This is a genomic window from Photorhabdus caribbeanensis, from assembly GCF_018448885.1.
Lineage (GTDB): Bacteria > Pseudomonadota > Gammaproteobacteria > Enterobacterales > Enterobacteriaceae > Photorhabdus > Photorhabdus caribbeanensis.
On record NZ_RCWB01000029.1, the window covers coordinates 1 to 57,671 of the forward strand.

46 protein-coding genes, 4 tRNA genes, 3 pseudogenes and 1 other annotated feature are annotated in these 57,671 nt (G+C 42.1%); of the genes and pseudogenes, 19 read left to right on the forward strand and 34 right to left on the reverse strand.

Going from position 1 to position 57,671, the window contains the following annotated elements:
- Positions 1-360 precede the first annotated feature (360 nt).
- From clpB to rluD, 3 genes are all read right to left on the reverse strand, one after another.
- Positions 361-2,934, reverse strand: a complete 2,574-nt coding sequence (clpB, locus tag EAE90_RS17190; RefSeq protein WP_214054501.1) for an ATP-dependent chaperone ClpB — start codon at positions 2,932-2,934, stop codon at positions 361-363.
- Positions 2,935-3,067: 133 nt separating this feature from the next.
- Positions 3,068-3,799, reverse strand: a complete 732-nt coding sequence (yfiH, locus tag EAE90_RS17195; protein ID WP_214054502.1) for a purine nucleoside phosphorylase YfiH — start codon at positions 3,797-3,799, stop codon at positions 3,068-3,070.
- Complete coding sequence (gene rluD / locus EAE90_RS17200) at positions 3,800-4,777, reverse strand: 23S rRNA pseudouridine(1911/1915/1917) synthase RluD (protein WP_214054503.1); 978 nt, start codon at positions 4,775-4,777, stop codon at positions 3,800-3,802. It abuts the gene before it with no gap.
- Between the two features lie 137 nt (positions 4,778-4,914).
- Here rluD and bamD point away from each other — a divergent pair, with 137 nt between their 5' ends.
- The 4 genes from bamD to EAE90_RS17220 all read left to right on the forward strand — a co-directional run bounded on the left by bamD (position 4,915) and on the right by EAE90_RS17220 (position 8,667).
- The gene (gene bamD / locus EAE90_RS17205) at positions 4,915-5,646 is read left to right on the forward strand and encodes an outer membrane protein assembly factor BamD (protein ID WP_214054549.1); all 732 of its coding nucleotides are present in this window, start codon (positions 4,915-4,917) and stop codon (positions 5,644-5,646) included.
- A gap of 285 nt (positions 5,647-5,931) precedes the next feature.
- A complete protein-coding gene (gene raiA / locus EAE90_RS17210) occupies positions 5,932-6,294 on the forward strand; it encodes a ribosome-associated translation inhibitor RaiA (protein ID WP_036782348.1) in 363 nt (120 codons plus the stop codon).
- A gap of 200 nt (positions 6,295-6,494) precedes the next feature.
- Positions 6,495-6,614, forward strand: a sequence feature (Phe leader region).
- A gap of 56 nt (positions 6,615-6,670) precedes the next feature.
- On the forward strand, positions 6,671-7,828 hold the full coding sequence (gene pheA, locus EAE90_RS17215) for a bifunctional chorismate mutase/prephenate dehydratase (RefSeq protein ID WP_214054504.1): 1,158 nt from the start codon (positions 6,671-6,673) through the stop codon (positions 7,826-7,828).
- Positions 7,829-8,220: 392 nt separating this feature from the next.
- Positions 8,221-8,667 (forward strand): H-NS histone family protein, encoded by a 447-nt coding sequence (locus tag EAE90_RS17220; RefSeq protein ID WP_046395558.1) that lies wholly within the window; start codon positions 8,221-8,223, stop codon positions 8,665-8,667.
- A 1,243-nt stretch (positions 8,668-9,910) separates the two neighbouring features.
- Here EAE90_RS17220 and tyrA read toward each other — a convergent pair.
- The 8 genes from tyrA to ffh form a co-directional block, all read right to left on the reverse strand.
- Positions 9,911-11,032 carry a bifunctional chorismate mutase/prephenate dehydrogenase gene (gene tyrA / locus EAE90_RS17225; protein ID WP_214054505.1) on the reverse strand — a complete coding sequence of 374 codons (1,122 nt, stop codon included), beginning with the start codon at positions 11,030-11,032 and terminating at the stop codon, positions 9,911-9,913.
- A gap of 5 nt (positions 11,033-11,037) precedes the next feature.
- A complete protein-coding gene (locus EAE90_RS17230; protein WP_281422360.1) occupies positions 11,038-12,132 on the reverse strand; it encodes a 3-deoxy-7-phosphoheptulonate synthase in 1,095 nt (364 codons plus the stop codon).
- 523 nt (positions 12,133-12,655) lie between these two features.
- Entirely contained in the window at positions 12,656-13,462 is an 807-nt protein-coding gene (locus EAE90_RS17235) for an alpha/beta fold hydrolase (RefSeq protein ID WP_246550872.1), read from the reverse strand.
- Positions 13,463-13,823: 361 nt separating this feature from the next.
- Positions 13,824-14,177, reverse strand: coding sequence for a 50S ribosomal protein L19 (rplS, locus tag EAE90_RS17240; protein ID WP_036782329.1), 354 nt, complete (start codon positions 14,175-14,177; stop codon positions 13,824-13,826).
- 64 nt (positions 14,178-14,241) lie between these two features.
- Positions 14,242-14,994 (reverse strand): tRNA (guanosine(37)-N1)-methyltransferase TrmD, encoded by a 753-nt coding sequence (gene trmD, locus EAE90_RS17245; RefSeq protein WP_011145583.1) that lies wholly within the window; start codon positions 14,992-14,994, stop codon positions 14,242-14,244.
- Positions 14,995-15,033: 39 nt separating this feature from the next.
- On the reverse strand, positions 15,034-15,582 hold the full coding sequence (rimM, locus tag EAE90_RS17250; protein WP_214054506.1) for a ribosome maturation factor RimM: 549 nt from the start codon (positions 15,580-15,582) through the stop codon (positions 15,034-15,036).
- An 18-nt stretch (positions 15,583-15,600) separates the two neighbouring features.
- Positions 15,601-15,849 carry a 30S ribosomal protein S16 gene (rpsP, locus tag EAE90_RS17255; RefSeq protein ID WP_036814097.1) on the reverse strand — a complete coding sequence of 83 codons (249 nt, stop codon included), beginning with the start codon at positions 15,847-15,849 and terminating at the stop codon, positions 15,601-15,603.
- A gap of 136 nt (positions 15,850-15,985) precedes the next feature.
- The gene (ffh, locus tag EAE90_RS17260; protein WP_049583027.1) at positions 15,986-17,347 is read right to left on the reverse strand and encodes a signal recognition particle protein; all 1,362 of its coding nucleotides are present in this window, start codon (positions 17,345-17,347) and stop codon (positions 15,986-15,988) included.
- A 184-nt stretch (positions 17,348-17,531) separates the two neighbouring features.
- Between ffh and EAE90_RS17265 the strand changes: the two genes are divergently transcribed.
- Both EAE90_RS17265 and EAE90_RS17270 read left to right on the forward strand, forming a co-directional pair.
- Complete coding sequence (locus EAE90_RS17265) at positions 17,532-18,323, forward strand: cytochrome C assembly family protein (protein ID WP_214054507.1); 792 nt, start codon at positions 17,532-17,534, stop codon at positions 18,321-18,323.
- A gap of 39 nt (positions 18,324-18,362) precedes the next feature.
- Complete coding sequence (locus EAE90_RS17270) at positions 18,363-19,655, forward strand: HlyC/CorC family transporter (protein ID WP_214054508.1); 1,293 nt, start codon at positions 18,363-18,365, stop codon at positions 19,653-19,655.
- Between the two features lie 100 nt (positions 19,656-19,755).
- Here EAE90_RS17270 and luxS read toward each other — a convergent pair whose 3' ends face one another.
- The 17 genes and pseudogenes from luxS to gpt form a co-directional block, all read right to left on the reverse strand.
- Entirely contained in the window at positions 19,756-20,271 is a 516-nt protein-coding gene (gene luxS, locus EAE90_RS17275; protein ID WP_214054509.1) for an S-ribosylhomocysteine lyase, read from the reverse strand.
- A 152-nt stretch (positions 20,272-20,423) separates the two neighbouring features.
- Positions 20,424-21,983 (reverse strand): glutamate--cysteine ligase, encoded by a 1,560-nt coding sequence (gene gshA, locus EAE90_RS17280; protein ID WP_214054510.1) that lies wholly within the window; start codon positions 21,981-21,983, stop codon positions 20,424-20,426.
- Between the two features lie 175 nt (positions 21,984-22,158).
- A tRNA-Arg gene (locus EAE90_RS17285) sits at positions 22,159-22,235 on the reverse strand.
- An 87-nt stretch (positions 22,236-22,322) separates the two neighbouring features.
- Positions 22,323-22,399, reverse strand: a tRNA-Arg gene (locus EAE90_RS17290).
- Between the two features lie 88 nt (positions 22,400-22,487).
- Positions 22,488-22,564 (reverse strand) — tRNA-Arg (locus EAE90_RS17295).
- A 10-nt stretch (positions 22,565-22,574) separates the two neighbouring features.
- A tRNA-Ser gene (locus EAE90_RS17300) sits at positions 22,575-22,667 on the reverse strand.
- 386 nt (positions 22,668-23,053) lie between these two features.
- Complete coding sequence (gene csrA, locus EAE90_RS17305; RefSeq protein WP_002209449.1) at positions 23,054-23,239, reverse strand: carbon storage regulator CsrA; 186 nt, start codon at positions 23,237-23,239, stop codon at positions 23,054-23,056.
- Between the two features lie 246 nt (positions 23,240-23,485).
- A complete protein-coding gene (alaS, locus tag EAE90_RS17310) occupies positions 23,486-26,116 on the reverse strand; it encodes an alanine--tRNA ligase (RefSeq protein WP_214054511.1) in 2,631 nt (876 codons plus the stop codon).
- A gap of 320 nt (positions 26,117-26,436) precedes the next feature.
- Positions 26,437-27,504, reverse strand: a complete 1,068-nt coding sequence (gene recA / locus EAE90_RS17315) for a recombinase RecA (RefSeq protein WP_214054512.1) — start codon at positions 27,502-27,504, stop codon at positions 26,437-26,439.
- 165 nt (positions 27,505-27,669) lie between these two features.
- Positions 27,670-28,227, reverse strand: a complete 558-nt coding sequence (gene pncC, locus EAE90_RS17320) for a nicotinamide-nucleotide amidase (protein ID WP_214054513.1) — start codon at positions 28,225-28,227, stop codon at positions 27,670-27,672.
- 25 nt (positions 28,228-28,252) lie between these two features.
- Positions 28,253-29,407: a lysophospholipid transporter LplT gene (lplT, locus tag EAE90_RS17325; RefSeq protein ID WP_246550877.1), complete on the reverse strand. Its 1,155-nt coding sequence runs from the start codon at positions 29,405-29,407 to the stop codon at positions 28,253-28,255.
- A 68-nt stretch (positions 29,408-29,475) separates the two neighbouring features.
- A pseudogene (aas, locus tag EAE90_RS17330) lies at positions 29,476-31,353 on the reverse strand (bifunctional acyl-ACP--phospholipid O-acyltransferase/long-chain-fatty-acid--ACP ligase); the annotation flags it as partial.
- Between the two features lie 100 nt (positions 31,354-31,453).
- The gene (gene aroL / locus EAE90_RS17335) at positions 31,454-31,978 is read right to left on the reverse strand and encodes a shikimate kinase AroL (RefSeq protein ID WP_214054516.1); all 525 of its coding nucleotides are present in this window, start codon (positions 31,976-31,978) and stop codon (positions 31,454-31,456) included.
- Between the two features lie 300 nt (positions 31,979-32,278).
- Positions 32,279-33,532 (reverse strand): glutamate-5-semialdehyde dehydrogenase, encoded by a 1,254-nt coding sequence (gene proA / locus EAE90_RS17340; protein ID WP_214054517.1) that lies wholly within the window; start codon positions 33,530-33,532, stop codon positions 32,279-32,281.
- Positions 33,533-33,541: 9 nt separating this feature from the next.
- Positions 33,542-34,645 (reverse strand): glutamate 5-kinase, encoded by a 1,104-nt coding sequence (proB, locus tag EAE90_RS17345; RefSeq protein WP_036776928.1) that lies wholly within the window; start codon positions 34,643-34,645, stop codon positions 33,542-33,544.
- Between the two features lie 196 nt (positions 34,646-34,841).
- The gene (gene frsA / locus EAE90_RS17350; protein WP_214054518.1) at positions 34,842-36,089 is read right to left on the reverse strand and encodes an esterase FrsA; all 1,248 of its coding nucleotides are present in this window, start codon (positions 36,087-36,089) and stop codon (positions 34,842-34,844) included.
- Between the two features lie 14 nt (positions 36,090-36,103).
- Complete coding sequence (gene gpt, locus EAE90_RS17355; protein ID WP_214054519.1) at positions 36,104-36,565, reverse strand: xanthine phosphoribosyltransferase; 462 nt, start codon at positions 36,563-36,565, stop codon at positions 36,104-36,106.
- Positions 36,566-36,811: 246 nt separating this feature from the next.
- On the opposite strand from gpt, the gene pepD reads away from it, so the two are divergent.
- Positions 36,812-38,290, forward strand: a complete 1,479-nt coding sequence (gene pepD, locus EAE90_RS17360) for a beta-Ala-His dipeptidase (RefSeq protein ID WP_214054520.1) — start codon at positions 36,812-36,814, stop codon at positions 38,288-38,290.
- Between the two features lie 36 nt (positions 38,291-38,326).
- Here the strand turns inward: pepD and dinB are convergent, their stop codons facing one another.
- On the reverse strand, positions 38,327-39,382 hold the full coding sequence (dinB, locus tag EAE90_RS17365) for a DNA polymerase IV (protein ID WP_214054521.1): 1,056 nt from the start codon (positions 39,380-39,382) through the stop codon (positions 38,327-38,329).
- 244 nt (positions 39,383-39,626) lie between these two features.
- Between dinB and EAE90_RS17370 the strand changes: the two genes are divergently transcribed.
- From EAE90_RS17370 to EAE90_RS23920, 5 genes and pseudogenes are all read left to right on the forward strand, one after another.
- Positions 39,627-41,954: a TonB-dependent hemoglobin/transferrin/lactoferrin family receptor gene (locus EAE90_RS17370; protein WP_214054522.1), complete on the forward strand. Its 2,328-nt coding sequence runs from the start codon at positions 39,627-39,629 to the stop codon at positions 41,952-41,954.
- A gap of 447 nt (positions 41,955-42,401) precedes the next feature.
- The gene (locus EAE90_RS24300) at positions 42,402-42,524 is read left to right on the forward strand and encodes a hypothetical protein (RefSeq protein WP_281422363.1); all 123 of its coding nucleotides are present in this window, start codon (positions 42,402-42,404) and stop codon (positions 42,522-42,524) included.
- 1 nt (position 42,525) lies between these two features.
- Positions 42,526-43,164: a LysE family translocator gene (locus EAE90_RS17375; RefSeq protein WP_214054523.1), complete on the forward strand. Its 639-nt coding sequence runs from the start codon at positions 42,526-42,528 to the stop codon at positions 43,162-43,164.
- A 557-nt stretch (positions 43,165-43,721) separates the two neighbouring features.
- A complete protein-coding gene (locus EAE90_RS17380; RefSeq protein ID WP_214054524.1) occupies positions 43,722-44,222 on the forward strand; it encodes a sigma-70 family RNA polymerase sigma factor in 501 nt (166 codons plus the stop codon).
- A gap of 7 nt (positions 44,223-44,229) precedes the next feature.
- Positions 44,230-44,358, forward strand: a pseudogene (locus tag EAE90_RS23920) (IS200/IS605 family transposase); the annotation flags it as partial.
- Positions 44,359-44,472: 114 nt separating this feature from the next.
- Here EAE90_RS23920 and EAE90_RS17385 read toward each other — a convergent pair.
- Positions 44,473-46,398, reverse strand: a complete 1,926-nt coding sequence (locus EAE90_RS17385) for a sigma 54-interacting transcriptional regulator (protein WP_214054525.1) — start codon at positions 46,396-46,398, stop codon at positions 44,473-44,475.
- A gap of 298 nt (positions 46,399-46,696) precedes the next feature.
- On the opposite strand from EAE90_RS17385, the gene EAE90_RS17390 reads away from it, so the two are divergent.
- Genes EAE90_RS17390 through EAE90_RS17420 form a run of 7 tightly spaced genes read left to right on the forward strand, consistent with a single transcriptional unit; the run spans position 46,697 to position 52,589 of the window.
- Positions 46,697-47,179, forward strand: coding sequence for an MSMEG_0572/Sll0783 family nitrogen starvation response protein (locus EAE90_RS17390; RefSeq protein WP_214054526.1), 483 nt, complete (start codon positions 46,697-46,699; stop codon positions 47,177-47,179).
- A 25-nt stretch (positions 47,180-47,204) separates the two neighbouring features.
- Positions 47,205-48,212 (forward strand): Nit6803 family nitrilase, encoded by a 1,008-nt coding sequence (locus EAE90_RS17395; protein WP_214054527.1) that lies wholly within the window; start codon positions 47,205-47,207, stop codon positions 48,210-48,212.
- Positions 48,213-48,235: 23 nt separating this feature from the next.
- On the forward strand, positions 48,236-49,333 hold the full coding sequence (locus tag EAE90_RS17400; RefSeq protein WP_214054528.1) for an MSMEG_0568 family radical SAM protein: 1,098 nt from the start codon (positions 48,236-48,238) through the stop codon (positions 49,331-49,333).
- Between the two features lie 12 nt (positions 49,334-49,345).
- Positions 49,346-49,909: an MSMEG_0567/Sll0786 family nitrogen starvation N-acetyltransferase gene (locus EAE90_RS17405; protein ID WP_214054529.1), complete on the forward strand. Its 564-nt coding sequence runs from the start codon at positions 49,346-49,348 to the stop codon at positions 49,907-49,909.
- Positions 49,906-50,961 carry a sll0787 family AIR synthase-like protein gene (locus EAE90_RS17410; RefSeq protein WP_214054530.1) on the forward strand — a complete coding sequence of 352 codons (1,056 nt, stop codon included), beginning with the start codon at positions 49,906-49,908 and terminating at the stop codon, positions 50,959-50,961. The genes EAE90_RS17405 and EAE90_RS17410 overlap by 4 nt, the downstream gene beginning before the upstream one ends.
- On the forward strand, positions 50,949-51,239 hold the full coding sequence (locus tag EAE90_RS17415; protein ID WP_214054531.1) for an MSMEG_0570 family nitrogen starvation response protein: 291 nt from the start codon (positions 50,949-50,951) through the stop codon (positions 51,237-51,239). The genes EAE90_RS17410 and EAE90_RS17415 overlap by 13 nt, the downstream gene beginning before the upstream one ends.
- A 12-nt stretch (positions 51,240-51,251) precedes the next feature.
- Complete coding sequence (locus EAE90_RS17420) at positions 51,252-52,589, forward strand: MSMEG_0569 family flavin-dependent oxidoreductase (protein WP_214054532.1); 1,338 nt, start codon at positions 51,252-51,254, stop codon at positions 52,587-52,589.
- A gap of 292 nt (positions 52,590-52,881) precedes the next feature.
- On the opposite strand, the gene EAE90_RS23925 is transcribed toward EAE90_RS17420, so the two are convergent.
- From EAE90_RS23925 to EAE90_RS17435, 4 genes and pseudogenes are all read right to left on the reverse strand, one after another.
- The gene (locus tag EAE90_RS23925) at positions 52,882-54,849 is read right to left on the reverse strand and encodes a S8 family peptidase (protein WP_339921722.1); all 1,968 of its coding nucleotides are present in this window, start codon (positions 54,847-54,849) and stop codon (positions 52,882-52,884) included.
- A complete protein-coding gene (locus EAE90_RS23930; RefSeq protein ID WP_246550874.1) occupies positions 54,777-55,403 on the reverse strand; it encodes a hypothetical protein in 627 nt (208 codons plus the stop codon). Before EAE90_RS23930 ends, EAE90_RS23925 begins: the two co-directional genes overlap by 73 nt.
- Complete coding sequence (locus tag EAE90_RS23935; RefSeq protein ID WP_214054533.1) at positions 55,381-56,424, reverse strand: AAA family ATPase; 1,044 nt, start codon at positions 56,422-56,424, stop codon at positions 55,381-55,383. Before EAE90_RS23935 ends, EAE90_RS23930 begins: the two co-directional genes overlap by 23 nt.
- Before the next feature lie 237 nt (positions 56,425-56,661).
- Positions 56,662-56,832: pseudogene (locus EAE90_RS17435) on the reverse strand (zinc ribbon domain-containing protein); the annotation flags it as partial.
- Positions 56,833-57,671: the final 839 nt, after the last annotated feature.

The following is a 57,671-nucleotide window of genomic DNA, read 5'->3' on the forward strand; positions in this document are numbered from 1 at the left end:
GGTCTTGTGAGTGCCCACACAGATTGTCTGATTAATTGTTAAAGAGCAGGCTGAATTAAAATTTCATATTCTCGTTCAGCCGGGCTGCGTATACTACGCTTTTCGCCCGCAGAGTCAAGCGCTTATTGCCGCTTTCTCTGCCCGACCACACAATGTTTATCAGCGTTGTGTCGGTCAGTGGTGGCGCATTATAGGGAATTCTTTGACGCTGGCAAGCGTTTAATTACAAAAAGAATTCATCCGAACACCAATTAAGCAAAAACGGTGCTAAATTGCGATTTAATGCGCAAAATGATAAAAAAAGAGGCAGTTTCCTGCCCCTCATTTCTCATTAACTTTACTCTTTCGTTAAATATATCGTTATTGCTTTGCTACAATATGGCTATTTTCCACATCCAAAGTAACTGGTTTTCCTGGCAATAGTTGGCCGGAAAGTATCTTTTGAGCCAATGGATTTTCGATTTCCTGCTGGATAGCTCGCTTCAATGGCCGTGCACCGTAAACAGGATCGAACCCGGCTTCTGCCAACATGTCCAACGCTTGCTGAGTCATCGTCACCTGATAACCGCGTTCTTCCAGACGTTTGTACAAACGTTGCAATTGGATATCTGCAATCGCTGATAAATGCCGACGCCCTAATGGGTGGAACACAACAGCTTCATCAATACGGTTAATAAATTCAGGTCTGAAATGATGGCTAACAATTCCCATCACCATATCTTTCATTTCACCATAATTCAGACTACCAAAACGCTCCTGGATCATGTCCGACCCGAGATTAGACGTCATGATGACAACTGTGTTACGGAAATCAACAGTACGTCCTTGCCCATCAGTCAACCGACCATCATCCAGTACCTGCAATAAGATATTGAATACATCCGAGTGCGCTTTTTCCACTTCATCAAGCAGAATAACGGAGTAAGGTCGACGACGAACGGCTTCTGTTAGATAACCACCTTCTTCATAACCAACATACCCTGGCGGTGCTCCTACCAACCGTGATACGGTATGTTTTTCCATAAATTCAGACATATCGATACGCACCATTGCATCATCGCTGTCAAACAGGAAATTCGCTAACGCCTTGCACAACTCAGTTTTACCAACACCGGTTGGACCAAGAAACAAGAATGAGCCAATCGGACGATTTGGATCAGCTAATCCAGCACGACTACGGCGGATCGCATTAGATACTGCATTGACTGCCTCATCCTGACCAATGACACGTTTATGCAGCTCTTGCTCCATGCGCAATAGTTTATCTTTTTCACTCTCAAGCATTCTGGCAACAGGAATACCTGTCCAACGAGCAAGAATTTCTGCAATTTCCGCATCGGTAACTTTGTTACGAAGCAGTTTCATATGCTTACCTTCTGCTTGTGTGGCCGCGGCAAGCTGTTTTTCCAATCCCGGTATTTTGCCATATTGAATTTCAGACATCTTCGCTAAATCACCACTGCGACGCGCCTGTTCCAAGCTGATACGGGCATTTTCCAATTCTGCTTTTATGTGCTGAGTACCGGTCAGTGCTGCTTTCTCCGCTTTCCATTCTTCTTCAAGTTCAGAATATTCGCGTTCTTTTACGAGCAGCTCTTCATTAAGCATTTCAAGCCGTTTTTTACTGGCATCATCAGATTCTTTTTTCAGCGCCTGCTGTTCCAACTTCAATTGGATAACCCGACGTTCCAGGCGGTCTAGCGCTTCCGGTTTCGAATCCATTTGCATACGTAAACTGGCGCCCGCTTCATCGATCAAGTCGATCGCTTTATCCGGCAACATACGGTCTGAGATATAACGGTGAGATAATGTTGCTGCCGCGACAATTGCAGGGTCGGTAATTTGTACATGATGATGTAATTCATAACGTTCTTTCAGACCACGCAAAATAGCGATAGTGTCCTCTACGGAAGGTTCTGCAACATAGACTTTTTGGAAACGGCGTTCCAGCGCTGCATCTTTTTCAATATATTGACGATATTCATCCAGTGTTGTTGCACCAACACAGTGAAGTTCACCACGGGCCAAGGCTGGTTTTAACATGTTGCCAGCATCCATTGCCCCATCAGCCTTACCCGCGCCAACCATAGTATGCAATTCGTCAATAAACAGAATGACATTGCCTTCCTGTTTAGAAAGGTCATTCAGCACACCTTTCAAACGTTCTTCGAATTCCCCACGATATTTAGCCCCTGCTAACAGCGCTCCCATATCCAGAGAAAGGACACGTTTATTTTTAAGCCCTTCGGGAACTTCACCATTAATGATCCGCTGAGCAAGCCCTTCAACAATAGCCGTTTTACCAACTCCGGGTTCACCAATTAAGACTGGGTTATTTTTGGTACGGCGTTGTAATACCTGAATAGTACGGCGAACTTCTTCATCACGGCCAATCACCGGATCAAGTTTGCCTTGTTCAGCACGCTCAGTTAGATCAATAGTATATTTTTTCAGGGCTTGGCGTTGATCTTCCGCTCCCTGATTATCAACTTTTTCACCACCACGCATTTGTTCTATTGCCTTAGTGATTTTTTCTTTTGTTGCGCCAACAGTTCTCAATATGTCACTTAATGTGCCACGTTCTTCCAATGCTGCCAGAACAAATAATTCAGAGGAGATAAAGTTATCCCCGGCTTTTTGTGCTAGTTTGTCGCACAGATTTAAATGACGAACTAAGTCATTGGATGGTTGTACATCACCCCCAATACCCTGTACCCGCGGCAAACGTTCTAAAGCCAGCTCAAGCTGATTGCTGAAACGGCCCGCATCGATTCCAATTGACGTTAATAATGGGCGAATAGAGCCGCCCTCTTGCTTTAACAGTGAACTCATTAAGTGAATTGGTTCGATGAACTGATTATCATGCCCAAGTGCAAGGGACTGGGCGTCAGCGAGAGCAAGCTGGAATTTATTAGTAAGACGATCCAGACGCATAACACCTCCAATACTGTTCAGAATGTTGCTACTGGAGATTAAATGAGGCCATTCCTCAAATATTCAAGGTTATTCTGAAAAGCAAATTGTGAGATATTCCCTTATGCGCCAACGGATCGCCCTACGGGATAGGTTATATCAGCCAGATTAAAGTTGCCATACGTCCGGTGATCCCGTCACGACGATAAGAGAAAAATTTCTCTTTATTAGTGACAGTACATTCATCCCCGCCAAAAATCGCTTTCACACCAGCAGATTGCAATTTTAACTTTGCCAACAAATAGATATCTGCTAAATACTTCTCGCCAAAAGGTATAAAAGCTTGACTCAAATCAGCATGTTGGATAGTGAACGCTTGCAAAACTTCATTGCCAACTTCAAATTTTTTCTCGCCAATTGCCGGCCCTAACCAAGCTTGGATCTGATTAGGTTTAGCTTTAAATTGAGCAATAGTGTTTTCCAATACGCCAGCGCACAAACCTCGCCACCCCGCATGGGCAGCCGCAACCTCATCACCAGCCGAACTGCAAAACAGTACGGGCAGGCAATCTGCTGTCATCACAGCACAAACCTGCCCAGGAATATTGGTATAAGCAGCATCAGCTCTATTATCTTCCAGTGGCTGACCATTGAGTCTCACAACACGTGTACCATGAACCTGCTCTAACCAAATTGGTTGCTGAGGCAATTCTGCCATTTTCGCTAAAATATGCCTGTTTTGTTCAACAACATCAGGTTTATCGCCAACATGCTTCCCCAGATTCAGGCTATCGTAAGGTGATAAGCTCATTCCCCCCAAGCGGGTAGAACTACAAGCTTTTACTGTCGTCGGTTGTGGCCAGTTTGGAAAAATAAGCGCAGTCATTTACCAATCCATTTCGTCTTTAAACGCTTCTGCATCTGCTTTTAATGCCTTAATCAGCATCACCATATCTTCAGGTAATTCAGCGTGCCATTCCATTTCAATGCCGGTTATCGGATGATAAAGACGCAGCATCGTGGCATGCAATGCCTGACGATCAAAGTTACGCATTACCTCGCGGAACTCATCAGAAGCCCCTTTCAAAGGACGAGGGCGACCGCCATACAAAGGATCGCCTACTAGCGGGTGACTGATATGGGCCATGTGAACACGTATCTGGTGTGTTCTGCCTGTTTCCAGTCTCAGGCGCAGACGAGTATGCGCCCTAAAATGTTCCATTACCCGATAATGGGTAACAGCCGGTTTTCCCATTGGGTGCACTGCCATATGTGTTCGTTTTGTTGGATGACGAGAAATTGGCTCTTCAACGATTCCGCCAGCCGTCATACGACCTATCGCTACCGCTTCATATTCGCGGGTAATTTCGCGTAGTTGGAGTGATTCGACTAAACGAGTTTGAGCGGGAACCGTTTTAGCAATAACCATCAGCCCTGTCGTATCTTTATCAAGACGATGAACAATGCCCGCCCGAGGGACGTCGGCGATTTCAGGATAACGATATAACAGCGCATTCAATATTGTACCATCTGGATTCCCTGCTCCCGGATGGACAACCAAATCACGCGATTTGTTTATGACTAGAATGTCATCATCTTCATAGACAATATTTAATGCAATATCTTGGGGTTCCCAACGCGCATCTTCTTCAATGATGGCATCAATTGCAATTTCTTCACCTCCCAGCACTTTTTCTTTTGGCTTATTGATTAATTTGCCATTAACCTGAACTCTGTCATCCAAGATCCAATCTTTTATACGAGATCTTGAATAATCAGGGAACAATTCAGCCAAAGCCTGATCTAAACGTTGACCGAGCTGAGATTCGGCGACTGTTGTATTAAGTCGTATTTGTTGTGCCATATATTGTTTCTACACTTACGTTGAGTTTTGACGGCAGAGCCGTTTAATTTAATATAGTGTGCTATTGTAACTCGATCTTTTGCCGGGAGCTTCATGGATAGTCTCCCAGAAAACACTCAGAGGATAATCAACACGTGATGATACGCATGAAATATCTGGTGGCTGCCGCCACATTGAGCCTGGTACTTTCCGGGTGCTCTGGTAATAAAAATGCTGTCCCCGACAGCCCACCTGCGGAAATTTACTCTAAGGGTCAGGAAAAGCTGCAAAAGGGTAGCTATGGAGATGCGATCAAGCAATTGGAAACCCTCGATAATCGCTATCCATTTGGCCCCTATTCACAGCAAGTACAACTCGATCTGATTTATGCTTATTATAAATCCTCTGACTTACCAATGGCTCTCGCTTCCATTGACCGCTTCATACGCTTGAATCCAACTCACCCCAACATCGATTATGTTCTGTACATGCGAGGGTTAGCTTCACAAGCTTTAGATTATACTCTATTGCAAAGTTTCTTCGGCATTGACCGCTCAGACCGTGATCCTGAACACGCCAGAGTAGCATTCAAGGATTTTAGCCAATTAGTACGCTATCATCCTAACAGCCTGTATACTGCCGATGCTATTAAGCGTTTAATGTTTATCAAAGAGCGTCTGGCAAAGTATGAACTTTCTGTTGTGGAATATTATAACAAACGTGGCGCTTATGTCGCGGTGGTAAATCGAGTTGAACAAATGTTACAGGATTACCCTGATACGCAGTCAACTCTCAAGGCACTGCCTTACATGGAAAAAGCTTATACACATTTGGGTTTAATAGCTCAGGCAGATAAAGTAGCAAAACTCATTGCTGCTAATCCTGTATAAAAAAGCAGATGATAAAACAGCGGTTGGCGCCGCTGTTTTATTTTTACTTGTCAAATCCAAAAAGACCGCTTATCAATTAGGAGAATAAAAGACTCAACTTGTCAATAGTGTCTCATTAGCTTCAATCCTGCAATAGATATTCTTCGTATTTTTACCACTAATCACAATTACTTCAACTAGTTGCCTCATGCCTGATTAAATAGTGATTTAGATCACCTTTTTCATGAAAAAGAAATGTATGCTGAAATTATTGAAGGTGGATAATCAATAATGAGAGGTAACTATATGATAGTGAATATTACCAGCAAACAAATGGAGATTACCCCGGCAATTCGCAACCACGTAGAAAAACGTCTAAGCAAATTAAATAAATGGCAAGTAAACCTGATAAATCCTCATATTATTCTATCAAAAGGTCCTCAAATTTTTAGGGCTGATGCAACTATAAGTATACCAAATGGTATGTTAGTTGCCGGTGCAAAACATGAAGATATGTATATTGCTATCAATGAATTATTAACAAAACTGGAGCGCCAATTGAATAAAGTACAGCATAAGGGAGAAGCACGCCGTACTGACAACAGTGTTAAAGAATTAAACCTTAACCTAGAAGCACAACTAGAAACAGAACCAGAAATATCACAATAAAATAACAATGACTTGCCCCTAACGCGTCCAATTTGGGCGCGTTTTTTGTTGACAGAAACAACAACATAAGGTTAATTAACGAAAACCACTTAAACCCTTGTCCAGTGTGGACGGCTGCTGATGAAATGGGAAGCAAGCAAATGGAAAGTTTCGCCCGATTGAGCAAAGAGCAGTCATACAAACTATGAATATGAGAATATGATGAATATAAGCCTGTTTTTTCTTTCTTTCTTTTTTACCTTCCCCTAAGGGAGGCTTTCGTCGTTGAAAAAAGAACGAGAAGACGAACAGCAAGCCTCCCCATCGGGAGGCTTTTTTCTGTCCACTGCAAACCTAATTATTATCAGAATGTGAATAACCCATTAGGAACCCATTTATGGATCAAAATAATTTGCTGAAAATACGGGAAAAAGTCAGCGAACTTGATTTAAAGTTACTGATTTTACTAGCAGAGCGTCGCCAATTAGCTTTTGATATTGCACAAACTAAGTTACAGGATAATCGCCCTATCAGAGACAAGGATCGCGAACGAGAACTATTAGATGTCCTCGTTAAAACAGGAAAAAACTACGGGCTTGATGGCTTTTATATCACTCGTCTCTTTCAGATGATCATCGAAGATTCTGTACTTACTCAACAAGCATTATTGCAGCAACACCTAAATCAGACCCCCCAAGATTCAGCGCGTATTGCATTCCTCGGTCCTAGAGGTTCCTACTCTCATATCGCAGCCCGCCAATATGCGGCACGCCATTTCAATCAATTAATTGAATGTAGCTGCCATAAGTTCCAAGATATCTTCTCCCTGGTTGAAACAGGCCAGGCGGATTACGGAATGTTACCCATTGAAAATACCAGCTCTGGTTCCATCAATGATGTTTATGACTTGTTGCAACATACCAATTTGTCAATTGTGGGAGAAATAACTATTCCTATTGACCATTGCCTACTCGTTGCAACAGACACAACGCTATCGGAGATCAAAACGGTTTACAGTCACCCTCAACCATTCCAACAATGTAGCCAATATATTAATCAATTCCCACATTGGAAAATTACATATTGCGAAAGTACTGCCGCAGCGATGCAAAAAGTCGCCGAACAGAATTCACCAGAAATTGCAGCCTTAGGGAGTGAAGCGGGCGGTGCGCTTTATCAGTTACAGGTTCTGGCACAGAATCTAGCCAATCAATCACATAATATTACTCGTTTCATTATTGTTGCCCGTCAACCTATTGAAGTTGCAGAACAAGTACCGGCCAAAACGACATTTATTATGGCAACCGGACAGCAGGCAGGAGCACTGGTAGATGCGCTAATGGTGCTGAAAAAACATAATATTATTATGAGTAAACTGGAATCTCGCCCGATTAACGGAAATCCGTGGGAAGAGATGTTTTATATTGATGTCCAAGCTAATATTCGTTCAATTAATATGCAACACGTCCTGAAAGCATTGGCGAAAATCACTCATTCATTAAAGGTATTGGGATGTTATCCAACAGAAAGTGTGGTGCCGGTTAATCCTTCCTGATTAAAAAGAACCGGGTATTAAAATATCCGGTTCAGATTATTGGCTTTCAACATTTTTATTATCAATGAGAAAATTTTTACTGCCTTTAACCTCTCGGTTTAAGGCTTTTTATTTATTTCGTAAATCCAGACTTTATCAGCTTAAATACGTTTTATCTGAATGTGACAAAACCGGCGTTAATAAAAATCACGTTTTATCTGTCGCCACGGTTTTAAAGTCTGGAAAAAACCGCAAGCATATCGTGAAAAAGAAGGCAAAAACTTTAATCATTAAAGGTAAAACAGAAATGATTAAAGCTTTTTTAAAGCAAGTAAAAAATCCGGTGTTATACTGACACCGGAAGAGAAAACATCAGAAAAGACAGGTTTTAAACTTATTAACAAGGTGACAAAATGACAACATTAACCATAGAACAAGAATATGAGATTGTATCAAACCATTTATCAAGAATATCCACATTAAGAAGATTTGCGCAAACAAAAGATGTTGAATGGTTAGATGATGTTTACAAAGCATTAGAGGTAGTCGTTCAAGAAAACAAAGAAATCTTCAGATTAATGAGCTTAGAAGCGGAACAAAAAGAACAAAAACGTTTAGAAATATTAAGGCTGATTGAAGAAACCGGCCTTGATCTTAAGACCATTAATATACCTGTTACCGTCTCTAGTTTTAAAGCTAAAAAATCAAATGCAGGAAAAGGAAAGACGAGAAAACCTAAGTATCAGTTTAATGAAAATGGAGAAGTTAAATACTGGTCAGGAAACGGGAAAAAACCATCAGGTTTACAAAAACTACTCAATGAAGGTCATTCATTAAATGAATTTTTAATTCAAAAATAAAACTCCTCAGAATGAGAATAGCCTCACAGGTTTATCATCTGTTTAATACTATTTACTTTCCTTTTTTGCTTGCATTCGCTTTTTGGGGCGATCGCAAGCGCCTTTTTATGGGCGATTAACTCGGTTATTAATTAAAAAAGTGTAAAAAAACGGGCACTCATTAATGCCAAATTTTTAAAAGGTAAAGATCATCTAAAAACAGCTTACTCCCCGCTTATTCATCAGCGATGCTATATCCCAATTATTTTACGAAACAGGTTATAAAAATAACGCAATAAAAAAGGGGTAAAACGGTTAATCTGTCAGGATTTAAGCCCTGAAAATAGAGTTGATTATCTAAAAGAATATCTTTACATCGTTAGGCCATTTACTGGCTGATTTAAGAAAAAAATAAAGGGTAATGACTGATAAAAACCTCTCAAGATTGTCAATAAAAACGGAGTCAGTAAAGATAAAGCAAGGATGATTAACATTCGTTAAATATAAAACACGATATCCCATTGTGATTAAACCTAATAAAAAACAGGTGTAAAAAAGGGGTAAAACATGGTCAAAACTCTATACCGATTAAACCCAGAAGTTAACACCATGATTTTTAATAACAGCTTGAAAACTGCCCATCATAAAACTATCAGTAAAAAATAAGAAATAAAAACTAGCTTTATCAATGCTTACATACCTCGAAAAAAAAGATAAATAAAAATATGAATAGGTTTATCCATTTACCAGAAAATACACCTCCAAAAAGAAACTATTTTTTAATAACGTTTTCAATCGGTGAATAACCTTTTCCTAAACCAGTTAAATAATTCGATGATAAAAAAACGCGTAACAAAATCCGTAAATAAATAATTTAACCAAATAATAACTCAGTTACTTTCGTGGTTATTATATTGCATATTTACTATGTAAAGCTAAATATCTTAAATACGCCAGTTTAAACTTACTTTACACGACCTTAATCCGTCCAATAGCATTGCTTTTCTACGGTTTAATTTAAACTATTCCTCTATTTTATGTCTTTAATATGATCTTAATCTGCAAAGCTTTTCATCCTCATTGATACCATTAAACTTGTCAGCAAATTGAACCGGATATTGTCATATCCGATTCTTTTTATACCCATTATCTTTCAAGTTGCCTCTTTGTTGGCTGCTCTGCTCACCCCGGTAACATAGTTCGCTATGCGCCCGGGATTCGCTCCCTTACTTTCGCGATGCATATTGAAATCCATAAGATATCGCTATTGGCGACTATCATTCGCTTGTTGAAGCAATACCCTGCTCTCTCTCATAAAATGAGGCGCATAATCACCAAACCATTCACTAACATCTTCAAAACTGCTGACAAAAGCCCGTTTATCCCGGCTTTCCAATATCTCTAACGCTTGTCCAAAACTTTGGTGATAACGGCGTATAAGATCAATATTCTCTGGTGATGACATAATAATATCCGCGTAAAGCTGAGGATCTTGCGCGAACAACCGCCCAACCATGATCAATTCCAAACGGTAAATAGGGGAAGATATTGATAACAGTTGTTGTAAATCAGCGCCTTCCTGTGCGAGATGTTGCCCATAAGCAAATGTCGTGAAATGGCGCAACGCCTGAATAAAGCTCATGTTTTTATCATGCTGTTCAGGACTCATTTGATGCAAGCAAGCCCCCCAAATCAACAACTGTTCTAAAAACCATTGATAAGCTTCCTCTTGACGTCCGTCACAGTAAACAACAACTTGTTTTACCAAACTACCGACATCCGGCCCAAACATAGGATGTAATCCCAATACTGGGCCTTTATGCACTTCAAGCATAGCTTGTAATGGCTGCTGTTTAACGGACGCCAAATCCACCAAAATGCAATGGTCAGGTAATGGCGGTAAACGGCGAATAACCTCTTCTGTCAAATGAATAGGCACGCTGATAATCACCATACCCACTCCCGCCAGAATCTGCTCCGCGTCAGGCCAATCTTGTGGCTCCAGATTTTTGACTTCATAACCAGACAATGTTAACAAGCGGCCAAACAGTTTCCCCATTTTGCCCAAACCACCAACAATGACTATCGGCCCCAATTGAGGGCAAAGCGTTTTAAACCCTTTGTTATTCTCACTGGTGTAGGACTCACGCATAATACGGCGCAGAATATCTTCAATTAAATCCGGCGGAACACCAAACTCTTCAGCTTCCTGCCGACGTGAAGCAAGCATCGCCATTTCTCTGTCAGGCGCATAAATTGATAACCCATTCTGACTTTTTACCTCACCAATCTCTGCAACCAATTCCAGGCGCTTTGCTAACAAACCTAACAAAGCTTTATCCACTTCATCAATCCTATCCCGCAATTGAGATAATTCAGCCGCCATATTTATTATCCCGCTTTTTTCAGTACTGTCATTCTTTGCGATAATTGCATGCTAATTTTCTGATGTAATTTTCTTAGCATTGCCTCTGTCGTCTGCCAACTAATACACGCATCAGTCACTGATACACCATATTTCATTTCACTACGCGGTTGTTCAGAAGATTGATTACCCTCATTAATGTTGCTTTCCAACATAATGCCAGTAATAGATCGATTCCCTGAAATGATCTGATCCGCAACAGAATCTACAACTAAACTTTGGCGACGAAAATCCTTATTAGAGTTACCATGACTACAATCAATCATCAAGGATGGTAATAATCCAGACTTCATCATTTGCTGTTCACATTCCATTACATGTTGGGCGCTGTAATTAGGCGTTTTACCACCACGCAAGATAATATGCCCATTCGGGTTCCCTTGCGTTTGTAATAAACACACTTGCCCCGATTGATTTATTCCCATAAAACGGTGTGGCATAGCAGCGGCACACATCGCATTAATTGCCGTGTTCAAGCTACCATCAGTCCCATTTTTGAAACCGACAGGCATAGATAAACCCGAAGCCATTTCCCGGTGTGTCTGGGATTCTGTGGTTCTCGCACCAATTGCAGACCAACTGAATAAATCCCCCAAATATTGTGGGCTATTCGGATCTAAAGCCTCTGTTGCAAGAGGTAATCCCATTTTAACCAAACTAAGTAGTAAGCGACGAGCAATATGCAAGCCAGCTTCCACATCAAAGGAACCATCCATAAATGGATCATTGATAAGACCTTTCCAACCCACTGTTGTACGAGGCTTTTCAAAATAGACACGCATGACGATGTACAAACTATCATTTAATTCAGCAGAAAGGGCAGCCAAACGGTGAGCATAATCCAACGCCGCATCTACGTCATGAATAGAACAAGGACCACACACTACTAACAAACGGGGATCACGGAGCTGAACAATGTCAGCAATCGTTTTACGCGCGTTTGCAATAGTGTGCAGATCATTATCACTCAGTGGGTATTGTTGCTTTAATTCTTTTGGAGTGATAAGAATTTGCTCACCACTGATGTGAACGTTATTAAGTGCATCTCTTTGCATGAACATGTCAATTTTCTCCTCAAATTATCATTCTGTTCTCATTTGTTTTTATGCATTTGACTAATAACATATCACGCATCGTAAAGAATACAATCCAAAAGTGTAAACAAACCTAAAACACTGTAAATAATTGTTTACAAAAAATGAAGGGAGAGTCAATTCAGTGATAAGTCTATTCTAGAACTAATTTAATAAGACTAAAATTATTTCATATAGAAAAATATTAGAAATAATTATTTTAAAATAAAATTAATCTCAAAACACAAGAATGCAATATTTGAGCCAATACTTTATGATTGTTAATAATTTATTTTTCTATTTATAATCATTAGGTGAAAAATATATTTTTTAATTTTAATTACTAAAAACAGATAATATCAACAATCTTATTCTACATTTCACATAAAGCTACCGATCGACACCCATAAAATATTATTCAGGTTATATTGTGATGAAAAAAATTTACATCGCTCTTTTAAATTAAAATACACTAAGGCCGGAAAAACCGGCCTCTTTATTAAAATATTTTTTACAAAGCTTGCTGTAAGAAAGCAATTAATTCCTGATTAACTTTATAGGGTTGCTCCAATGTGGAAATATGCCCTGCATCCTGGATAATAATATGATCACAATGTAGTATTTCAGCCATCAAATAACCCTCCAGTGGCGGGCGAGGCGTATCTTGTTCGCCAGTAATAACAAGCGAAGGAATATCCAGTTTTTCCAACAAATGAATTCTATCTTCACGCCCAAATATTATTCTACCTAACGGAACAATACTATTACGCAATATTTCCGCAGGAATAGCTACCAGACGCTGAGTTAATTCATCAACCAAATGCTGAGCCGGTTGACGGCTAAAGAAGGCGGGAACTATTTGCTGTTGCAAAATAGATTGAGGAATTGCGCCAACCTGCTCTATCGCATCCAACATGGCAAAGTATTTTGTATGAGTCACCTCCGGTTCTAATCCGACAAAGGTATCCATCAAAACCAGTGCCTTAACTCTGTCCGGCGCCATAGCCACCAATTCAATTCCCCACATGCCGCCAGCAGATAAGCCAATGATAGCGAATTCTTTAATGCCAAGTTGGTCCATCAACGCCAGGTAATCCCGAGCTAAATCAGCCAAAGTGCTATGTTGTTCAGGTAACTCTCCCGAGTTTCCATGCCCCCAGAGATCAGGAGCAATCACCCGGTATTTTTTACTTAAAGCCTCGATCTGAGGCGCCCACATAGTAGAATCAAACAAATAGCTATGCCCAAGTAATAACGGGAAACCTTCACCTTCATCTCGGTAAGCCATCGTTTTGTTATGTATTTGAAAAGTTTTCAAAGCAAATCCTTATAATCAGTTAATCACGTCTGAAACTCTCGAAATAATTGTCTTTAAGATTATTACGATCTGATAATAATGTATTTCCGAATAATTTACCGATGAGTAAATATCCTCCTTCATAAAAAGCAGCATTGATCTCCCCCAGAGGGGAGTAACAACAGATCCTCTAAAACCCGCCCGTATTCAGCCTGACTTTTCATTACAATATGACTTTTCATTACAATAATTAAAAATACAGCAGAGCCAAAACCAAATTGATGACCACGCCCGCAAAACGCAGTTTTAAATTGAGCGTAAAAAAAGAGGCCAGCAATTGCTGACCTCTTTAATGATAACTTTCGGATGTAACGAAAGCGTATTATTTACTGTTCAGACGCTCTTTAATACGAGCGGCTTTACCAGAACGCTGACGCAGATAGTACAATTTAGCTCTACGAACAGCACCACGACGTTTAACGTTAATGCTGTCTACGACTGGGGAGTGAGTCTGGAATACACGCTCAACACCTTCGCCGTTAGAAACCTTGCGAACAGTGAATGCAGAGTGCAGACCGCGGTTACGAATAGCGATAACCACGCCCTCGAATGCCTGCAGACGTTTCTTAGCACCTTCTACGACCCATACCTTAACTTCCACGGTGTCACCCGGACGGAATGAAGGTACGTCTTGCTTCATCTGCTCTTGTTCAAGTTGTTTAATAATGTTGCTCATAATAATTCTCTTACCCTAGGTAAACTGATATATCAGAGACATTCCCTTCGGGGATATGTCTGGATTAATTAGTTGCTTCAGTTAGATGTTCCCGTTGGAACTCTGTTAGCAATATCCTTTGCTCGTCAGTCAGAGCTAGGTTTTCCAGAAGTTCAGGTCTTCTAAGCCAGGTCCGGCCAAGCGATTGTTTCATCCGCCAGCGATTAATTTCAGCATGATTTCCAGACAGCAAAACTGGTGGAACCTCCATACCATCTAATACCTCCGGGCGAGTATAGTGCGGACAATCCAGCAATCCATCAGCAAAAGAGTCCTCCTCCGCCGATGCTTGATGCCCCAGAACACCCGGAATGAACCGAGAAACTGAGTCGATCATCGTCATTGCAGGGATTTCACCACCGCTGAGCACGTAATCACCGATAGACCATTCTTCGTCAATCTCGGTTTGGATCACCCGCTCATCTATCCCTTCATAGCGGCCACAAATCAAAATCAGTTTTTCATTCGTTGCCAGCTCACAAACCCCTTGTTGATTGAGTTTGCGCCCCTGAGGTGAAAGATAAATCACTTTTGCGCCTTCGCCTGCCGCAGTTTTTGCTGCATGAATGGCTTCCCGTAAAGGCTGAACCATCATCAACATGCCTGGACCACCGCCATAAGGTCGATCGTCAACGGTACGATGCCGGTCATAGGTAAAATCCCGTGGATTCCAGCATTCAATACTTAACAGGCCATTTTTCACTGCCCGGCCAGTTACCCCATAATCGGTTATTGCGCGGAACATTTCAGGAAACAGGCTAATAACCCCAATCCACATTATCGCGTCCCACTCATTTCAACCGCTTATAACCGGAGTTTAAAAACCAGGATCCCAATCTACTTCAATAGTTTTAGTAGCGAGATCGACTTTCTTGATAACCTGCCCATCAAGAAACGGAATTAGCCGTTCCTTGATACCGAATGCATCTTTCAGGTTTGCTTTAATTACCATTACGTCGTTAGAACCGGTTTCCATCATGTCATTGACAGTCCCCAAGTTATAACCTGCTGTGCTGATTACCTGGCAGCCTATTAAGTCTTTCCAGTAGTAATCACCCGCATCCAGCTCTGGCAGTTGTTTTGAATCTACAATAATTTCGCAATTAGTCAGTAAATTCGCAGCATCCAGATCATCAATACCTTTAATTTTGATGATCATATCCTGATTGTGGTGTTTCCAAGCTTCCAGTTCGATGTGTTGCCACCGGCCTGCCCGTTGAATAAACCACGGTTGATACTCAAAAATGTCTTCGGCATGTTCGGTGGAAGAAAAAACTCTGAGCCAACCACGAATACCATAAGTTGAACCTAGTTTTCCCAATACAATCGGGTTTACAGGCGGTTCAATACAGGTTTGCTTGCTCATAGTTACCACCGCGACAGATTAAGCTGCTTTTTTGGCGTCTTTGATCAGTGTAGAAACACGATCAGACACAGTTGCACCCAGACCAATCCAATGTTCAATACGGTCCAGATCTAAACGCAGTGCTTCTGCTTTCCCTGTTGCAATAGGGTTGAAGAAGCCAACGCGCTCGATAAAGCGACCATCACGCGGGCTGCGGCTATCGGTCACGACTACTTGGTAAAACGGACGCTTTTTGGCGCCGCCACGAGCTAAACGAATTGTTACCATAACATCCTCATTAGTTAACAAAACAACCAGACTTCATCGAGGAACGAAGTCCGGTTGTCAGATAAAAAGCCCGAAAAGTTTACTCACTTTGGCGCAAAAAGCAATCCAAAGTGGATATTCTTCGAGACTTTATCGATTAGCGGCCCATAAATCCGGGTGGCATCATGCCTTTCATACCACGCATCATTTTTGCCAGGCCGCCTTTCTTCATCTTTTTCATCATGCGCTGCATTTCGTCAAATTGTTTAAGCAAGCGGTTAACGTCTTGAACCTGAGTGCCAGAACCATTGGCAATACGACGTTTACGAGAGCCTTTAATTATTTCCGGTTTTTGCCGCTCTTTACGTGTCATGGAATTGATAATCGCTTCCATTTTCACCAGAATTTTATCGTCCATCTGGGATTTCACTGCATCTGGCACTTGAGACATCCCCGGCATTTTGCTTAACATGCTGGCCATTCCCCCCATGTTACGCATCTGCTTTAACTGATCTAGGAAATCATTTAAATCGAAGCCGTCACCTTTCTTGAGTTTAGAAGCCAGCTTTTCAGCTTGGGTGCGATCGACTTTACTTTCAATCTCTTCAATCAGGGAGAGAACATCGCCCATTCCAAGGATGCGTGAGGCAATACGATCTGGATGGAATGGTTCCAACGCATCCGTTTTTTCACCAACACCCAGGAATTTAATCGGCTTACCGGTAATATGACGAATAGATAGCGCTGCACCGCCACGAGCATCACCATCGACTTTGGTTAACACCACACCGGTCAGCGGCAATGCTTCATTGAAAGCTTTCGCAGTATTAGCCGCATCCTGCCCCGTCATTGCATCAACAACAAATAGGGTTTCCACTGGATTAATGGCTTTATGAACCTGCTTGATTTCATCCATCATCGCTTCGTCAACATGCAGACGACCCGCCGTATCCACCAAAAGCACATCATAGAATTTCAATTTGGCGTGCTGTACCGCTTGAGTCACGATATCAACGGGTTTTTCCTGAGCATCAGAAGGATAGAAATCAATCCCAACTGCCTGCGCCAAGGTTTCAAGCTGTTTGATAGCGGCAGGACGATAGACGTCAGCAGATACTACCAAAACTTTTTTCTTCTGTTTTCCTTTCAGAAAGCTACCTAGCTTGGCAACGCTGGTTGTTTTACCTGCGCCTTGCAGGCCCGCCATTAATACGACGGCAGGAGGCTGAGTAGAAAGATTCAGCTCACTGTTAACTTCCCCCATCGCTTTGACGAGTTCATTCTGGACAATTTTGACAAACTCTTGGCCGGGAGTCAGGCTTTTATTAACTTCATGGCCTACCGCGCTCTCTTTAACGCACGAAATAAAATCACGCACTACAGGCAATGCAACGTCAGCTTCAAGTAAAGCCATGCGAACTTCACGCAGTGTCTCTTTAATATTGTCTTCGGTCAGTCGCCCACGGCCACTGATATTGCGCAATGTGCGCGATAGTCTGTCGGTTAGATTATCAAACATTGTCTCTGCTCAATTTTTTTAAATGGGCTACCTGTAAGGCGTATTTCGCAAATTATAACACGATGGTAAGGGATCTCTGCACAGAGATTCGCAACGATGATTAACAACGGTTGGAGGCTATCCTTGCTGGCGGTATACTTAAGCTTTAATTCAACCAAAAACTATCGCTAAAACGGCTAATGCTATGCCAGTATTTTCTATAATTTCTTTATTCGCTTATTTACTCAGCCTGGTACTGATTATTCCCAACTTACTGCGGAAATCGAAAGGATACCGCAGGCTGGCATTACTTTCTGCGATTGTCGCTTTAACTTGTCATGCCATTGCACTTAAGTATCAGATATTCCACGTTAGCAGCGGGCAAAACCTCACCCTCCTAAACCTAGGTTCTATTGTCAGTTTACTGACTTGTATCATCATGACAATTGTTGCTTCTCATGGCCGAGCCTGGTTCCTGCTACCCATTGTCTACAGTTTTGCCATGATAAATCTGGTGTTAGCGAGTCTGATGCCAGGTGAATTCATTACCCATCTAGAGGCCAGCTTTGAATTATCTATTCATATTGGATTAGCGCTGCTTGGTTACGCAACGTTACTTATCGCTGCATTATATGCATTACAACTTGGATGGTTGGATCATCAGCTTAAAAACAAAAAACTCTCTTTTGCGCCGAATATGCCCCCACTAATGTTCATTGAACGCAAAATGTTTCATATCACTCAGGTCGGCGTAATATTGCTAACACTGACGCTCTGTACCGGCATCCTCTATATAGATAATATTTTCAGTAGCGAAAATATCCACAAAGCTATTTTGTCTATCATCGCGTGGTTTGTTTACATCGTTTTATTATGGGGCCACTACCATGATGGATGGCGCGGTAAACGCGTTATCTGGTTTAACCTGATCGGCGCATTTACTCTGACACTCGCCTATTTCGGCAATCGATTATTACAGGAAATCATGGTTTACTAGCAGTATGATATTCAATCAATACTTGGAAGGAATTTTGCTTTGGAGCATGTCTCAACCAGCACGTTACTGATTATTTTAATCATCATGATCATTGTCTCAGCTTATTTCTCCGCCTCCGAGACAGGCATGATGACAATGAATCGTTATCGCTTACGTCATCTGGCAAAGCAAGGGAACCGACCTGCCCGCAGAGTTGAAGCATTACTTCGTCACCCAGAGCAACTCATCAGTCTGATTCTTATCGGCAATAATCTGGTTAATATTCTTGCTTCAGCACTTGCTACTATCATTGGTATGCGTCTTTACGGTGATGCCGGAGTCGCTATTGCAACCGGTATTTTGACGTTTATCGTACTGATATTTTCTGAAGTCATGCCAAAAACGATAGCTGCCCTCTATCCTGAAAGAGTCGCTTTTCCGAGCAGTTTTTTGCTCCGCCCGTTACAGAAAATCATGCGGCCGTTAGTCTGGGCGCTAAATAAAATTACTTTATTGCTAATGCGTTGCCTTGGTATCAAACATCCTACTGGCTCTAGTCACGCAATGAGTAAAGATGAACTTCGCACTATTGTAAATGAATCAAACGCCAAGCTATCACAGCAACATCAAGATATGCTGATTTCAATTTTAGACCTGGAAAAAATCACAATCGGCGATATTATGGTCCCCCGTAATGAAATTGTTGGCATTGATATTAATGATGATTGGAAATCCATCATACGGCAATTAACTCATTCACCTCATGGCCGGATCGTGCTTTATCGTGATTCACTTGATGATGCCATTGGCATGCTTCGTGTACGCGAAGCTTACCGACTGATGACAGAAAAAAAAGAGTTCACCAAAAGAAACCTAATTAAAGCAGCAGATAAAATCTATTATGTCCCCGTCAGCACACCACTTAATATCCAGTTAGTGAATTTCCAACGTAATAAGGAAAAAGCTGGGCTCATCGTTGATGAATATGGTGATATTCAAGGACTGGTCACTGTTGAAGATATCCTCGAAGAGATTGTCGGTGATTTTACAACATCAATGTCCCCTTCTCTGGCTGAAGAAGTTTCACCACAAAGCGATGGGACTATTTTGGTTGACGGGACAGCCAATATCCGCGAATTAAATAAAGCCTTTAACTGGGCATTGCCTATTGATGGACCACGAACGGTTAATGGTATGGTGCTTGAAGAGTTAGGTGAAATACCCGCACTTAATGTACAAGTGCAAATCGGCAAATATAATTTTGAAGTACTTTCAGTCAACGATAATGTCATTAAACAAGTTCGAGTTACCCCCATTAGCCAATTTCCTGAGCAAAAAGCACAAGCCATTTAAATCGCTGCGGAAAATTAGCGCCGTTGGAGGCACGCCTCCAACGGCAAATTCCTGTTAATACTTCATCTCAGGAACCTGAAATATCATCGCTGCTATGGAACTACACTTTCAATTCGGTCAGTATTTCTTCTGGCAATGCCAACTCATCATTCTTATTAACGAGGACGTCTGAATCAAGAATATGACGTGCAATATCCTGAGCTTCTGTCAGTGAATGCATGTGATAAGTGCCGCATTGATAAATATTTAGTTCTGGGATCTGGCTTTGATCTTTCACTTTCAAGACATCAGCCATCGCCGCTTTCCATGCGTCTGCAACGCGTACTTCTGCCGGTGCGCCAATCAAGCTCATGTAAAAACCTGTTCGACATCCCATTGGCGATATATCAATAATTTCAACGCCCTCGCCATTGAGGTGATTGCGCATAAAACCAGCAAACAAATGCTCAAGTGTATGAATACCCTTTTCAGGCATAACCTGTTTATTAGGTATGCAGAAACGTAAGTCGAAAACTGTGATGGTGTCGCCATGAGGCGCTTTCATAGTCTTAGCAACTCTTACGGCTGGCGCATTCATACGAGTATGGTCAACAGTAAAACTATCCAGTAAAGGCATTTCTTCATCTCCACAAAAAATTCAGATTTTTCTTCAAGCAAATGAAACTTTTTCATCTGCCGCCGGTCATAAAGAATGAAAGAAGCGTTATTATTATCCCTATTCTCTAGAAAATCCTATTTGGCCACTTTTACTTGTGGCCGTTTTCTTCTCTAGCATCCTGTCTGTTGTTTCAGATACTCATCAAAACTAACCGTATCCTCACGTTCCAACGCGTCTTGTCGCTCTACGGAGGCCCTGCGTTCTATAGCAAACTGTTCGTCGCTAATAACCTCATATTTTTCATTGATCAGTTGCTGATGGTATTCATCTGCTAGTTCCAGCCCAAAGCCGCCAATGCCCTGGCTCTTCATTTTTTCCAGTACGCGAGCCGATAAAGTCAGTGATGAATCATCAAACATCGCAATTAATTCTTCGCAAACCTTTTGATATTGTGTGCCAGAACAACTATCCAATATTGTGGCAACCCGTTTCAAGTCACTAAATAACTTTTTGCCAACTTTTGCTAACGGCTCTTCCACACTTCCACAACCAAGACCAATCATTTGCCCCGGTTTACGCCCCTCAAGGATCACTCTATTCCAATTCTTACGGCAACAATCTAATTCATCACTGCTCATTTCTGGCGCTTCGGCAAGCACGCACCATATTAAGAATAGGTCAAGAAAACGAATTTGTGTTTCATTGACGCCAATCGCTGCAAATGGATTAATATCCAATGAACGAACTTCGATATATTCTACTCCACCACGCAGCAACGCATCAGAAGGCGATTCATTCCCTTTTGTGACACGCTTAGGCCGGATTGGCGCATATAACTCATTTTCAATTTGTAAGACGTTGGTATTGAGCTGAATATGTTTATCACCTTGCTTAATACCCAATTTAGCAAACTCATCAGATGGCTTGTGAATCGCTTTTTTCAACTCGTCAATATAGGTGTATAGGTTATTAAACGTGATATTCAGATCACTTTGTGATTTATTGGTATACCCCAGATTACTCATTCTTAGTGAAGTCGCATAAGGCAGATAACAAGTTCCATCTTCTGTTCGATCAAAATGAAAAGAGGTCTCTCTTCCACGTAAGAACGAGGAACAAATTGCTGGAGAAGCGCCAAACAGGTATGGGATCACCCACCCAAAGCGATAATAGTTACGGATCAAGCGGAAATAGCCATTAGAGATCTGCTCTTTACCACTCTCTGCATCTTCAATACCAGCCCAAGCACGCCAGAACTCAATTGGCAATGAAAAATTATAATGAACCCCGGATATGGTCTGCATTAACGCGCCATAACGATTTTTTAACCCTTCACGGTATAAAGTCTTATAGCGACCAACATTCGAGGTACCATATTGAGCCAGAGTAATGTTCTCTTCCGCATCAATAAAGCATGGCATACTCAATGGCCACATTTTTTCTTTATCTAGCATACGCGCCGTGTGACGATGAATATCGCTAAGAAAAGAAATCGTATATTTTATGTCATCATTAACTGGTGTTATGAACTCCAACAATGACTCTGCAAAATCAGTAGTAATCCATTTATGCGTAAGCGCTGCACCAAGTGCTTTAGGATGTTCCGTTATGGCTAAACTACCATCGAAAGTAATACGCAATGTTTCACGTTCAACACCGCGACGAATTCCATTTAAAATTGTCGGATGCGCCTCTAGCCATGATAGAGCCTTTGATACGTCCGGGATCAATTCGACCTCCCGTAGTGTTTAGAAGAATTTTTATAAGGGTTTACTTTATCTTAAACAAGCCAAATTGTCGCTGATTAGATATAGCAGCAAAAACATTTCAGCATCATACAGAGTGCAGGTTGATTATGGCACAAGCAGAAAGGAAAAAGCCCCGCTGTTTAAGCGGGGCTTGATATGGCGCATCCAGAAGGATTCGAACCTCCGACCGCTCGGTTCGTAGCCGAGTACTCTATCCAGCTGAGCTATGGATGCATGTTCAGTTTTTTACTCTGGTAAAAGGCAGTGATTGCTTCGATTACCTGAATGGCACCCCGGATGATTTCATCTCAAGGCTAAATATGGCGCATCCAGAAGGATTCGAACCTCCGACCGCTCGGTTCGTAGCCGAGTACTCTATCCAGCTGAGCTATGGATGCGTGTTCAATTTTTCACTCTTGGTAAAAGGCAGTGATTGCTTCGATTACCTGAATGGTACCTCGGATGATTTCATCTCAAGGTTGAATATGGCGCATCCAGAAGGATTCGAACCTCCGACCGCTCGGTTCGTAGCCGAGTACTCTATCCAGCTGAGCTATGGATGCGTGGTTTAAATGGCGGTGAGAGAGGGATTCGAACCCTCGATGCAGCTTTTAACCGCATACTCCCTTAGCAGGGGAGCGCCTTCAGCCTCTCGGCCATCTCACCGTACGCTTTCTTTCGAATCGCGACTCAGAACTTTTGTTTAAGCTCCTCGTCACTGCGTGGCGCACATATTACTTTCCCAGACTTATAAGTCAAACAATTTTTCTAAACCTGTGTTTGTTTGAACACTTCACACGCAAGATGTTTAGTTTGACGCCAAAAAGCATGCTTTATCAGCAGCAAATTATTACAACCTCAATTGAAGTGCATGCAAATCATTATTCGCCACAATAGCATGATAGGAGCACTCTGTTCTTGCGATAGAAAAATAAAAAAGATGGGAAAATAGACAAGAGATTAAGAAATTAGCAAAACCAAAAAATACCAACAGAGTTGAGATCCCTCAAAAATGGCGCCCGGTTCTGACGAGATAGGACGCCAACTTAGAGTCAGTAAGTTGTTGGCTGAGACTTTTCGGCCTGAATCCGCTGATAAATTTCTTCACGGTGAACAGAAACTTCTTTAGGAGCATTTACACCAATACGAACTTGGTTACCTTTAACCCCCAGTACTGTAACTGTTACCTCATCGCCTATCATGAGCGTTTCACCAACTCGACGAGTCAGAATAAGCATTCTTTGCTCCTTGAAAATTTAAAAGAGTCGGGTCTTTCGGTTTCCCCGCTATTATCCATCAAACACCGTGAAAACGTAAAACAATGGTATATGCTTAAAGTATAAGCAATTTTAAGCGCATTTCCTACCTATATAGTTTAGCCAAAATAAATAAATATGCGCTTAACCTTTTAACAATTTCACAACAAGATTTCAAGGCACCATAAAAACAACGCTATGGTGCCCCGTAAACTCAGGTAATACCGCCTATAGCCGCGATGCTACCCACTCTTCCACGCTATCCAAAGCAGAAGGCAACGCTTCAACATCAGAACCACCTGCCTGGGCCATATCAGGGCGACCACCGCCTTTACCACCGATCTGCTGAGCTACAGAAGAAATTAACTCACCTGCTCTTATTTTAGCAGTCAGATCCTTTGTGACACCAACAATTAAGCTGACTTTATCATCACTTATAGTGGAAAGCACAATAATCGCTGAACCTAGTTGATTTTTCAGATCATCAACCATCGTTCTCAACATCTTAGGTTCTGTATTGCTTAACTGACTGACCAGCAACTTCACACCCTTCACTTCTTTCGCTTTACTTGCTAAAGAAGAGCTCTCTTGTGCAGCCTGTTGATCTTTAAGCTGTTGAAGCTCTTTTTCCAACGCTTTGGTTCTATCCAGCGTCATCCGTACTTTTTCACTCAGGCTATGGATATCACTTTTCACTAATTGAGCAATATCTTGAATTAAATCAACCTGTTGATGTACAGATTCCACCGCTTTTTTACCTGTAATCGCTTCTATCCTACGGATACCCGCAGCCGTTCCAGATTCAGCAATAATGCGGAACAAGCCAATATCACCGGTACGATTTGCATGAGTCCCTCCACATAATTCGGTGGAAAAATCCCCCATTGATAGTACACGGACTTGCTCTTCGTATTTTTCACCAAATAGTGCCATCGCACCTTTGGCTTTTGCTGTCTCCAGATCCATCAATTCAGTAACAACAGGTGAATTTTGACGAACTTTGGCATTAACCAAATCCTCAACCTGACGAATCTGTTCTGGTTTCATCGCTTCAAAGTGAGAAAAATCAAAGCGAAGGTATTTATCGTTAACCAGAGAGCCTTTCTGTGATACGTGCTCACCCAGAATTTGACGTAATGCAGCATGTAACAGATGGGTTGCTGAGTGATTCAAACGAATTGCATCACGACGTTCAATATCAATAACCGCATTGATGTTACGGTTTACACTTAAGGTACCTTTTTCAAGCTTACCAATATGACCAATAGCCTGACCATATTTTTGTGTATCAATAACACAAAAAGCACAATCGGTATTACTCAGAATGCCTGAATCACCAACCTGTCCACCGGACTCAGCATAAAAAGCAGTCTTATCCAGTATAACAATTGCTTCTTCACCCGCCTGAATTTGATTGACTGATTCACCATCACAAAAGATAGCAGTTACTGTTGCCTGCTGTTCGTTATGATCGTAACCAGAGAAATCACTGCGTTCATCAACTTTGATCAACTCATTATAATCGGTACCGAAACCACTTGATTCACGAGCACGACGACGCTGATTTTCCATTGCCACTGCAAATCCCGCTTCATCAACGCTAATATTACGCTCACGGCAAACATCAGCGGTCAAATCCACAGGGAAACCATAGGTATCATACAGACGGAAAGCCGTTTCACCATCCAGAATATCACCAGACAGTTTTGCCAGTTCATCGTCTAGCAACTGAAGGCCACGTTCCAGAGTACGAGCAAACTGCTCTTCTTCTGTTTTCAAGATCTGCTCAACAATTGTTTGCTGGCGTTTCAGCTCTTCTCCCGCAGCGCCCATCACTGCTATCAATGGCGCAACTAATTTGTAGAAGAAGGTATCTTTAGCCCCCAACATGTTACCGTGACGGATGGCGCGGCGGATAATACGACGCAGAACATAACCACGGTTTTCATTAGAAGGAACAACACCATCACAAATCAAAAATGCACATGAACGAATGTGATCAGCAATAACCCGCAGAGATTTATTACTCAGATCATCTGTAGCGCCAGTGACATTAGCAACAACGGTAATCAAATCACGGAACAGATCGATCTCATAGTTAGAATTGACGTGCTGCAATACAGCAGCGATACGCTCCAGCCCCATCCCTGTATCTACGGATGGTTTTGGCAACGGCTCCATCGTGCCATCAGCATGACGATTGAACTGCATAAAGACGATATTCCAGATTTCAATATATCTGTCACCATCTTCCTCTGGGCTGCCTGGCGGTCCACCCCAGATATGTTCGCCATGATCATAAAAAATTTCAGTGCAAGGGCCGCAAGGACCGGTATCACCCATTTGCCAAAAGTTATCCGATGCATAAGGCGCGCCTTTGTTATCACCAATGCGGATAATTCTTTCTGCTGGTATGCCGACTTCGTTCTTCCAAATATCATAGGCTTCATCATCTGTCTGATAGACTGTCACCCATAATTTTTCTTTAGGCAAATTGAACCAATCTTTGCCAGTCAGAAGTTCCCAAGCATAACTAATAGCATCATGTTTGAAGTAGTCGCCAAAGCTGAAATTACCGAGCATCTCAAAGAAAGTATGATGGCGTGCGGTGTAACCTACATTTTCTAAATCGTTATGTTTACCACCGGCACGAACACAACGCTGAGCAGTTGTTGCTCGGGAATAAGATCTTTTGTCCTGTCCAAGAAATACATCCTTAAACTGGTTCATCCCTGCGTTGGTAAACAGCAGTGTTGGGTCATTATTTGGCACCAAAGAACTACTTGGTACGATTTGATGCCCTTTAGTATGAAAAAAGTCGAGAAACGCTTGACGGATCTCAGCGGTGCTTTTGCTCATAATTGTCCCGAAATCAAGCTGGAAAAAACAGATTTATGAATTGCTTAGGTGGGATATTCCATCACCTATTTTCAACTCACGAATAAACAAAGTGGGGATAAGATAAAAGTTCTTCTATTAGAAGTAAAATCCCAGATACATCCATTCGCTGGCAGCATTGTAAATCGTCTGGGTATTTTCTGAAAGCATGATCGCATGATATGGATAATACTTGCTTTCTGAGGGAAGAAACCGCGTCATTATTAACGCGGTATAAGTTTGATGAAAAAACTTTTACAGCTTTAATACGAGAATACAGACTACCGATATAATTAGTCAGATTAGAATTCTTCGTTATTCATCTCTTCGTTTTCATCGCCTTCGTAATCAGAAGCCGCGCTACTGAATTCGCCGGCATTATGCAACAGCATTTCACGTAGTTTTTTATCCAATTCAGCAGAAATTTCAGGATGCTCTTTCAGGTAAATGGTAGCATTCGCTTTGCCTTGACCAATTTTATCGCCATTATAGCTGTACCATGCGCCTGCCTTTTCCACCAATTTATGCTTCACGCCTAAATCGATTAATTCACCATAAGTGTTAATGCCTTCGCCATACATAATCTGGAATTCTGCTTGCTTAAATGGCGCTGCCACTTTGTTTTTTACTACCTTAACACGGGTCTCGCTACCAATAACCTCTTCGCCATTTTTCACAGAACCAATGCGGCGAATATCCAGACGAACAGAAGCATAGAATTTCAGCGCGTTACCACCGGTTGTTGTTTCTGGATTACCAAACATGACACCAATTTTCATACGAATCTGGTTGATAAAAATCAACAACGTATTGGAGCTTTTCAAGTTACCGGCCAGTTTACGCATTGCCTGACTCATCATTCGAGCTGCCAGCCCCATATGAGAATCACCAATTTCCCCTTCTATTTCGGCTTTTGGCGTTAAGGCCGCAACGGAGTCTACGATAATGACATCAACAGCGCCGGAACGTGTCAACGCATCACAGATCTCAAGAGCCTGCTCCCCCGTATCGGGCTGAGAACACAACAAGTTATCAATATCAACACCCAACTTCTTAGCATAGATAGGATCAAGAGCGTGTTCAGCATCAATAAACGCACAGGTTTTACCTTCACGTTGTGCTGCGGCAATAACCTGTAATGTCAGCGTTGTCTTACCAGAAGATTCCGGGCCATAGATTTCAACAATACGCCCCATCGGCAGGCCACCAGCGCCTAATGCAATATCCAGTGACAATGAACCCGTGGAGATAGTTTCAACGTCCATTGAACGGTCTTCGCCCAAACGCATGATGGAACCTTTGCCAAACTGTTTTTCAATTTGGCCAAGTGCCGCTGCTAGTGCTTTTTGTTTATTTTCATCAATAGCCATTTTTACTCCCTCGTAAGCAATGAAAGGGTTCTCTCACTGCCGATGAATAATTTCTAATACTAAAACATGGTTTGTAATTATACTGTATAATCATACAGCATCAAGTTAATTTTTTATTTTCAAGTTTCCTCTTTGTTGGCGGCACTGCTCACCCCAGTCACATAGTTAGCTATGCTCCCGGGGATTCGCTCCCTTGCCGTCGCGATCCATCTTGAAATTCATAGGGTATATAATCTCTGATAACAGTGTTTTCAGAGAATAAATGACAGCTTGCAGGCGTACTTCATTTCGGTCGCCGTCAAAACAACAACGGCGAGAAACAACTTCTACCCCATTTACCGTTAGATAGGCAAATCCAAACCACACTGTGCCAACAGGTTTTTCTTCGCTGCCGCCATCAGGCCCGGCAATGCCACTAACCGAAACCGCCAGATCTGCCTGCGCGGCTTTCAGTGCCCCTGCCGCCATTTCCCTCACAACCTGTTCACTAACAGCCCCATGTTGCTGTAAAACGGCTTCTGACACACCTAGCATCTGATGCTTAGCTTTATTACTGTATGTCACAAAGCTTCGGTCAAAATAAGCAGAGCTACCGGCAATATCTGAAATTGTTTTCGCCAACCAACCACCGGTGCAAGATTCAGCACAAGTCACCCACAGTTTTTGTTGTCTTAGCTTTTCCCCCAGTTCAATACTAAGCTGAGTCAGAATTTTTTCACTCATAACACACTCTTTATCCGGTAAAAGATCAATTTCTTTGAAACCGGTTCCAAATCCACAAACTCGTGATTGTCAACGCCAACAGAGTACCAAAGCCTATCCCTGTTGTAACAACCGGGACGCCTATTTTAATAGCCAATGAATACAAGCCAAGCATCAATAACATGGCGATATTCTCACCCAAATTCTGTACTGCGATTGCATAACCGGCGCCAATCGTTTGTCTGCCGCTTTCCTGCAATAATGCATTCAGTGGAACAATAAACAAACCGCCAAAAATACCGAGAATGATTAATAAGACGTAGGAAGCCCAAATACTTTGCTGAACAGCAAAAATGACCACCATCACGCCGATTACAACACCCGCAGGCATGCAACGGTGGACCGTTTTAAGGGTGATGAAACGGGCAGCAACACCTGCACCAATAATAATGCCGACAGCAACCATCACATTAAGTATTGTCGGCGTGCTATTGTCAGAAATTCCCAGAACAACAGGTACCCATAAGACCAATAGGAATCTCAGGGTTATACCCGCTCCCCAGAACAAACTGGTGCCAATTAAAGAAAATCGAGCGCCTTTGTTATGCCAAAGAATACAACAAGATGAAGCAAAGTCTGTCAGCATCTTTTTCAGATTCCAGCCTTTATCCTGACGCACCGCCGATAATCGGGGGATAAAGAAATTAGCGACAACAGCGATACCATACATCAGCGCACAAACAAGCAGTGCGACAGCCAAATTCCAATCAGACAAAAAACCGCCAGCAACAGAACCCGTAAGAATGGCAATTATCGTTGAAGCCTCCATCAAACCATTAGCCTTTACTAAACGATCACCATCGGTCAATTCAACCAAGATTCCATATTTAGCCGGTGAATATGATGCAGCCCCCACTCCCACCAAGGCATAACCCAGAAAGGGATCATAGCCCAGGCAAATAGTAAACGCGCCCAACAACTTTAGGCTATTAGCAAACAACATCACACGATTTTTCGGGAAACGATCGGCAATTTGCCCCACAAAAGGCGCCAATAAGATATATGCCAAAACAAACACTATCTGTAATATCGGCTGACTCCAGTCAGGATAAAACTGGGCTTTCAACTGCGCCAGGATCGCAAACAACAGCGCATTATCGGCAAAAGCCGAAAAAAACTGCGACACCAATACGGCTTTCATGCCACGGGTTAATAGCGGTTGAACAACGGAGGATTCATTCACGATTATTGTTCCTGTTCAGCTTCACTTTCCAATAACACGATTTCTTCCTGTTTAGCAAAATGTTTCCCCCGACCGAGAATAGTACAGAACCCTTGTTCATCAATTGAAACAATATCTCCAGTATCAAACCAACCAGACTGAATATTCCCATACTCATCTTTTGCCGCTGGTGGTTCTACATGATTTGGATCTTCAACTCTCAGATACCCTTTCATCACATTTGGACCACGTAACTGCAAACGCCCCCCCGCTTTAATTCCTGCTACCGGAATAAAACGGGATTCCATTGCCGGCAAAATCCGCCCAACAGTACCAACCTTAGCCATCATCGGCACATTCAATGCAATGACAGGCGCACATTCTGTCATGCCATATCCTTCTAAAATGCGAATACCGAATTTGTCTTGCCAAAGCTGTTTAGTATTTTCAGTGAGCTTTTCAACACCGGCTATCACACAACGAAGACGCGCAAAATCATACGGATGAGCAGAATAGGCATAATTCTCCAGGAAAGTGGATGTACCCAATAATACGGTACAGTTACATTCATATACCAGTTCTGGCACTACCCGATAATGCAATGGGTTTGGGTAGAGGAATATCCGGCTACCAGACAACAACGGAGTGAATAAGCCAACCGTCAACCCAAATGCATGAAATAGCGGTAGAGAAGACATAAAACGGTCAAGTGGGTTGAAATCAGTAATGGTTTTTATCTGTTCCACATTGGCTAACAAACTAGCGTGACTGTGAACGACACCTTTTGATACAGTTTCTGAGCCGGACGTAAATAGCACCAAAGCATCATCATCGGGTTTTTGCGCCACCATCGCTTGCTTTGGAAAAAAGAGGTGCCACAAGATCCATAATTTATCCAGAAAAGTCACTGTACTTTCCAAATCCTCAAGATAAACCCAGTTAACCTCAGTAACTTGCTCGGATAAGTGTGTTAATCGTTCCTTTTTCAAAAATTGCCGGGAAGTCACAATAGTTTTAATACTGGCAACCGCTACCGCATTCTTCAACCCATGACTATCGGTCGTATAGTTGAGTAAAGCCGGTATTCTTCCTCTCAAAGATGCCCCGAATATCGCCGCGACCATAATAGTGGCATTAGGTAAAAGAAAACCAATCCGTTCCCCTTGGCAGGTAAAACGTTGCAAAATACGGCTGGCGCCCAGTACTTTTTTAAGCAGACTGTTATAACTATCTTCTTTAAAAGAAGCATCTGCAATACAAGGCTTAAAACGGCCAAATTGTTTTCGTGCAACCAATAAAGATTCAAATATTGTTTCTTGTGGTCGGGTCGCCATTCGTGCACTCATCATTATTTCATGCAAACGCTCACCGGCTAAACGACGTCGTTGCTCCGAACTAGACGCATTCGGCATCGGCAATTGTGTCGCAGGCAGGATTTTCATTGTCACCTTCGGAAAAAGATGAAGTTTGAAAATACCTTTTAATCGGCTGAATAGGGTTCTTTCTAATCCTTCAAAACGAACAGGAACCACCGCAGCTTCGGATATCGCCGCAATAAAAGCCGCCCCATCATAGATTTTCATCAAAGAACCGGTGACAGTAATTCTCCCCTCTGGAAAAACAACTATTGGCCGCCCTTTTTCTATTTCCTTAACCAACACCCTGACAGCCATTGGATTTATTGGGTCCAAAGGGACTATTTCAACATAGCGACTTACCAGTTTCATAAAACCACGATTTGCAATATTGGAATAGACAGCAAATACTGGCTTGACCGGCAAGAAAAGCGTCAACAAAACACCATCAAGAAAAGAGACATGATTAGGTGTGATAAGGCATTTTGGGTGGTTAAATTGTTTAATATCTCCTTCTACTGTTAAACGAAACATTAAACGAAAAACAAGCCTTAGAAATTTAAACAACATATTCGTATCTCAACCCATTTGAAAAAACAAATAGAAGATACTATTTATTATTCGACACTGTAATATTCCTATTTCTCTATAAAAAAATACTAAAATAGCGTCAGGAAACTATTCCAGAGAGCATAATTTCTTTCACATAATTTGCAATTTTTTCCGGTGAAAGTTGCGCATTAATAATATAGTTCGCGCATTCACAGTAGAGATTTTCTCTGGCGGCAAGCACTTCTTCCATTTCCTCAACAATAGATTTTCCCGTCAAACTAGGGCGTTGGGTAGTTTCTGGTTGCTGCATTAATCGCTCAGCCAATATGCTCGCTGAGGCTTGAAGATAAATCACCGTGCCATTTTGTCGCATATATTGGCGATTTTCAGCAGAAAGAATGATCCCTCCACCAGTAGAAATAACGTGATTGCTTTGACTAACTTGTTGTAAAGCTTGGCTTTCTAATTGCCGAAATTGTTGCCACCCTTGCTGGTTAACAATATCCGCAATGGTCATGTTGCTGGTTTGTTGGATATAGTGATCAGTGTCAATAAACGTGTACGATAATTCATTGGCTAATAATTTTCCAACAGTCGTTTTTCCTGCCCCACGTGCACCTACAATAAACAATATTTGGTTCACTGCCTGATATCCTTGATAAATTTCATCGTTAAAAAATATTAACGCCTATAGTAACCAGAACTTTACATCAACGTAAAATTAAAAGTTAATATATACGGTAAAAGCTCCCCCAAAAGCATGGTCTTACCGAAACTTCAATATAATCAGGCACGCTTCTGGGGTAACAATATACCCGTTATCTTTCAAGTTGCCTCTTTGTTGGCGGCACTCACTCACCCCGGTAACATAGTTATCTATGCTCCCGGGGATTCATTCCCTTACCGTCGCGATGCATCTTGAAATCCATAGGGTATAAGCACATTACTTACGGATTAAATCATCTCCATAGCCAATCCATTTATACGTAGTCAGCGCATCTAATCCCATTGGGCCACGGGAATGCAGTTTCTGCGTACTAACGGCAACTTCCGCTCCCAAACCAAACTGGCCGCCATCAGTAAAGCGAGTGCTAGCATTCACATAAACCGCGGCAGAATCAACCTGACGAACAAAATAGTCAGCATTATGCAAAGATTGAGTCAAAATAGCATCAGAATGGGACGTACCATAGGTACGAATATGATCAATTGCCTGCTCCATATCACCGACAATTTCCACATTCATATCCAAAGATAACCACTCATCACGGTAATCTGCTTCTGTAACATCCACGACCTTAGCAGGCCCATCTTGCAAAAACACCATTGCTGATTCACTCGCATGCAGAGTCACTCCCTGCTCTTTCATGCGCTTGCTCAATGCAGGCAGAAAATCAGCCGCAATTTTCTGATGTACCAACAAAGTTTCCAAAGCATTACAGGCACTTGGACGTTGCACTTTGGCGTTAGTAATTACAGTCAATGCCTTATCAAAATCAGCACTTTCATCGACAAAGGTATGACAAACGCCAATTCCGCCGGTAATAACTGGAATGGTCGATTGCTCACGGCACAGCTTATGCAACCCTGCACCACCACGTGGAATCAACATATCCACATAGCGATCCAGTTTCAGCAGCTCAATAACTAACTCACGGTCCGGTTTATCTATCGCCTGCACGGCTGCGGCAGGTAATCCACTCTGTTCAAGCGCCTGTTGAATGACTTTCACTGTCGCCTGATTGGTGTTGTGAGTCTCTTTACCACCACGCAAAATAACCGCATTACCGGTTTTCAAACACAGAGATGCAACATCGATGGTGACATTAGGGCGTGCTTCATAAATCACCCCGACCACGCCTAGCGGTACACGGCGACGCTCCAACCTCAAACCACTATCAAGCAAACTGCCATCAATGACTTCCCCTACTGGGTCAGATAAACGGCATACCTGACGAACATCGTGAGCTATCGCTGTCAAACGCTCCGGCGTCAATAACAGACGATCCAACAATGCTTCGCTCATGCCCTGTTCACGGGCCTGAATCATATCAAGCTGATTAGCCTCAAGAATGATTGCACTTTCCTGCTCCAGTAAATCTGCAATGCGGATTAATGCCTGATTTTTCTGTTTTGTACTTAGCTGCGCCAGTTGCCATGCAGCTTCTCTGGCAGCCTTTCCCATTTGTTCTAACATTATGAATCCTTAACTCACGATCATGTCGTCACGATGAACCGCAACAGCACCATATTCATAACCGAGGATTTGGCTTATCTGTTGTGAATGGCGGCCTGCAATTAAACGTAGAGCATCACTGTTATAACGGCAAACACCATGCGCCAAATCCTTACCAGACAGACTACGAATGCAGATAACCTCTCCACGGGAGAAATCACCTTTAATATTTTTAATCCCTTTCGGTAATAAAGAGCTGCCTTTTTCGCAGATTGCTGTCTCAGCGCCATGATCTACAATAATTTCACCCGCCGGAGGGGCGCCAAAAATCCAACGCTTGCGATTTTCCATCGGGCTTTCCAACCCATGAAAGCGAGTACCTACCGGATTACCTTCAATGACATCAGAGATAACATCAGGTTTATTACCAGCGGCAATAATGACATCAATACCCGCGCGACCTGCAATCCCCGCAGCCTGAAGTTTAGTTGCCATTCCTCCCGTCCCTAAACCCGAAATGCTATCACCGGCAACCATACGTAATTCATCGCTAATGTCATAAACTTCCGGGATAAGTTTTGCGTCTGGATTGCTACGTGGATCAGCGGTATATAGCCCTTCAATATCCGTCAGTAATAGCAACTTATCTGCTCCCCCCAGAATTGCCGCTAGCGCAGATAAATTATCATTATCACCCACTTTAATTTCCGCCGTCGCAACCGCATCATTTTCATTAATTACAGGCACAATGCGATTATCGAGCAAAGCCTGTAAGGTATCTCTGGCATTTAAAAAACGTTCGCGATCTTCTAAATCCGCCCGGGTCAATAACATTTGCCCAACATGGATACCATAAATAGAAAAGAGCTGCTCCCATAACTGAATTAACCGGCTTTGACCGACCGCCGCCAACAATTGCTTGGATGCAATCGTTGCCGGTAGATCCGGATAGCCCAAATGTTCCCTTCCTGCCGCAATCGCACCGGAAGTCACAATAATAATGCGATGACCTTTTTCATGTTGCTGAGCACATTGCCTTACCAGTTCTACAATATGAGCTCGATTCAGGCGACGAGAGCCGCCTGTCAGTACACTTGTCCCCAGTTTCACAACCAATGTTTGGCTGCTATTCATCATATTTTTGCCATTAGATTTAAATTAAAAAAACAGTGCTCAGTTTTAACAGGAGAGAAGCGTTATGCCAACAGGCATAATGCTAAATTGAAAAAATAGGAGTTTAGAACAAACTTATGCTGTCCACTTCATCCGAAAGCGCATGAAATCTTTATAAAATAAAGCAGTTAATAATCAACAAGTAACAGAAATTTCATTAACAGACTTTATTTTTCAACCATTGACTAATCTCCCGTAACGCCTTATTGAAACTGTTATAAACAGGCGTTGTCGGAATAGCCAGTAATTTACCATCCATTGATGACATTGCTATCAGCTTAGACTCTTCTTTCGAGCTGAAAATATCATTCTGCCAGTAACCCGCTAGCATAGGAACGGAACAACGCCGACCTAACAAACCTTGTTTTTTAAGGGAGTAACAACCAAGTTCGAGGCGAAATGCATTTTCATCCACATTATAAATACCCAATCTGCTAGCAAATATATCAAGGTACATTGAAGGTGAATTTTGTTGACGTTCAACACTATTGAGCCACTCATGAACGATCGCGCCAAGAGTCGCAACGCCCTTGATACGTTTAGATTCCAAATAGGCCAACCGGACAGCAATATTAGCGCCAAAGCGAAAACCAAATAGGCCAATCCTGGTGTGGTCAATCCAGGGAATTTCATCCAGTTGATGAATTATTTGTTGATGGAGAATACAGGTATCCTGTGTCAGCCTCAAACGTGAAGAGTAACCAATCGAGGGCAGATCCACAGTTAACATCGCAAATCCAAGCGGCGCCAGATAATCACGGAATAGCCGATAATAATCGCTTTGCAAATTATCCAAACTGCCACAAACCAAAATAGTTGGCGAGGGCCTTTGCCGGTGCTGAGGCAGATGAAGGAAACCGGTCACACAACCGCCTTCCTTGAGTTTGAACTCTAGTTTCCTCAACTGATAGCCAGAGCAACGAGCCGCATTTTCATAAGCTTTGTTTGCTAAAATGACGGCCTGCTGAGACAACTCATCCCCCTTAAGATGGGGATAACCGGCGATGCTATACAAATTAGCCGCTTTCAACCAGAGATGACCAGCTTCTGGGATCTGCTCTGCCTGCAACGCTTTCTGTTGCCACAACATCGCCTGATATGACCACTCAAAAACCCAGTTGCCTTTACGATAACCAATCACAGTATCCAGTAAATTATCATCACTGCGTTGTGCGTTTGTCATGGCAATCCGGCACAACACTTCTTCTATTTCAAGCGGATCAATTTCTCGCCAAATCCACATCAGCCGGTTAATCATACGATACCAACTACCATGACTATTACCATCCAACGTATTGTAATTACCCGCAATTAACCGGGGATGGCGGTGCTTTACCAGCGTGGAAGTTTCCTGATGTTTTTGTCTTGGCTTAAAAAGTGATTCTGAAAGGTTTTGGTTTGCCATAACAAATGCTGATTTTATTTACCTTCACAAATTGGCGGAACGAATGCCACACCCATATCCCAAGGTTGCTCGATCCAAGTATCTTGAGGAATATCAACAATATAATTATCAACCAGAGGTCGACCTGCCGGCTTTGCAAAAATAGTCACAAAATGGGCTTTGGGATACATTTCACGGATGGCTTGAGCGGTTCCGCCAGTATCAACCAGATCATCCACAACGATGAAACCTTCACCATCACCTTCTGCTTTTTTCAAAACTTGTAGTTCACGTTGATTATTATGGTCATAGCTGGAAATACAAACTGTATCCACATGACGAATACCTAATTCACGCGCTAAAAGTGCGCCAGGTACAAGACCACCGCGACTCACGGCAATGATGCCTTTCCACTGTTCGACAGGGAGTAAACGTTGCGCCAATTTACGGGCATGTATTTGCAACATATCCCAAGTTACGACATATTTTTCACTCATAAAAATTGATCCCGACAACTTAAGAATACTTTAGAAAAGCATCTCGCAAAAAAAGTTGCGCGAATTATAGTGACTTAGGTCTGTAAAAACTAGCGGAAACAGGGAATCGATGAATCGTATTATTCTTAACAAAAGTAAAGTGGTATTCTGAACCCAATAACATCATGGCGTTAAGCGCTCATCATATAGAAACTATTTCTCATGTAGATCCCATCTTAATTGAGATGCAGTCATAGGAGATTCGTCGTGTCAGAACTATCACCACAATCAGAACTATCACAATTATCCCCTCAACCTCTATGGAACATCTTTGCCAAAATCTGCTCTATTCCTCACCCTTCTTACCATGAAGAAGCTCTGGCAACCCACATTGTTCAATGGGCGCAAGAAAAAGAGTTGCACGTTGAACGTGATCAAGTCGGCAATATTTTGATCAGAAAACCCGCCAGTAAAGGGTTGGAAAATCGTAAGGCGGTTGTTCTGCAAGCACATCTTGATATGGTGCCGCAGAAAAACAACGATACCGTGCACGATTTCACTCAAGATCCTATCCGTCCTTATATTGATGGCGAATGGGTTACTGCCCAAGGTACAACACTGGGGGCTGATAATGGTATTGGCCTGGCATCCGCGTTGGCTGTATTGGCTGATGACAATGTAAAACATGGCCCGCTAGAAGTTTTATTGACCATGACGGAAGAAGCCGGAATGGATGGCGCTTTTGGCCTGCAACCGAACTGGCTTCAAGCTGATATTTTAATCAATACCGATTCAGAAGAAGAAGGGGAAATCTACATGGGTTGTGCTGGAGGTATCGATTTTACCACCACTTTAGCATTGACTCGTGAAGCGGTTCCGGCTCACTATAAAACACTAAAACTGGTCATTAAAGGTCTAAAAGGCGGGCATTCCGGTTGTGATATTCATTTAGGACTGGGTAATGCCAACAAACTACTGGCACGTTTCCTTGCCGCCCATACTCAGGAATTGGGGCTAAAACTGCTCGACTTCCAAGGCGGTACGCTGCGTAATGCCATTCCACGCGAAGGCCATGTTATTGTTGCCATCCCCGCCGATAAAGCAGACCAGCTTACCCAACTGAAAGACAAGTACTTAGATATACTGAAAAATGAGTATGCCATCGTTGAGAAAAACCTGACTGTATTACTGGAAGAGGTCGAAACCGACATTCAGGCATTAACTGATGATTGCCAAAACCGTTTTATCTCATTGCTAAACAGTACTCCCAATGGTGTTATCCGTATGAGTGATATCATCAAAGGTGTAGTAGAAACCTCGCTAAACGTGGGTGTTGTGGCGATGGAACAAGATAAGGTAAATCTCATTTGCTTAATCCGTTCGCTTATCGACAGCGGCAAGTCCTATGTCATAGGTATGCTCTCTTCGCTGGCTAAACTATCAAATGCCGAGATTACCGCTAAAGGTGATTATCCCGGCTGGCAGCCAGATGCAAGTTCTCCGGTCATGCACTTAGTACGTGAAACTTATCAACAGTTATTCGATAAGATACCGAATATTATGGTGATCCACGCCGGATTAGAATGTGGCTTATTCAAGAAACCTTATCCTGATATGGATATGGTATCTATCGGGCCAACCATTACGGGCGCTCACTCTCCTGACGAACAAGTACACATCAAAAGTGTCGGGCAATATTGGCAACTGCTGACTGCAATTCTAAAAGCTATTCCTGAAAAGGCTTAATCAGCTCTCCCCTGCTTCGATGTGACGGCAGGGGGATTACCATTCAAGCAAGAGTTGCCGCTCAATTTCTGGGTCTTGCAAAGTCACGTGCAAACCAACCAAACGAACGCCACGCCCTTCCCGGCGAGATGTCCATGTTTTCTGGGCCAATTGCAGTAAATCCTGCTTATCCAATAGTGGATGAACATGCTCCTGAGTGGTTAGTTGAAAATCATCAAATTTCAGTTTAATCCCCTGACGGGCAATCCGCAGATCAGGTTTAACGTTACTCAACCGTTTTTCTAATTTCAGATATAAACTTTCTATCAGTTCAGTGCACTGCTCCCATTGATGAATATCTCTCTCAAGTGTCTGCTCCACACCAATTGATTTTCGCAAACGATCTGGATTCACCCATCGTTCATCAATACCGTGACAACGATTCCAAAGTACCTGACCAAATTTCCCCAACTGTTTCACCAAAACAATGACGTCATATTTTTGTACATCAGAACAGGTTTCCAGCCCCATATTAGCCAGCCGTTGCACCATGACTTTGCCAACCCCCGGAATTTTTCGCAAAGGTAAAACCTTAACAAAATCGGCCACTCGATCAGGAGGGATTACATACTGTCCATTTGGTTTATTAATATCAGAAGCGATTTTTGCCAAAAATTTCACCGGAGCAATACCGGCTGATGCCGTCAATTGTAATTCATCAAAAATAGATTGACGGATTTCCTGTGCAATCAGCGTGGCAGATCCATAACAATGATGGCTATCAGTGACATCCAGATAAGCTTCATCCAATGACAGAGGTTCTATCCACTCAGTATAACGAGACAATATCTGATGGATATGCCGGGAAACCTCCCTATACAGCGCCATACGCCCCGGAAGAACCTTAAGTTGAGGACAGAGTTTCAGCGCCATTGCAGTAGACATTGCACTACGTACCCCAAAACGACGGGCAGGATAATTAGCTGTACTAATAACACCCCGCTTGTCTGCACTGCCGCCCACAGCAATGGGAATATGACGAAGTGACGGATCATCACGCATTTCAATAGCTGCGTAGAAACAATCCATATCAATATGAACAATCTTTCGCATTCTGCTTTAGCCTATCAACAATGACTGTATAAACATACATAAAAATAGACTTAAGAGCAATCTAGTAACACCATCAAAGCGACGGTTAAAAGACACGTTTAGCTCAGATTTGAAAATATCTTGATCAATAAAATAATTAATTAATACCGTTATTAACTTTTCACTGCCCGATTCCTTGCGTTAAGTGACCTATCCTGTAAGAGCAACTTTTCTACTTAACGACATTTCAAGGATGTTTATAACAATGAAAAATAGCGGGAAACCACAAAAAACCTCAGCTACAGCGACTGCACAGCCAATTAATCGCACTCTTCATTATGCTTTATCGAGCATAATTATGCTGAGTACTGGCCTGCCAGGTTATCTGGCGGCACAGGAAAATGAAGAGCAAAAATTTAAAGAAAAACCGGAAAAATCAGAGAAAATCATTACACTTTCTACACTTTCTGTTATTGGTGGGTTGAATAACAGCGTCAATGCCGGAAGCTCGGTATTGAAAAAAGAGGATATTGAACGTACCCAGGCAGATAATATTGCCGAGCTGCTCGATCAACTTCCCGGCGTTTCTATGTCAGGCTCGCCTCGTCCGGGCGGCCAAACTCTGAATATCTGGGGAATGGGCGATACCGAAGACGTTAAAGTCACCTTAGATGACGCACCGAAAGGCTTCGAGAAATATCGCCAAGGCTCTATCTTTATTGAGCCCGAATTAATCAAACGAGTCGATGTCGATAAAGGCCCACATAATCTACTTGATGGTAATGGCGGATTTGGCGGAACGGTTAAAGTTGTCACCAAAGATGCCAATGATTTATTACGGCCGGGAGAAGATTTTGGTGGATTGCTGAAATACAGTTATCACACCAATGATCGCCAAAATATTTACAGCAGCGCAGTTTATGGCCGGACAATAGAAGGCTTTGCTGACGGCCTGTTATATATAAGCAAACGAGATGGCGGCAATATTAAACGACCGGATGGCACCCGCTTTGTTTTCTCTAAAAGTGATCAGGCATCCTATTTACTGAAAACGAATTTTTACCTGAACGATGCCAATACATTGACACTTTCCGCTATGCGTTCTGATTCTGATGGCTGGCAGCCGTGGGCAGCAAAACGCGATAAAATAAATATACCTTCCGAATACGATATTAATAAATATGGTTGGGATGAAGCTTGGCGTCGGAAGCTGGTTTATCGCGATCAAACAGATCAAAACTACACCGCTAAATGGAACCTTGCACCGGAAGATAATCCATTACTTAATCTGACAGCAACTTATGCTTATTCCAAAACAGAACAACATGACAAACGCCCAAAGGATTTAACAAATTCATATTTTGCTTCTCTGGGAAATGAAAGTTGGATTAACTATGTGGATAATCTGGCAGATATAAACAATGAGAGTGTCTTTACCACTGGAGCAATAGAACACTCATTACTCGTTGGAACTCGTTGGCATAAAAACCAACGCAACACCCTTATGAACGACAAAACCAAAGATAAAGACCCTGATTATAATTATGGTTATTTCCAACCAAACTATATGCCATCGGGAGAACAAACAACCCACAGTTTTTATTTACAAGACGCAATGACTATTGGCAGCGTAACCGTAACACCGGGTATTCGTTATGACCATATCAAAAATACCGGTAAGAAAAATATTGCATCTCTCTACAATAATCAATCTCCAGAAATAGGCCACGATTACAGCAGTGTTACCTATACTGGCTGGTCTCCTCATTTAGGCGTCATATGGAAAGCAACACAAAATCTGTCGCTATTTTCTGATTTCAGCCGTACCTGGCGTGCTCCAGTGGTAGATGAACAATATGAATTACAACGAGCAGGTACAACCATTTCTGCCACCAGCCGTAATCTGGATGTAGAAAGAATAACCGGCTTAAGATTCGGTGCAATCCTGGACTTCAACAATTTGTTGACCGATCAGGATAATTTCCAAATCCGAACAACGCTATTCCGTAACCGAGGAAAGAATGAAATATTTGTTCGTCATGGCAGTGTATTGTGCGAAGCACAAGCTAATGGTGCTCCTATATCAGCTTGTAAGAAACCGATATCCGTTTATGGTAATTTTCCTGGATATACCATCCAAGGGCTAGAAATCGAAACCTTCTATAATAGTAGCTACTTATTCGGCAAACTCTCTTTCTCAACAATGCGTGGGCAAAGAGACGCATCTCCAGTCAATCCGTGGTGGGGAAGTAAAACTTGGATTGCTGAAATTCCACCAACTTCTGCTCACGCCATGCTAGGGGTAAAAATCCCTCAGTGGCAAATGGCGATGGGATGGACTGGTGATTTTATCCGTAAACAAGACCGCTCACCTACAGATAGTGATCCAAAAGCAGGCTACTGGGCACTACCCAAAAGCAAAGGTTATGCACTACATGGATTATTCGCTAGTTGGCAACCTACTTTCTGGCAAGGTCTTGAAGCGCGAGTCACAGTCAATAACCTGTTTAATCGTGATTATTACCCATACCTCGGTGAATCGGTTTCCGGGATTGGACGTAACATTAAATTCAGCGTCTCGCAGAAGTTCTGATTTCTCACCTGATAGTTCCCTCTGTTTGAGGGAACTCAGACTGTTGATCATTCAGTTCTCCAAGTTTCTTTCTCACTTTGACACTAAAATATCGCAACTGACTATTCTTCTGAAAAATCACACTTATTTAGTTAGATAAATTATTGGCTTTATTTAATAATCATAATTACCTTGATTGATAAAATAGTCATTTCTTTATTGAAGAAGGTATATTGTCGTCAGAATGGATACCTGTTAAATTAAGACTCTTGTTATTTTACCGTATGGTTCATCTTATTTAGTTTTTTTGCGTCACATGATTTAATTATCCTTTTAACACACTTATTTATTTTGGCCATTCGAGTAAAGCAATTTGTTCCTAGTATCTTAGCGATGCAACTGGGTAAAAAAATACTGGGACATGGATTTGATCAATATTTGAATGCCCCGAGTATAGGACGGATTGGAATGGCATTTTATGAGGCAGAAAATGAACTACCTCGTGTAGCTGATTATTGTGAAAGTGTGTTTAAAAACATCAATGACTTGCAGCAACGCTGTTCACCTTATCCGCTGTCATTCTGGAGTTAATATGTTGTATAACTATTGGGGGGAATTTCTAGGATTGGCGGTAATTCATTTTCTGGCAGTGGTAGCACCGGGGCCAGATTTCGCGGTTACTATACGACAAAGTGTGAGGTTTGGTCGCTGGGCTGGGATGTGTACGGCAGTGGGTATCGGAGCAGGAATATCAGTACATGTCATCTATACACTAGTGGGGGTTAGCGCACTGATGCATACCACTCCGTGGTTAATGGAATTAGCAAAACTTGTCGGCGGAACTTACATCATATGGCTCGGTATCAAATTTATCAGGAGTAAGCCTACTGATTTGGCTGTCTTAGAGAATGAGGGAATTGTTCAAGCTTCACAGAGTAGATGGAAAGCATTTCTGATGGGGTTTATGACAAATGCCCTGAATCCTAAGGCGACGTTGTTCTTTTTGGCAGTTTTCACGACTGTGGTGAGTAGCAATACACCTATCCTGATACAAATGTTTTATGGGGTTTGGATGTGTGTGGTCAATGCGGTATGGTTTGTACTGGTCAGTGTTATTTTTTCTAATGCATTGATTCGTAATAAATTTATACGGAAAGGGTATTGGTTCGAGCGGGTGATGGGACTGGTGCTGATCGGATTTGCTGTTCGGCTATTATTTATGTCTGTTTGAATTTCTCCAAAATAGGGGTTGGCAACGAACGTCTCAATACTGATATACAACTTGTTCGGTAATAGACGAAATGATTACTTAATCAGCATAAAAACGTATAAAAAGATATATACCCTATGGATTTCAAGATGCATCGCGACGGCAAAGGAGTGAATCCCCGGGAGCATAGCAAGGGGGTGAGCGAGTGCAGCCAACAAAGAAGCAACTTGAAAGATAACGGGTATATTTAGTTAGCCCAGTCATTTTGCTACCTTATTAATCAATTTAAAACCCATCCTTCCTAATGTTTTCTCTCTCAATGTCGGTATGATGTTGAATTTTCTACCCGCTTTGAAAAAACCTAATCACAGCCTTTTACCTGTAATGATTAAAGTTTTATCTGTTTTTTCATGACACACTTGCGTTTTTTCTCGATCTTAAAAACCCATCCGATTGCAGCAAAATGCCATAAAGGAATTCACTTAAGGCCAACAGCTTGACAGACGATGATTATATGAAAATAATAATCATTTTCATTTACAAAAATTGTTGGAAATCATAATACCAACACCAAAGACATGCCTAAAATTAATAGTTCTGCGCAACAATTTTACTTTGAACATCATGACTGGTTATACAACTGGCTACGCCATAAAGTCCCTTGCCCCTGCCATGCGGAAGATCTCACGCAGGACACTTTCCTGAACGTTTTATCAAGTTCAAATTTGTCAGATATCCGCCAACCACGGCCTTTTCTGGCAACCGTAGCTCGCTGCCTGGTTGCTAACTATTACCGCCGAAGAAAGACCGAAGAGAGCTATTTGGAATATATAAACTCGACACCAGAAATGACTATGCCTTCCGCTGAAAGCAGAATCGCCACATTTGAACAGCTTGAAAAACTTGAGATCACTCTTGATAAATTGCCAGTTCAAGTAAAAAGCGCTTTTTTGCTGGCACAGCTACAGGGACTGCGTTATCGCGAAATCGCTGATCAACTCCAAGTTTCTGCCAGCTCAGTAAAGCAATATTTGCAACGAGCGCATAAAAAATGTAAAAAAATTCAAATTCTCACTTAAAATTCAAAAAACCATTCTGCGAAAGCAGTCTGATAGTGGGGGGCTATGATCACGCTCTTATTTCGCCTGTGGTGCAGACGGTACAACCATCGAGACACTAAAGGCGTATGTAGAATCGCAGAAAACACTGGGTTAGCTCCCCCTTATATCCCCGCCAGCATTGAGTCCGCAGTTTTTTGCGGGTTTTTGTAACTAGTAAATAAGGTGCTAATACATATAAAACGCATTTTCCAAACTCAAGATAAGCTTTTTAATAATCAATTCCCAATTTCTTTAAGCGTGAGATCAAGGTCGTTGGGTTCATTCCCAACAATTTTGCTGCGCCATCATCACCAAAAATTTTCCCTTTGCATTGTTTCACAGCAAGAGAGAAATTTTTAATTTCCAAATCTTTCAGTTGCTGCATAGTCAGCACGATTTCAATTTGTTGAAGTTTATTGTGAATATTCTGATGCGTAGTTTCACTTTGTTGTTGATCTTGTTCTAACAAATATTTAAAGGAAACAGTACCTTGTTTAGCTATAATTAGCGCGCGCTCAATGACGTTTTGCAATTCACGAATATTGCCAGGCCAATCATATTGCCGTAGTTCTAAAATATGCCTTTGTGAGAATGGTAGATAATTAATTTTACGCTTGTCACAAATCAACTTAGTAAAATGCGTAACCAAAAGTGGAATATCTTCTTTACGGTCACGTAAAGCCGGTGAATAAATCGGGAATACATTTAAACGGAAATAGAGGTCTTCACGAAAACGCTTGTGTTTAACTTCTTCTTTTAAATTGCGATTGGTGGCAGCAATAATCCGCACATTCACATCTCGCGTTTTCTCTTCTCCAACCCGCTCAAAGGTTCCTTCCTGTAATACACGCAACAGTTTACTTTGTAACTCGATAGGAATTTCGCCAATTTCATCTAAAAACAACGTGCCCTGATCTGCCAATTCAAAACGTCCGGCACGGTCACGCACAGCCCCAGTAAATGCGCCTTTAACATGTCCAAAAAATTCACTTTCAAACAGTTCCGAAGGAATAGCAGCACAATTGACTCGAATAAGGGGTTGCTGTTTACGGTGACTAGATTGGTGAATAGCACGAGCAATCAGCTCTTTGCCTGTACCTGATTCACCATAAATCATCACATTGGCATCGGTTGGGGCGACTACTTTGATTTTTTCAATAATCTGTAAAATGGATGCACTATTGCCAATAATTTCATGATATTGATTTTCATGTAAAATTTCTTCTTGCAGATATTCATTTTGTTGTTCGAGTCGGCTTTTTAAATCTTGCAATTCTTCAAGGGCATGGGTCAGTTGTTTTTCGGTATTCAGCCGATCGGTAATATCACGGAACACCACTACCGCGCCAATAATTTCACCATCACGAATCACTGGGGTACTGGTAAATTCCACCGGAAAGCAACTGCCGTCACGACGCCAAAAAATTTCCTGAACTCCCTCATGCACAATACCGTCATGTACCGCTGCATAAATCGGGCACTCTTCTTCAGGATAGGGTTCGCCATTTTCATGGGTATGGTGATGAATCTTATGGATATTATCACTCAATACATCTTCAGGTTGCAGCCCCAACATTTTAGCCCCGACAGGGTTAATAAAGGTACACAAGCCTTGTTTGTTAATACTGTAAATACCGTCACCGACTGAACTCAGCAATAAATGCTTGCCTGTGTCGGAGTCAATAAACAGTTCTTGTAAGGCTTGCGATTCTTTTAAACCTGTACGAATGGCTTTATCGGCATTTTTATTGAGTTGGCGCAGTTCTAACTCTTTGACATCCACCAGCGACCATATCAGCAAGGTTTTATTTTTATAGGGCAATGAAACAGCAGTAATATCCAACTGGATTTTTTCACCGTTTTTATCAAAGATATACAGCTCATTGTTCCAGGCCCGCCCTTTCGCCAAAGCGCCTTCGGTAAATGCCACAAGATATGGCAGTTGTCTGAAATGACCAAAAATGGAAGTCACCGTTTTTTGAATAATTTCATGACGTTCATATTGTAATAATCGGGTGGCGCTAATATTCACATCAATAAACTGGTTTTGATGTGGGTCCAATACAATTAATGCCTGTGACGTGTGTTCAAATATCAACGGGCGAATCGAGTTTTCATAAACTACCCAGTCTGAGATAAAGTCAGTCGTATTCATACTATACCCGTCCATACTATACCCGTCATCTTTCAAGTTGCCTCCTAAAATCCATAGGGTATATGAAGTTTCATAATTTAAGCTATGAAATTTCATAATACTACGAAAAATCCTAATTCCCTAGTAGTTCAATTTATCTCCATGAAAAATATTTTTATAAAATTTAAATGATATTTTTCAATGTGATAAGAATTAACTTTCGTTCCAAAATATAACTTGGCACAGCTCTCGCATTAATACAGTCAGACTAGACTACATGTTGGTTCATTCCCAAATAACATTGAACTAGGAGTTGGTTATGCCAAAGATTGATATCGAGCAATATAAAGATGGTGATTTTCTTGTTGATTACGAAGAAAAAGTGTTTGAGGACGTCAAAGCCCAACCAGGTGAAAAGGCATTGGTGACTTTCCATACCGTTGCATTTGAAGGATCAATTGGCTTGGTCAATGTGTTACAGGCAAAACGTCTGTTACGCAAAGGCTTTGAAACCAAAATTTTGCTTTACGGCCCAGGCGTGCAGTTGGGTGTACAACGTGGTTTTCCAACTTTAGGGGCGGAAGCTTTTCCGGGTCATTTAGCCGTCAACAATCAGTTGAAAGCCTTTATGGAAGAAGGCGGCGAAGTCTATGCCTGCCGTTTTGCGTTACAAGCATTTTATGGTCAAACCGAAAAAGCGCTTATTCCGGGAATTCGGCCAATTAATCCATTGGATGTGATGGATTTAAGACTGCTGATGCGTCGCGATAATGCCTTAATCATTGATACCTGGACTGCCTAAGTAAACATAAACAGGGGATAAGGTTATGAACCGAATAATTAAAGCTGCCGCAGTACAATGTAGCCCAGTGCTTTATAGTCAAGCCGCAACAGTAAAAAAAATTTGTGACATTATTTTAGAGCTTGGAAAACAGGGAGTGCAATTCGCAGTCTTTCCTGAAACCGTCGTGCCTTATTACCCTTATTTCTCCTTTGTACAACCGCCATTTGCTATGGGTAAAGAACATTTAAAGCTATTAAATGAATCGGTGGTTGTACCTTCCGAAGCAACCTTAGCAATTGGTCAAGCCTGCCTTGAAGCCAATATGGTGGTATCGATTGGCATTAATGAACGTGCGGGCAGTACGATTTATAACGCGCAATTGTTATTTAATGCCGACGGTTCAATCATTCAGCATCGCCGCAAAATTACCCCAACTTACCATGAACGCATGGTATGGGGGCAAGGCGATGGCAGTGGTTTGCGTGCCATTGATTCTGCGGTAGGACGTATTGGTTCGCTGGCATGTTGGGAGCATTACAACCCGTTGGCACGTTTTGCCTTAATGGCGGATGGTGAACAAATTCATGCTGCCATGTTTCCCGGTTCGTTGGTAGGACAAGTCTTTGCCGATCAAATCCGCGCCACCATTCAACACCATGCTTTAGAGTCTGGCTGCTTTGTGATCAACGCCACCGCATGGCTGCATCCCGAACAGCAACAGCAAATTATGCAGGATACTGGCTGTGATATTGGTCCAATTTCAGGAGGATGTTTTGCCGCCATCGTTTCTCCTGAAGGCAAGTTCCTGGCTGAACCGATCACACAAGGTGAAGGCTATTGCATTGCCGATCTGGACTTTAGCCTGATTGATAAACGTAAGCGCATGATGGATTCGATTGGACATTACAGCCGCCCTGAATTACTCAGCTTATTAATTGATCGTCGTCCAACACACGTATTACACGAACTGAAAGTTGAAACATCAGCTCAAAGTCATCGCGAAAAGCTCTCAACATTTAATCAAGAACATGCCGAAACCATATTGATGTAAACCCAATCGATAGGGGGTTAAAGATGTCTGCAACACAACGATTAACCAATTTGCAATTATTAACCGATTTGCAATGTAATGGTCTGAAATGGGAAGGCAATTTTGGCTTGTCCCGTAAAGGCGGCGCAGGGCCAAGCGATCATAAAGCGCTGAGCCTTGACGGGCAGACCATGATGATTCCTGTGCTGAACCTTGCAGCACAAGATTCTCCCTATACCGCAAAGCCTGAGCCGCACTCTGACAAGGTAATTGTCTTTAAAAACCGGATTCCTGTGGCGACCTTAACTGCGCCTGCACGACCACGTTTTTACGATTTAAAAACCGCCGAAGGCATTGCTTACGAACAAATTGCGACCTTACATAGCCGTGATGTGCTGGCGACAACGGTGTTACAGCATTGCATTCGTATGAAAGATAAAACAACTGCCTGCCAATTTTGCTCGATTGATCAGTCTTTAAAAGAGGGTCGAACCTTGATCCGTAAACGCCCGGAACAATTGGCTGAGGTAGCGAAAGCCGCCGTTGAGCTGGATGGCGTCAAGCAAATGGTGATCACCACCGGTACGCCAAACACGGGAGATCGTGGCGCTAAAATTTTATATGACTCAGTTAAAGCGATTAAGGCGCAAGTCGATTTGCCAATACAGGTACAGTGCGAACCACCTAATGATTTTGTCTGGTTTCAACGTTTAAAAGATGCAGGAGCGGTATCGATTGGCATGCACCTTGAGGCGGTAAGCGAACGTGTACGGCAGAAAATTATGCCGGGTAAGGCCGAAGTATCATTGGAAAAATATTTTGCGGCATTTGAGGCAGCCGTTGCGGTGTTCGGTCGAGGACAAGTCAGTACCTACATTTTGGCAGGTTTGGGCGATACCGAACTGGAAATCGTGGAGATGACCGCCAAACTGACTGAAATTGGGGTATATCCATTTGTGGTACCGTTTGTACCGATTCGAGGCACGCCATTAGAGCATCACCCTAAACCTGATCAAGCTTTTATGCAGTCGCTCTATCCGAAAATTGGCCAGCAACTCAAACAACATGGTTTGAACTCGGAAAATACTCAGGCCGGCTGTGCCAAATGCGGCGCTTGCTCTTCGCTGAAAGCGTATGAATAAGGAGAATGTGATATGGAACTTTCTCACTATCCTTGGCTGCTTGAACAAAATGAAGGGCTGAAACAATTTGTTAGCGATGACATTGCCATCAAAATTGTGTCGGAAGATTGGGAGCGTCGCCAATATTATCGTTTGCGTGAAATGACCTTTCGCGATGAACAGAAAATCTTGCAAGAAGATCGCGACGAATACGATGTTAAAGCACTAGGCATTGTTGCCATTGAGAAAATGTTTGGTGTGCATGATCGAGTAATTGGCGCAGTACGGATTTTCCCAGATGGCGAACAGACGTGGTATGGCGGGCGTTTATGCGTAGAACCTTTATATCGACGTCGCCATATCATTGGTAAAGCGTTAATCAATACCGCGGTATCGACCGCCAAGAACTTGGGATGCCGTACTTTTTTAGCCACCGTGCAAAGTCAAAATGAACACTATTTCCAACGGTTGTGTTGGGATAGTTTACGTCAGTTGACCATCGCCAACATTCCACATGTGCTAATGCAAGCACAGATTGAAAACTATCCATTACCGCATGTCCCGATGCAAACCTATATGCAGAAGGAGACGCAATGATGAAACTCAATCAACTACTCGAAATGTTAAAATATACACCTGCTATGCAGTCTAAGCAGGCGATTGCTCACAATGTTTCAATTAACACAACTTGCCATGTGGATTCATTGGATAGCTTATATGCCTATCCCGGAGATGACACCGCGGCAGTGCCGCTAAATGGTCAATATGTATTGCACGCCTGTGAAGGCATGTTACCCAGTTTCGTTACCAATCATCCTTATTTTGCCGGATGGTCAGCGGTCATGGCGAATATTAGTGATATTGCCGCAATGGGTGGTCGGGCATTGTCGGTGGTGAACAGTTTTTGGCATACCAGTAGCGAACATGCCCAATTGTTAATGCAAGGCATGCAGGATGCTTGTAAAGCTTATGGTGTGCTATTGGTCGGTGGACATACCAATATTGGGGTAGTTTATCAGCCTACTTTATCCGTTGCGATTCAAGGCATAGCGCGAAAACTGCTCTCGGTGTTGCATGTCAAACCACAACAAAAAATTCTGATCGCTTTAAATCTGAAAGGACAATTCCACCCCAATACCACTTATTGGAAATGCTTTGAACAAATGTCTGACCGCATTTTACAGTCACAAATTGCCTTGTTGCCGCAATTGGCGGAGGAAAATCTAGCTCATGCCGCCCGTGATATTAGCAATGCCGGTATTTTAGGCAGTTTATTGATGCTGCTTGAAGCCACGGCATCGGGAGCGCAGATCAACTTAGATACCATTCCTAAACCTGAGAATGTGGACTGGTTTAAATGGCTACAAATCTTCCCCAGTTTTGGTTTTTTACTGATGGCCGATACAAATGAATGTGAAGAAATTATCGAGCTATTTCACCGTCAAGGCATTGCCTGCGCAGTGATTGGTGAAACCAATATCAGTGGTGTGGTTACTGTGCAACAACAAAAGCAGCACGGCATATTTTGGGATTTCAACCGCCAAATATTTACCGGTTTTTGTTATGCCGACGCGTTAAAAAAGTTACAGGCTCAATCCGTACAGATTAAACCTAAAAGTCAGCAGGAGTCGATATTATGCCCAGTGTGAATTTTACTGTGAAATGGCCGAATGGGGAGCTGATTCAATATTACTCCCCCTCAACGGTGATTTATGAATATCTGTCCATTGGTCAGCGTTACCCAAGTATGCAGTTCTTGCATCAGGTTGAAAATGGTCTGCATGCCGCATCCGAAAGGGTACGGGCACGTTATGGCTTTTTCTGTAGTTCGGCCGTGGACAATCTGGCGATGATCAAACGCCAAGCCAAATTCTTCGGGTTAAATCCAGAAGATCACATTGAAGTTATTGAAATCAAGAATCAATGAGAGGGATATTCCATGTTAAGTATCCAAAATCAAATGTTACAGCCAAATTATGATGTAGTGATTATTGGTGGCGGTCAGGCTGGTTTATGTATCAGTCACTATTTGCAAAAAGCAGGCATTGACCATGTGATATTGGAAAAAGAATCCGAGTTAACCCATAGCTGGCGCCATAAACGTTGGGATAATTTTACCCTAGTGACACCGAACTGGCAGTGTCTACTGCCTGAACATCCTTATCAGGGGAAAGATCCTGACGGCTTTATGACAAAGCCTGAAATTGTGGCCTATCTTGACGAATTTATTGAAAAAATTAATCCTCCCGCCATTTTAAATATTCAGGTAAAACACGTGAAAAAAGTGACGGCACATGAGTTTGTCATTGAGACCAATCACGGTACAACCACAGCCAAACAACTTGTCATTGCAGCAGGCGGATATCACACCCCGATTTATCCAAAATTAAGCGATACCTTGCCTAAACATGTGAAAGTGATGCATTCGGAAGAATATTTAAATGTAGATCAACTACCTAAAGGTGCGGTGCTGGTGGTTGGATCAGGACAATCCGGTGCACAGATTGCCGAAGATCTACATCTGGCAGGCAAAAAAGTCTATTTATCGACAGGCAATGCCCCACGTTGCGCTCGCTTTTATCGCGGCAAAGATGTAGTGAAATGGCTGTTTGATATGGGTTATTACGAAACGACTGTCAAACATCATCGTTATAGTGAAGAAGTACGCAACAGTACCAACCACTATGTCACAGGGCGTGACGGCGGGCGTGATATTGACCTGCGTAAATTTGCCTTAGAAGGTATGCAACTGTTCGGACATTTTGATGACTTTAAAGAGGGTCAATTCTGGTTTAAACCAGATTTATCGGAAAACCTAGACCTTGCCGATGTTACTTATAATCGCATTAATGCCTCGATCGATGAGTACTTAGAGAAAAACAATATTGCAACCGACGAACCTGCATCGGTATATCAACCTGTTTGGCAGCCTGAGCAGGAAATCACACACATTGACTTAGTAAAAGAAAATATCACATCAGTGATTTGGTGTATTGGTTTTAGACCGGATTATTCATGGATTGATTTAGATATTTTTCAAACCAATGGTTATCCCAAACATAACCGTGGTATTACTATCGATCCGGATGTCACATTTATTGGTTTGCCGTGGTTATATACATGGGGTTCCGGACGTTTTCTCGGGATCGATCAGGATGCCGCCTATGTGATGCAACATATTAAGCAACAAATAAGTCAGCAAAATATACATATGCCACCTACTCTGATTAAAAGTGCTAAATCTGAAATCAAAGATAAAAGAATATCTCAAATGTGAAATTCCTAACTTCATCTGACAGAATATTTTTAAACTCTTATTTCTTTAATAAGAGCATGATAAGGCATTTTACTTTTCAAACCATCATATGGTCGTTGTAAAATGCCTCCTATTCAACCAATTTAAATAGTGAATTTTAAACTGATAATACTTATACCCGTCATCTTTCAAGTTGCTTCTTTGTTGGCTGCACTCACCCCGGTAACATAGTTCTCTATGCTCTCGGGGATTCGCTCCCTTGCCGTCGCGATCCATCTTGAAATCCATAGGGTATATATAAAAAATCAATAAACTAAGTTGATATCTCAATAGGGTTCTGTATTTGATTCTCGACCATATTTTGTATAGCTGCATACAGATCTACATCTGTTTGCGGCGCATGGATAGAAATGATAAGGCTATAATTTGCCACGGAATCATAACGCCCAAGCGCTCTTCGCGTTCTCCACCACCCCTGTGCAGGATAGACCGCCAAATACCCGCAGTTTGCCAGTTCTGCTGCGGTTCCTCGCCAAATATCTTGATGTAATGAGCCTTTGTGTCTCTGTGTTGCTCCCAATAGCCAATTATCATCGTTGCCTGTGGCCCCATTGTCATTATCATCCGAATCGGCAGCCGCATTGATTCTGATGGTAAATTCGTCCAACGACTCTGTTTGTCGTTTCACGGCAAACCGAAGGCGATGTGATGGATAATGATACTTCGAGGCTGCCCCACGTTCTGATGGATTTGGTTCAATGAAGTAAGAGAGCGTTACACGCATTTCAACCTCTGTATTTTGCAACGCCTGTAGTTGTTCTTGCGGCCAAGGCAAGGCATGTAAGTTTAGATCGCATGTTTTAATTCCCTGATTAGTTTTTCGATAGGGTTGCAGTCTGTCCTCTGCAATAAGCGTTAAGCTGTTTTTTACGCTCCATAGTACTCTTTCAATATTGGGTGCACCCCAACCACAGTGACGGACAAGCGATGTATAACTTTTTTTTGTACGTACTGGGTACATCTCCAACATCGCTGATGTCCATTGTGCAGAATGAGTAATCAGCGCACGAATTGTTTCCGGGCGTAAAGAGGGATATTGAACCATCAATTGCGCTGCCATACGAGCGCAAAGGGCAGAAGCCGCGCTGGTCGCGTTTGTTGTCCAGAAAAGGCGATATTGTGGAGAGGCGTTTGTAGTCAGTAACTCTAAGCTTGCAAAGTTATCGGCAATTTCTGTGTTTGATGCCGCATTTCCACCTTCGAATACGACGTCTGGTTTGTACGGCCAAACCTTGTCCCATTGAATAGATGTCGTTGTAAAAGGACTTAATGCCCCTTGGTCGGCGACAGGAGAAAAGTCATCAACATCATCTTCGCTGATGTCTATTTTATTAGTAAATGCACCTACGGTAATTGCATTCCAAGCTTGCCCCGGGTCATGGATTTGGTTTAATGAAAGGCTGTCAGGATATGTTGCCCAGTGCTCTCTATCACATATGTTTCCAGCCGAAAGTACAAAAAGACGAGGAAATGCGTTACCTGACATCACATCAGCAGCAAGGGAGTCGACTATAGATGACCAAGCAGAAGGACGACCAAAATCACGATAGTCAGTAGCAGTAACGGCAGAGCTGAAAACGCGTCTTCGTTGACCAAATAAAATTTCGGGGCGGGTTACAGCAGCGCTAAACAAGTAAGCATGCTGTTTCGCATCTCCTGCGTTAGCGCCCTGACTTGGCGTGAGTTTTACTGACTCAAGACGATGACGAATATCAATTATGGTATCGGACGTTAATGTCTCAAACAGGTCGCCATAAACAGCAATACCGGCTAACCCAGTACCGTGATTAGCCGTATCATGTATACCCCAAGCGTCATTAACCGTATGCACATCTTGCTGATGTAATACAGGAGCAAGCATTGGATGCCCGCGGTTTACTCCTGAATCGAGTAAACAAACATAGGGTACATTATCGTCTTCCGCTGGAGCTTGTAAGCGTTCAAGCGCATCATCAGACCAAAGCCGTTGCTCCGTGATTGAAGAACCGACAAAGAATTCTGCGGTGTCTTTTGCTCGTCTTAATTCTGCTACGCAGTTTAGAATCAATTCTGCACGGGAAAATTGTCTTTGAGAGCAAAACATCCATGTAATAGTTCGTTCAGGAAAATAAATCTGATGTTCACTAACATGACATTCAGCGAAATGGCTTAACTTACGAAAATCTGCAACAACGGCATCTCTGTTGCCTCTGACTGGGAGCCAAACCTCCCACCAAAACACTTCATTAAATCAGTAGGAAGAAGATCAAGATCATCGGTCCATAATGACCTTATTCCGGCAAGCCGTATCGAAGAAATAGTGTTTATTAATGCTTTGTGATCGGCAGCTTGACCATCGGCTCGGCGCTTTTTTTTCAAATAATCCTGAACATAATTTTCGAAGTGCTCAATTTTACCGTCAGGAATAAATACGTTGGCAGAGATAATTGCTTCTTCTTCGTGAATGCTAAGTACTTCAATATGCCTGTCTTTGTTCTTTCCTTTTTCGCTGCTAAGACTTTCAAACGCAAGGGCTACGTCGGGCTGACCAACAAACTCAACCTGTAAACCAATACCACTTCTGAAGTCTAACCGGGCTTGCTGATCTTGCGATTTGACTGCAATGGCTTTTAACTGCTGTAATTGTTCATTTAGAGCTTGACCGTGCTCTCTACGCTCCCGCTCTGGAAGATCTTGCGATGAACCTCCGCCAGAGGAGTGAGCTGTATATAGTTGGGAAGTAGACGTTTTTGGAAGAGTTAGATGTAGCCTTTTATCGTGCGTTATTTCCGTCATGGTTTAATTTATTTTTTTCGTTAATTAATAGTTTACTACTGATTAAACGACGTTCTTCTAAAGCCTGTTTTAGAAGCGCGGGATCAACTTGAATGCGGTCGCTCATAATTGCATCTTTTATCGATTCATCTACCGCTCTGCAAATTTCAGCATAACTTAAACCTAATACATGCTTTTCTAATCCATTTTTTTTACGGAAAGGCTTAGGTATAAAAGAGCCTAAGCGAAACTTAATCAAGTTCAATGCTTGTTCTAAAGTAGGTAAATGATATTCGATGACATCATCAAAACGCCTGAACAGTGCATAATCCAATATTTCAGGATGATTTGTTGCAGCAATGATTATACTATTTGAGGTATCTTGCTCAATCATTTGAAGAAAACTGTTCAGTACTCGACGAATTTCACCAACATCGTTAGCAAGACTACGTTGGGAACCAATAACATCAAATTCATCAAAGAAATAAACGCCGCGAATATCAGCGATTGCATCAAACACTTGCCGAAGTTTAGACGCTGTTTCTCCCATGAATTTTGTAATTAAGGCATCAAAACGAACTTGGAACAAGGGAATACCTAACTCACCAGCGAGAGCCGATGCCGTCATAGTTTTTCCTGTTCCCGGTGGGCCAATAAGCAATACTTTTCGCCTGGGTGACAAGCCATGCTCTTTAATGCGAGACATCATCCGTTGTTCTTTTATCAATCGTTGAAGCTGCATATTGGCAGATTCATCCAGTACTACATCAGATAGACGATAAGCAGGGTGGCTTATACTAAGTAAGTTACCAAGATCAGTACGATTTTTAGCGGCACTTGCTAATGGAACTAATTTACCTGTCTTATCATTAGCGAGTTTTGCTTTCGCTTTGTCCAGTAAATTTAGCAGATCCTCTGCCAATCTACCGTGTCCTTGTTTGGCTTCGTGCGCAGCAACTTGCATAGCAACTGAATAAAAATGGCTATCATCGCGACTGATGTACGATTTGATAAGTGCCTTGAGTTGCTCTGCGCTTGCCACGTTGGTATTCCTATCTTTTACTTGCCTAAAATTCACCCGCATACTTCCAAGAGTTTAGCAAGTAAGCCGATACAGAGTAAACGTAATAATGCTTGTGTTTTTAGTCTTTGAAGACTGAGTAAGGGTATATAAAAAGTATTTTCAAAACCCAATTTCTAGTTGTCTTAGCAGCGAAAATAGGAAAAAACTAAATGGTGACTGCTCCCTGCCGTAAAAAATGGCGAGGCTTCCCACTTCTCAGGCCGCAACCGTCTTTATGACGGATTTACGCTGGCCTCCGAGGGCAGAAACAACGAGCCCCGCCGCCTGTAATACTGTTGTGCCCTTGCTCTGGATGTTGATCGCCGCATTGATACCGCGGTCATGTTCGACATGACAAACCGGGCATTGCCAGAGGCGCTCCATTAATACCAGATTTTAAAAAGAGACAACGTGACTGAAAACGGTTTTATTTTCTGGCAAGTTTAATGCTTTTATCTAACCGACCTGAAAATTTAAAAGCAATAATATAAAGAGATTAAAACTTTATATAAAAGACCGATTTAAATTAATAAATTCACTTTTCAGACAAATAGTAAATCGCATTTAATAGAAAACTATTAAACATCAAATGAGAATTGAAAATAAATCAGCAATAAAAAACATAATCTAAATAGGTTAATATTAAAGTATTTTCTCGCTGTTATTTTACAAAGAAAACTCTGAAAAAAAATAGTAAAACTATTAATTTAGCAAGATTTAAATCCCAAAAAAGGAAGGATTATCTGAAAGAACATAAAAGGCTATCTTTATATCATCAGACTATTTACTCACTGATTTATGAAGATAAAACTATGATGATTAAACTTAAAAAAACAGACATTTCTCCTTGGAAAAAGGACAAATAAAAAGGTGAATAGTTTTAATACTGAGTTTTTTTCCTAAAGCATAGAAGCTTTTGTTTACCTGTTTTAGTTAATAGTTTCGTTTATTGAGGATGGTTGGGATAACAGAATTTAAAGTATCTTTGTTTTTATCATTTTCACACTTATATTTATTCCCATTTTTTCAGGTTAAATCAGATTTGGGTGTGGGGCTTTGTTCTATTACTCAGTTTTAAGCATTATAAAAACCTGAATCTTTAAAAAGCTTAAGTCTATGGCGCCATTTTATCAGGGATTATTTTAGTAGGAATATAATGGCTGATGCGTTGCGCTTATCTAACTTTTTGCTATTATGTAACCGATATGGCTTCTTTTTACACAACG

What these genes read in the sequence shown, in the direction of transcription:
- EAE90_RS17400 (WP_214054528.1), top strand. Translation starts at nt 48,236, where the DNA reads ATGTCTGCAACACAACGATTAACCAATTTGCAATTATTAACCGATTTG.
- frsA (WP_214054518.1), bottom strand. Translation starts at nt 36,089, where the DNA reads ATGGCAAACCAAAACCTTTCAGAATCACTTTTTAAGCCAAGACAAAAA.
- EAE90_RS17385 (WP_214054525.1), bottom strand. Translation starts at nt 46,398, where the DNA reads ATGAATACGACTGACTTTATCTCAGACTGGGTAGTTTATGAAAACTCG.
- dinB (WP_214054521.1), bottom strand. Translation starts at nt 39,382, where the DNA reads ATGCGAAAGATTGTTCATATTGATATGGATTGTTTCTACGCAGCTATT.
- EAE90_RS17375 (WP_214054523.1), top strand. Translation starts at nt 42,526, where the DNA reads ATGTTGTATAACTATTGGGGGGAATTTCTAGGATTGGCGGTAATTCAT.
- gpt (WP_214054519.1), bottom strand. Translation starts at nt 36,565, where the DNA reads ATGAGTGAAAAATATGTCGTAACTTGGGATATGTTGCAAATACATGCC.
- EAE90_RS17420 (WP_214054532.1), top strand. Translation starts at nt 51,252, where the DNA reads ATGTTAAGTATCCAAAATCAAATGTTACAGCCAAATTATGATGTAGTG.
- EAE90_RS17410 (WP_214054530.1), top strand. Translation starts at nt 49,906, where the DNA reads ATGATGAAACTCAATCAACTACTCGAAATGTTAAAATATACACCTGCT.
- EAE90_RS17230 (WP_281422360.1), bottom strand. Translation starts at nt 12,132, where the DNA reads ATGTTCATGCAAAGAGATGCACTTAATAACGTTCACATCAGTGGTGAG.
- pncC (WP_214054513.1), bottom strand. Translation starts at nt 28,227, where the DNA reads ATGAGTGAAAAAATTCTGACTCAGCTTAGTATTGAACTGGGGGAAAAG.
- raiA (WP_036782348.1), top strand. Translation starts at nt 5,932, where the DNA reads ATGATAGTGAATATTACCAGCAAACAAATGGAGATTACCCCGGCAATT.
- EAE90_RS17390 (WP_214054526.1), top strand. Translation starts at nt 46,697, where the DNA reads ATGCCAAAGATTGATATCGAGCAATATAAAGATGGTGATTTTCTTGTT.
- recA (WP_214054512.1), bottom strand. Translation starts at nt 27,504, where the DNA reads ATGGCTATTGATGAAAATAAACAAAAAGCACTAGCAGCGGCACTTGGC.
- yfiH (WP_214054502.1), bottom strand. Translation starts at nt 3,799, where the DNA reads ATGACTGCGCTTATTTTTCCAAACTGGCCACAACCGACGACAGTAAAA.
- ffh (WP_049583027.1), bottom strand. Translation starts at nt 17,347, where the DNA reads ATGTTTGATAATCTAACCGACAGACTATCGCGCACATTGCGCAATATC.
- tyrA (WP_214054505.1), bottom strand. Translation starts at nt 11,032, where the DNA reads ATGGCGGCTGAATTATCTCAATTGCGGGATAGGATTGATGAAGTGGAT.
- proB (WP_036776928.1), bottom strand. Translation starts at nt 34,645, where the DNA reads ATGAATAGCAGCCAAACATTGGTTGTGAAACTGGGGACAAGTGTACTG.
- EAE90_RS17395 (WP_214054527.1), top strand. Translation starts at nt 47,205, where the DNA reads ATGAACCGAATAATTAAAGCTGCCGCAGTACAATGTAGCCCAGTGCTT.
- EAE90_RS17265 (WP_214054507.1), top strand. Translation starts at nt 17,532, where the DNA reads ATGCCAGTATTTTCTATAATTTCTTTATTCGCTTATTTACTCAGCCTG.
- rpsP (WP_036814097.1), bottom strand. Translation starts at nt 15,849, where the DNA reads ATGGTAACAATTCGTTTAGCTCGTGGCGGCGCCAAAAAGCGTCCGTTT.
- trmD (WP_011145583.1), bottom strand. Translation starts at nt 14,994, where the DNA reads ATGTGGATTGGGGTTATTAGCCTGTTTCCTGAAATGTTCCGCGCAATA.
- EAE90_RS24300 (WP_281422363.1), top strand. Translation starts at nt 42,402, where the DNA reads ATGGCATTTTATGAGGCAGAAAATGAACTACCTCGTGTAGCTGATTAT.
- pheA (WP_214054504.1), top strand. Translation starts at nt 6,671, where the DNA reads ATGGATCAAAATAATTTGCTGAAAATACGGGAAAAAGTCAGCGAACTT.
- rplS (WP_036782329.1), bottom strand. Translation starts at nt 14,177, where the DNA reads ATGAGCAACATTATTAAACAACTTGAACAAGAGCAGATGAAGCAAGAC.
- EAE90_RS17415 (WP_214054531.1), top strand. Translation starts at nt 50,949, where the DNA reads ATGCCCAGTGTGAATTTTACTGTGAAATGGCCGAATGGGGAGCTGATT.
- lplT (WP_246550877.1), bottom strand. Translation starts at nt 29,407, where the DNA reads ATGAAAGCCGTATTGGTGTCGCAGTTTTTTTCGGCTTTTGCCGATAAT.
- rimM (WP_214054506.1), bottom strand. Translation starts at nt 15,582, where the DNA reads ATGAGCAAGCAAACCTGTATTGAACCGCCTGTAAACCCGATTGTATTG.
- EAE90_RS23930 (WP_246550874.1), bottom strand. Translation starts at nt 55,403, where the DNA reads ATGACGGAAATAACGCACGATAAAAGGCTACATCTAACTCTTCCAAAA.
- proA (WP_214054517.1), bottom strand. Translation starts at nt 33,532, where the DNA reads ATGTTAGAACAAATGGGAAAGGCTGCCAGAGAAGCTGCATGGCAACTG.
- rluD (WP_214054503.1), bottom strand. Translation starts at nt 4,777, where the DNA reads ATGGCACAACAAATACGACTTAATACAACAGTCGCCGAATCTCAGCTC.
- csrA (WP_002209449.1), bottom strand. Translation starts at nt 23,239, where the DNA reads ATGCTTATTCTGACTCGTCGAGTTGGTGAAACGCTCATGATAGGCGAT.
- EAE90_RS17380 (WP_214054524.1), top strand. Translation starts at nt 43,722, where the DNA reads ATGCCTAAAATTAATAGTTCTGCGCAACAATTTTACTTTGAACATCAT.
- EAE90_RS17220 (WP_046395558.1), top strand. Translation starts at nt 8,221, where the DNA reads ATGACAACATTAACCATAGAACAAGAATATGAGATTGTATCAAACCAT.
- luxS (WP_214054509.1), bottom strand. Translation starts at nt 20,271, where the DNA reads ATGCCTTTACTGGATAGTTTTACTGTTGACCATACTCGTATGAATGCG.
- alaS (WP_214054511.1), bottom strand. Translation starts at nt 26,116, where the DNA reads ATGAGCAAAAGCACCGCTGAGATCCGTCAAGCGTTTCTCGACTTTTTT.
- clpB (WP_214054501.1), bottom strand. Translation starts at nt 2,934, where the DNA reads ATGCGTCTGGATCGTCTTACTAATAAATTCCAGCTTGCTCTCGCTGAC.
- EAE90_RS17370 (WP_214054522.1), top strand. Translation starts at nt 39,627, where the DNA reads ATGAAAAATAGCGGGAAACCACAAAAAACCTCAGCTACAGCGACTGCA.
- bamD (WP_214054549.1), top strand. Translation starts at nt 4,915, where the DNA reads ATGATACGCATGAAATATCTGGTGGCTGCCGCCACATTGAGCCTGGTA.
- EAE90_RS17405 (WP_214054529.1), top strand. Translation starts at nt 49,346, where the DNA reads ATGGAACTTTCTCACTATCCTTGGCTGCTTGAACAAAATGAAGGGCTG.